Below are 55374 nucleotides of genomic sequence, written 5' to 3'. Positions count from 1 at the left end.
TTCACGTGAAACATTCTGCGCGCAGATACGCATGTGCGCCGCGCGCACGCGGTTCTTCGTTCGCGACGGCGGGGGACGCGGCGCTCATCACCCACCAAGGGGTGAAGCTCAAGGTCCGTGTCGGCGACAGGCCTGCCGCACGCCGTGTGCGGGAGCCGCGCGTCGCCGTCGAGCGCCCTGTCGCCCGGTTCGCAACTGGTCGGTTAATGGGTCGCAGAGGACCCACGGGGGTCACGTATGGTGCGGAAGCGGGGGAGGGTATGCCTGTGGGCACGCCTTTCGCGCACCGGGGCGGATGGGCTAGCCGGCGGCGCGGGCTCGCCACCTTCTACGCTCCGCGCGCCCCTGTTCTGGCACCTCGCACCCCGGCGTGCGGGGCGCGACGGCCTGCCCCAAGCGCGAGATTCGCTCCTTTCGCTATGTTTCACGTGAAACAAGCGACCAAGTGGCGTCGGTGAGTCGCTCGCGGGCCGGCGTGTACCCATGCCGCCCGTTCTGGCGTGCCGCATGGATCAGTGAAGCGGCACCGTTCCAGGGCCCGGATCGACGCAGGCTGAGCAGGGCGTTCTGGGGCGTCTCCCCCCGCACCAGATGTTTCACGTGAAACGGCGCGCTCGCACAGCTCTAACGAGGACGGGAGTGTGATGCGCGTGACGGGAAGCGGCGGTGCAATGCACGGTAGCCGCTTCACTGCGCGAAGGTCGCTACACAAGCGAAGCAGGCAACGAGCGCCGAGCGACAATCTCGAACCGCTCAAACCGGCGCGTTTCACGTGAAACACGCCTCTCCAACTCGTGAATACTGCCGCCACGGGTTGCGGGGACAGGCGGGTCGCCTTTCGGTACGGGACGCCGCAGGGACGCCACACGAGCGGTGTGACTCCGGCGACCCCGGTCAGATGTCGCGCGCTATCGAACTGCCGTTTCACGTGAAACATCGCGCCTACGGCGCAGAATACCCGAGGGGTGCGGGGGACGGGGTGAATGTGACGCACCAGGGCGCTCCGGGGCATTGCTCCGTTTCACGTGAAACAAGCAGGAAGGAGCATGGGGCCCAGCTTGTGGCGAGGTGCTCCGCGTATCCGCTCCCAGCCGCAGAGTGTGGCTATTGCGGTGTCCGGCTCGGTCACCGCGGACGACAGAGCCCGCAACAGTGTGCGCTCGGGGTTCTTCTGCGGGTCTTTTCGATTGCACCAGCGCCCCTGTGGTGCGCGAGCAGCATGTCCAAGACGCCAGCAGGTCCGCGGATTCGTCCGCCGCGGACGCTGCGCGTACGCAAAATGAACCGATAGGGGCGCAAATTTCCGCAATTTCCAGGCGCTCGGCCCCGGCCCAGCGAGGGTTCAGGCGCTGAGTCCGGCGGTCGGCCAAGGAAGATGAGCCCAGGTTTCCGCGCCGCGCGCACCTGCAAAGGGGAGGCGCGTCGCCGACCCCGAATGGGTGCGGCGGCGGGACGTCGAAGTGCCGCTAGGCCGAAGGCGCCGAAAGCGGGTGCAACGCCGCTCTTTGTTTGTGCGGCGTTGCGCTAGCGCACCCACCGGTTGTGTGGGCGCGGCGGGCCGGTAGGCGTCGTGAGATGTCGTCCTCGCACCCCAAGATGGCTTGGCTAGGCCGACCGTCCACGCTGCAACCGGGCGTTCAACAACCACCGGCAGGGGAGGCCTGGCCGCTCGTCAGTACATAGGGATGCCACCTCGTGCGTGACCGGCGCCCTTCGGCACCCGCCCAAAGCCCGCGGTGGGGCCGGAATGTGGACGTGTTCCACGTGAAACGCCGCCCCGGGAGTGGGATTGTGCCCGCGCCCGGCGGTGCGGAGGACGGGAGTGGGGGCGGGGTCGCGTAGGGTTGAGCAGGTGTCTCGTCGAGCGAAAACGGAAGGATGTTTCACGTGAAACAACCCGAGGATGGAGCCGGACCGGCATCCTTCAGCCTCGACGACGCACCGCTGGCGCGGGAATTGGCGGACCTCACCGCACGCCGCCGCGCGCTCGACGTCGTTGACGTGCGATTGACCGGAGAAACCCGCGTTTTCACCGTTTCCAACCAAAAGGGCGGGGTGGGCAAGACCACGACGGCAGTGAACGTCGCCGCCGCTCTCGCCGCTCTCGGCGCACGTGTGCTCGTCATCGACCTGGACCCGCAGGGAAACGCCTCCACGGCGCTGGGGATCCCCCACACGGCCGACATCCCGAGCGTTTACGACGTTCTGATCGACGACTTCCCGCTCGCCGATATCGTGCAGCAGAGCCCGGAATCACCCAATCTCTTCTGTGCGCCCAGCACGATCCACCTCGCCGGCGCTGAAATCGAACTGGTGTCCCAGGTGGCACGCGAGCACCGGCTCAAGACGGCCCTCGAGGACTACCTGCGCGATCTGCAGCCGCGCCTGGACTTCGTCATCATCGACTGCCCGCCCTCGCTCGGGCTGCTGACGATCAATGCGTTCACGGCGGCCGACGAGGTGATGATCCCGATCCAATGCGAGTACTACGCGCTGGAGGGGCTCAGCCAGCTGCTCGGGAGTGTGCGGATGATCCAGAAGCACCTCAACCCCCAGCTGCACGTCTCGACGATCCTGCTGACCATGTACGACGGCCGCACCCGCCTCGCCCAACAGGTCGCCGAAGAGGTGCGCTCGCACTTCGCCGAGCAGGTTCTGCGCACGGTCATCCCACGCTCGGTGCGAGTGTCCGAGGCTCCGAGCTTCGGACAGACCGTCATCGCGTACGACGGACACTCAGCCGGGGCAGTGGCTTACAAGGAAGCAGCGGTGGAGATCATCCAGCGCGGCACGACACACAAAGAAGAAGGAAAACCCTGATGGCGAAGAGAACTGGTCTCGGTCGAGGCATTGGGGCGCTCATCCCGACGTCGGAGCCGTCGGAGGCGCGTCCCGTCGACGTGTTCTTCCCCGGCGCGTCGCGGAAGGCCGCCGAGGCTGAGGCTGCAGCCGTCGCCGCGTCCACAGCGGCAACCGAAGAGACCTCCACGACGGATGCCGCCGTCGCCGCGCAGCCCGCGACGTCCGAAGACACCTCGCGCACGGACGCGACAGACGCGCCCGAGGCCGACGCCCCCGACGCGCCGGCGTCCGACCCGGACGCGCCCGAGCTCGTCGCCATCCCGGGCACCCGCCTGATCCAGGTCGACCCCAACGACATCGTCCCGAACCCGCGCCAGCCGCGCACGCACTTCGACTCCGACGATCTCGCGGAGCTCGTGCACAGCGTGCGGGAGTTCGGCGTGCTGCAGCCCGTCGTCGTGCGCACCAACGCCGACGGCAAGTACGAGCTCATCATGGGGGAGCGGCGCACGCGCGCGTCGCGTGAAGCTGGCCTCACCTCGATCCCGGCGATCGTGCGCGACACCGAGGACGAGCACCTGTTGCGTGACGCGCTGCTCGAGAACCTGCACCGCTCGGAGCTGAACCCGCTCGAAGAGGCATCCGCCTACCAGCAGCTGCTCGAGGACTTCGGCATCACGCAAGAAGAGCTCGCCACGCGCATCGGCCGGTCCCGGCCGCAGATCAGCAACACCATCCGCCTGCTGAAGCTGCCGATCCCGGTGCAGCATCGGGTCGCCGCGGGCGTCTTGAGCGCCGGGCACGCCCGCGCCGTCCTGTCACTCGAGGACCCCGAGGCGATGCAGCGGCTCGCCGACAAGATCGTCAACGAGGACCTTTCGGTGCGCGCCGCCGAGGCTGCGGCGAAGGCGACGGATGCCGGCGCGTCGCGCCGTGCCCTCCCGAAGGCGGGCGCGCGACGTGCACACCTCGATGAGGTCGCCGAGCGGCTGGGCGATCGGCTGAACACCAAGGTGAAGATCAACATCGGCGCGAGAAAAGGCCAGGTGATCATCGATTTCGCGACGATCCAGGACCTCAACCGCATTCTCGAGGAGATCGGCGAGACCGAGTTCGGCGCCCGCTGACCCGGGTATCGGCGGCCCGACGTAGGCTGGATGAATGGCAGCCGACGAGTCCCACGCCCCCCGCCGGGCGAGCCTCGAACTGCTGCGCGCCGAGGCCGGCGACGAGCTGTCGGTGCTGGTGCACGAGCGCCTGCGCGCGGGCGAGGATCCCTGGGAATTCATGGAGGACCTGCCGAGCGTCGATGAACTCGTGGTGCTGCTGCTGCGCGCCGACAACATCGCCGCCGACGGTGGTGCGCGGCCCACCGAGGCCCGCAACTACCGCGTGCTGCGACAGATCGCCCTCGACTACCCGGAGCTCACCAGCGCGGTCTGGCGTCTTCTCGGCTCCGAGCCGCACCGACGGTGGGATGCCGCGGTGCGCGCAGACGCCTCCTGAGGCGCCTCAGGCACGCGAAAGGCCCGACCAGACGTGTCTGGACCGGGCCTTGTGCGTAAGGGCGTCTCAGCCGATATAGGCGGCGAGATCCTGCTCGAGGGCGAACTTCGGCTTGGCGCCGATGATCGTCTTCTCAACCTCGCCCTTGCGGAACACCTTCATCGCCGGGATCGACGTGATCTGGTACTTCATCGCAAGATCCGGGTTCTCGTCGACGTTGAGCTTGAGAATGGTGATCTTGCCGGGGTGCTCGGACTGGATCTCGTCGAGGATCGGCGAGACCATGCGGCACGGGCCGCACCATTCCGCCCAGAAGTCGACGAGCACGGGGCCGTCGGCGTCGAGGACGTCCTGCTGCCAGTTGCTCGAGGTGGTGGCCTTGGCTGTCATGATGCTCTCCTTGGGAAGTCTGTCAGTAGGGGGAACGTCGAGGCGTGGGGGATTGTTCCTCAGGCGCCGACCGTGGCGGCATCCGGCAGGCCGTCGATCTGCGCGACGTCGCTCTCGGGCAGGGCCGCCTCGCCGCGCGCGGCGAGGTAGTGCTCGACGTCGAGGGCGGCGACCGTGCCGCTGGCGGCCGCGGTGACCGCCTGGCGGTAGGTGGGGTCGATCACGTCGCCGGCGGCGAACACGCCCGGCACCGAGGTGCGCGACGTGCGACCGTCGACCCAGATGGTTCCCTCAGGGGTGAGCTCGAGCTTGTCGTGCACGAGGTGGGTGCGCGGGTCATTGCCGATGGCGACGAACAGGCCGTCCAGCGGCAGCTCGCGGGTGGTGCCGTCGGTGGTGGAGCGCAGCACGACGCCGTTGACGGCCTCGTCGCCGAGGATGTCGGCGACTTCGCTGTTCCAGATGAACTCGATCTTCTCGTTCGCGAAGGCGCGCTCCTGCATGATCTTCGATGCGCGCAGGGTGTCCTTGCGGTGGATGATGTACACCTTGGAGGCGAACTTCGTGAGGAACGTCGCCTCTTCCATGGCCGAGTCGCCGCCGCCGACGACGGCGATCGTGCGCTCACGGAAGAAGAAGCCGTCGCATGTGGCGCACCACGACACGCCGCGGCCCGACAGGCGCTCCTCGCCGGGGACGCCCAGCTTGCGGTACGCCGACCCGGTCGCGTAGATCACGGAGTACGCCTGGTGCACCTCGCCGTTGCCGAGTGTCACGGTCTTGACGTCGCCGTCGAGGTCGAGTGACACGACGTCCTGATAGAGCACCTCGGCGCCGAAGCGCTCGGCCTGCTCCTGCATCCTCGTCATGAGGTCGGGACCCATGATGGCCTCGGGGAAGCCGGGGAAGTTCTCGACCTCGGTGGTGTTCATGAGCTCGCCGCCGACTTCGACGGAGCTCGCGATGACCAGTGGCTCGAGGTTGGCACGGGCCGCGTAGATGGCGGCGGTGTAGCCGGCGGGACCCGATCCGATGATGATGACCTGACGCACGTGTGCTGCTCCTTCGACGGCGGGGAGGATTACCCGCTCATGTCTTCAACACATGCTAACCGCGGGGCATTCCAGCCGCCCCCGGCGCACCGCGCACTGCCGACTCAGCGCCGGCCGGGCAGCACGCGACGCACGAGGCCCAGGGCGACCTGCAGCTCGGGGGCACGCAGCAGCGCCAGCATTCCGACGTAGACCAGGGCGACGACGGCGCCGATGAGCATGGTGCCGAGAGCCCCCTGCAGCTTGTCGGCCAGCATCCAGCTGTCCTGGGCGCCGAAGGTGAAGAAGATCAGCCATCCGGCCGCTCCCGCGGGGAGGGCCGCCAGCATGAACCGGCCGAGCGCGGGCACCCACCTGCCGGCTTCGAGCCGGCCGATCTTGCGCCGCAGCATGACCGCCGCGATGACGAGAGCGACCGTGAGAGCGATCGACTGACCGAGCGCGACGCCCGCCGCCGTGAGCCCCGCGGGAAGTGTGGATGCCAGCAGCGCCGTGACGGCGACGATGACGGCCTGCACGAGCGAGAACACGAAGGGCGTGCGGGTGTCGCCGAGCGCGTAGAACGAGCGCTGGATGGTGAACAGCACGGCGATGGGGATGAGCCCCACCAGATAGCCGCCGAGCACGAGCGCGCCCTCGACGGCGGTGGGTGCGTCGTTGGTGAAGATGCGGGAGACGGGCACGGCGGCGGCGGCGATCGCAGCGGTGGCCCCGACGATCAGCACGCCGATCGAGCGGATGCTGGTGTCGATGTCGCGCCGCATATCGTCGATGCGGCCGTCGGCGGCGTGTTCGCTGAGCTGCGTGAAGTAGGGGATGCCTATCGACAGCACGATGATCGAGTACGGCAGCATGAAGATGAGGTTCGCGTTGCCGGTGACCATGTTCGCCGCGGCCCCGGCATCCGAGGCATCCGACAGCACGTTGGACTGCACGATCGCGCTCAGCTGGGCGACGAGCACCATGAGGAACGTCCAGCTCGCCAGGCGTCCGATGACGCCGAGCCCCATGCCGCGCCAGTGGAAGTCGGGGCGCAGGTGCAGACCCGTGCGGCGCCAGAAGACCAGCAGCAGCACGGCCTGCAGCACGATGCCGAGCGTCGCGGTGCCGGCGATCAGCGCGACCATCCCGGCATCCCAGCCCTCGATGGAGGAGTGCGTGCCGTAGATCACGATGAAGGCGCCGAAGCCGATGATCGAGACGACGTTGTTGACCACCGGGGTCCACGTGTACGGGCCGAACACGCGGCGCGCGTTGAGCGTCTCGCCCAGCAGCGCGTAGAGGCCGTAGAAGAAGATCTGCGGCAGGCACCAGTAGGCGAAGACGGTCGCGAGGGCGTGCTGCTGCGGGGAGAACCCGCCACCGTACAGCGAGACCAGAAGCGGCGCGCACGCGACGGCGATGACCGTGATCGCCAGCAGCACCACCGCGCCCAGGGTGATGAGCTTGGAGATGAAGGCCTCGCCGCCGTCGTCGCTGCGGCCGGCGGCGACGATCTGCGGCACGATGACGCCGGTGAGGATGCCCATCGACACGATGAGGAAGATCGCGTTGGGGAGCTGATTGGCCACGACGAATGCGTCACCCGCCATCGCCGTGCCGATCGCCGTGACGAGCACGATCGACCGCAGCAGCCCTGTCAGCCGCGAGACGAGGGTGCCCGCGCCGATCATGACACTTGCCCGGCCGATGCTCATCGCTCTCCGTCCCCGGCGCCTGCGGCATCCGCGGTGGCCCGTCTGCGCCGGCGCACCGTGCGGAAAAGCCCGATGACGAGAAGACCGCCCACGACCGTCACGAGGGCTCCGACCCCGATCACCTCCCAGTCGGCACGCACCATGACGGTCGCGACCTGGGGAGAGCCCACGGGGATGCCGGTGGGGGAGAGCAGCTCGAACCGGATGTCGACCTCGCCGTTGCCGACGTGCGCCTCGACGGGGATCTCCACCCGGGTGTTGCTGTCGGGCTCGGCTCGCACCGTGGACTGCTCCTGCACCAGCAGCCGGGGTGCGCTGGGCTGGGCGATGAGCACCACATCGACCGGCCAGGGCAGGTTGTTGCGCACCCAGATGCGCAGCGGCACGTTCTGGCCCACCAGGTTGATGTCGCTGAGCTGCGGGACGCTGACCGCATTGAGAGTCGCCGCGGTCGCTTCCAGGTGCTCGGCGAGGGCCGTCTGCCAGGTCTCGGGGTCCGGAAGCCACCCGCCGCCCAGCAGCTGCAGCATGCTCGCGCGCTCGGGGCCGGTGATGAGGGTCGGGTCCTCGAGGATGGTGGCGAAGTCGGTGAGCGCAGCCTCGCCTTCCAGAAGCTCGGTGACCGCGGCCGTGCGGGCTTCGTCGGGTTCGCTCTCGGTGACGGTGACGGCGACGGGCTCCGCGGCGACGAGTGCATCAAGGCCGACCGGAGTGGCGCCCGGCGCATTGGCCACTGCCGACAGCGCCGTGGTGAGGCCGAAGCTCGAACGGCCGTCGAGCCGGTCGACCGTGACCGCGATCGGGCGGCCGCCGCTCTCGCGCACCGCGAAGGCGAGGTGAGCCGTGGCTTCGGTCAGTGGCGCGCCGCGCAGCGAGCTCTCGTCGATCGCCGAGGCGTCGCGGAGCGCCGCCGAGACGGCCGAATCGTAGACGAGCACCGAGGCCTCGCCCGCGACGGCCCTGGCGGCGACCGTGGCGTCGCCGGCGCCCGAGGTGGTCGTGCCGGAGGGGATGAGTGTGAGCGCGGCATCCTCACCGCTGCCCAAGCCGCCGAGGGTGGCGACCGTCGCCGGTCCCGCGGTGCCGGTGAACGGCCAGTACACCGCCCCGCGCGTCGCTTCGACCGAGACCAGCTCGTCCAGCGTCGGGTAGACCGGTTGCCCCGGCGGTGTGGTGGGGGTGGGCGTCGGTGTGGGTGTCGGGCTGACCTGTTGTGCGGGTTCGTCGGTGTCCGCCGTCGCAGGCGCCGGCGTCGACGTGGGGGTCGTCGTCGGAGTGGGCGTCGGGACCGGGGTCGCCGCCGGGTCGGGCACGAAGTCCGCCGCATTCAGGTACGGCTGCAGGGAGGTGGGGGGCAGCGGCGCGGGCAGGCCCGCGTCGAGCTGGGCTGCGACGTCGGCGTCGCCGAACTGCAGGGCGAAGCGGTCGTTGGGCAGAGCCTCCAGCTGCGCCAGCCACGCGGTGGCCGAAGGAGGTGCGGCGCTGCCGAGCACTCGGACGGCCGCGAGGACAGCGGGGTCCACGGCGAGGATCGCGGTGGTGCCGGCGACGGCGGCGAGCTGCGCGGTGAGCTCGCCGTCCGGGGCGGTGAGGGCGGTGAGCTCATCCGAAGAGAGCAGGCCGTCGCTCGCAGGCGGCGCGGTGATGGGAACGATGACGCCCACGCCGGCGCCGCCGGCGCCGTCGTCGGGCACGGTCATCACGCTCGTGGACATGAGGGTGCCCGACGCGTTCGTGGCCGTTGCGCGCAGCGGGTACACCCCGGGCGCGCGGCCCGCCAGCTGCGGGTCATCGGGGGGGAGCATCAGGCCGGTCACGCCACGCTCGCCGGCATCCACGGCGTCGGCGACGGCGACGGCCACCACAGCGAGGTCGTCCGCGGTGCCGTCACCTGCCAGCCACGAGCTCAGCGCGGCGCGGTCGCCCAGCGGTGCCGCGCCCAGCTCCAGCACCACTTCGGCGGCGGGGGAGTTCAGCGACGTGCCGTTGGACAGTGTCACCGACACCGCGAGAGCGTCTCCGGGCCGCACGATTCCGTTGCCCACCGGCGACAGGGTCATCTCGAGCGCTGCGTCGGTGTCGGTCTCGTCACTTTCGGGCGTGGCTGCTGCAGCGGCGCTGGTTGCGGCTGCGGCGGCTGCGGCGCTGGACCATGCCGGGGCGAGCATGAGCACGACCATCAGCGCGGTCAGCAGCGCGAGGCGCCAGGGGCGGCGCGGTGCGGCGGGGATGTCGGTCATGGCGGGTTTCGGCTCGGGTGCGATTCATGACCGCACGATCAGCCGATTCTAGGCCGGGCGGCCTTTGAGCTTCCCGAACGGCGGGGCGATCCGCCCGAAGCGGGGTTGAATGGAAGGATGCCGACACCTCCCGATCCCGCTCTCTGCCGCGCCCTCGCGGACGACCTGCGGGCCGCCGCCTTTTCTGCCGACGGTCTGCGCGACGCGTGGGGCGAGGCGGCCGACGGGGCGATCGCTCGGGGGCTGCGCCTGCCCGCCGAGCGAGCTCTGACCGGCCGGTCCGACCCCCTCGCGGTGCTGGCCCGGCTGCTCGTGCTGGGCATGCGGCAGCCCGCAGCGGTCGTGGACGCCGCCCTGCCGCTGACCGGTGCGGCGGGACTGATCGCCCTGGAGCTGGCGACGGCCTCGGGCGACACGATCGTGCCGCGCGCGGTCATCCGCCCGCAGGAGTTCTCCGATGACGCCGGTGATGTGCAGTGGTGGGTCGCGAGCGACCTCGACGAGGCGGCGCTGGGTGGGCCCCTGCCCGAAGACCATGTGCTGGGCGTCGGCGGCGCATCGCTGACGCTTGCCGGCCTGCAGCTGCCCGGCCGCGTGGGTCGCGTGCTCGACATCGGGACCGGATGTGGCATCCAGGCGCTGCGCGCGCGACGCGACGCCGACCTCGTGATCGCGACGGACGTGTCCGAGCGGGCCCTGCACTTCACCCGCCTCAACGCCCTGCTGAACGGCGTCGACGGCATCGAGGTGCGGCGGGGGAGCCTGTTCGAGCCGGTCACGGGCGAACAGTTCGAACGGGTCGTGTCGAACCCACCGTTCGTCATCACACCCCGCGCGGCGGGGGTGCCGGCGTACGAGTACCGCGACGGCGGGCTCGTGGGCGACGCGCTCGTGGCGCAGGTCGTCAGCGGCGTGGGTGTGCACCTCGCCCCCGGCGGGGTCGCGCAGCTGTTGGGCAACTGGGAGTACCGCGACGGCGAGGACGGGCTCGATCGGGTGCGCCAGTGGGTGGCGGCATCCGATATTCCTCTGGACGCATGGGTGGTGGAGCGGGAGGTTCTCGACCCGCTCGCATACGCCGAGCTGTGGATCCGCGACGGCGGCACGGAGCCCGGTTCGCCGGAGTCCACGCGACTGCTGGCGGCCTGGCTCGACGACTTCGCCGAGCGCGGGGTCACCGGCATCGGGTTCGGATACGTGCTGCTGCACCGCTCGCGGGGGTCGGCGCCCACGCTCGCCCGCTACGAGCGGGTGACGCAGCCCGTCGGCGGGGCCCTGGGCCCGCACCTGGCGGCGTCGCTGGCTGCGCACCAGCGGCTTGCCGACATGGACGACGCTGCGCTCGCGGCGAGCGTGCTGGAGGTGGCTCCCGACGTCACCGAGGCGCGGCACCACCTGCCCGGCGCCGAGGACCCCAGCGTCATCGAACTGCGTCAGGGCGGAGGCTTCGCGCGCACGCTCGAGGTCGACCCCGCACTGGCCGGCCTGGTCGGGGCGTGCGACGGCGACCTGCCGGTCGGGGTCCTGATCGACGCGATCGCACAGCTGCTCGAGGTGGATGCCGCCGCGTTGCGCGCGGACCTTCTCCCTCGCGTGCGTGAGTTGCTGTTCACACAGTTCCTGCGGTTCGCTGGGTAGTCGCCGACAGGGGAGCGCAGGAGCGCTCGGTAGGCTCGAACCCATGCTCAACATGGCCGAGGGCCTCGCCCGCATCGGCGCGCTTGCCGCGTCGCCGGTCGTCGACGCCCTCGCGCGCGCGTTCGCCGACGCCGGCTTCGAGCTCGCACTCGTCGGCGGCCCGGTGCGCGACGCGCTGCTGGGCCGGCCGACGAACGACCTGGATTTCACGACCAACGCGCGGCCCGACGACATCCTGCGGATCGTGAAGCCGATCTCCTCCGCGCAGTGGGACATCGGCCGCGACTTCGGCACCATCGGCGCCCGCGTCCGCGGCGAGCAGGTGGAGATCACCACCTACCGCGCCGACGAGTACGACGGCGCCACGCGCAAGCCGGTCGTCGCGTTCGGCGACGACCTCGAGGGCGACCTCGCGCGGCGCGACTTCACCGTCAACGCGATGGCGCTGCGCCTTCCCGGCCCCGCCCTGGTCGACCCGACCGGAGGCGTCGAGGACCTCGTCGCCGGCATCCTCCGCACCCCTGTCGACCCGGCGGTCAGCTTCGGCGATGACCCGCTGCGCATGCTGCGCGCCGCCCGCTTCAGCGCCCAGTTGGGTTTCGACGTCGATCCCGCGACCGTCGCCGCGATGGCCGAGCGCGCCGAGACGCTCTCGATCGTGAGCCCCGAGCGCATCCAGGGCGAGCTCGTGAAGCTGCTGCAGGCCGATGACCCGGCGCGCGGCATCCGCCTGCTCGTCGACACCGGTCTGATGGCGAAGTTCCTGCCCGAGGTGCCGGCGCTGCGCCTCGAGGTCGACGAGCACCACCACCACAAGGATGTCTACGAGCACTCGTTGACGGTGGTGCGGCAGGCGATCGAGCTCGAACGGGAGCGCAATCCGGATGCCGCCCCCGACGTGCGGCTGCGGCTCGCGGCCCTGTTGCACGACATCGGCAAGCCTGCCACCCGGCGGCTCGAAGACGGCGGCGGGGTGACCTTCCACCACCACGACGTCAAGGGCGCGCGGCTGGCCCGCAAGCGGCTGCAGGCCCTGCGCTTCGACTCCGACACGATCGCCAGCGTGACCAAGCTGATCGAGCTGCACCTGCGGTTCTTCGGCTACGCCGAGGGCGCGTGGAGCGACTCGGCCGTGCGTCGGTACGTGCGGGATGCCGGCGACGAGCTCGAGCGCCTGCACATCCTCACCCGCGCCGACGTGACCACCCGCAACAAGCGCAAGGCCGCGCGGCTGCGCTCGGCCTATGACGACATCGAGCGGCGCATCGCGGAGCTCGCCGAGCAGGAGCAGCTGCAGTCGATGCGCCCGGCCCTCGACGGCAACCGGATCCAGGAGATCCTCGGCATCCCGCCCGGGCCGGTCGTCGGAGAGGCGTACCGGTTCCTCCTCGACGTGCGCCTGGACGAGGGCGTCGTCGACGAGGCCGAGGCCGAGCAGCGCCTGCGCGCCTGGTGGGCCGCCCGCGGCTGACCGCGTTCCGGGGCGCGTCGCGTCGCCCGCCGCGCCCGCCGCGCCCGCGTCCGCACGGTGAGACGACACCTGACGGCCGAGACACTGGTCGTTTCCCACGGTCTCGGCCGTCAGCATTCGTCTCACGGGTGGGCAGCCCACGGGCACGGCCCTCGACCGGCCGTCACGCCGCCCCTACACTGATCGGCACCAGCTCCCTCACCGATGATCGGAGCCGCATGCCGTCGTCGTGGTCCATGCGCCGCGAGGTCTCGCCCGCGACCTCCCGCCTCCTCGTCGAACGAGCCCACGAGGAGCTGCTCGCCGGCAACCTCGCCGACCCTCGCCTCGCCGACGTCCGGCCGCTGGTGCGGGAGTCGTGGCGGCGCTCGCTGGCCTCGGCGGTCGGCGCCGAGCAACTGCCGCGCCTCGATCTCTCCGAGGCGGACCTGGACATATACCGACGCGGGCATCCGCTGGCCGCCGTCATGCAGATGGTGCGCGCGCTCCTGCTCCCCGGCTCGCCCGATGAGGCCGGTGTCGTCGTCGCCGTCGGCGACGCGGCCGGCCGCCTGCTCTGGGTCGAAGGGGACCGCCGCGTGCGCACCCTCACCGGGGACATGGGCTTCATCGCGGGCGCGAACTGGGCGGAGGATGCCGTCGGCACCTCGGCCCCGGGAACGGCGCTCGCCCTCGACGCGCACGTGCAGATCCGTGAGGCCGAGCACTTCAACCGGTTCGTGCAGCCCTGGTCGTGCACCGCGGCACCCGTGCACGACCCCGAGACGCGGCGGCTCCTCGGCATGATCGATGTCACCGGCGGGGCCGAGGCGGCGACCCCCCAGGCCCAGCTGCTCGTGGATGCCACCGCGCGCGCGATCGAGGGCGAGCTCATGGTCACCCGGCTGCGGGCACGGGCCGAGGCGCCCCGGCGGCGGGCATCGCGGCCACGGGTGACGACGCACGCCACCTTGCGGGTGCTGGGTCGCGACCGCGCGCTGCTGGAAGCGGGCGCCGAAGGCACCCAGACCGTCCGCGAGCTGAGCGCCCGGCACGCCGAGATCCTGCTCATGCTCGCCAGCCACCGCGAGGGTCTCACCGCCGAGGGGCTCAGCGAGTTGGTCTACGGGACGGCGGCGACCGAGACGCTGCGCCCCGAGATGGTGCGGCTGCGCCGCGTCCTCGAGCGTGCCGCGCCCCACCTCGTACCGGCATCCCGCCCGTACCGGCTGCCCGCCCCGCTCGAGACCGACGTGCAGCACGTGGTGTCGCTGCTCGACCGCGGGGCGCACCGCGTCGCCCTGTCGGCGTACCCCGGCCCGGTGCTCCCGGACTCGGTCGCCCCTGGGGTCGAGGTGCTGCGCGACTCGGTGCGCGCGACTCTGCGTGAGGCCCTGGTGGGCGAGGCAGGCGTCGAGGTTCTGCTCGCCTACGCCGACACCGCCGACGGCGAGCACGACGTCGAGGTGCTGCGGCTGTGCCTGGCGATGCTCCCGCCGCGCTCTCCCCGCCGCGCAGGTCTCGTCGCGCGCGTGGCCGCACTCGAGGCGTGAGCCGGCGCAACCCGATGCAACCTCGCGGGGCGTAGCGTGCCCGGCAGCGGCGGGGTCGCCGCACCCGCGCAGCACACCATCCATGGACAGTCGAAGGAGACAGACATGACGATCGTCGAAGAGGGCGTCTCGAGCGTTTACGCAGCACCCGGCGAGCACGGCTCGCTGGCCGAATACCGCTCCCGCTACGGGCACTACATCGGGGGAGAGTGGGTCGACCCGATCAAGGGCGGGTACTTCGAGGACATCACCCCGGTGACGGGCAAGCCCTTCACCGAGGTCGCCCGCGGCACCGCCGAGGACATCGACCGCGCCGTCGACGTCGCCTGGAAGGCATTCGGCGACTGGAAGCGCACCAGCCCCACCGAGCGGGCGATCATCCTCAACAAGATCGCCGACCGCATCGAAGCCAACCTCGAGAAGATCGCCGTCGCCGAGACCTGGGAGAACGGCAAGCCGATCCGCGAGACCCTCGCCGCAGACATCCCGCTCGCCGTCGATCACTTCCGCTACTTCGCGGGGGTCCTGCGCGCGCAGGAGGGCTCGATCAGCCAGCTCGACGAGAACACCGTGGCCTACCACTTCCAGGAGCCCCTCGGGGTGGTCGGGCAGATCATCCCGTGGAACTTCCCCATCCTGATGGCGACGTGGAAGCTCGCCCCCGCCCTGGCCGCGGGCAACTGTGTCGTGCTCAAGCCGGCCGAGCAGACACCGGCATCCATCCTGTTCCTTTTCGACATCATCGGCGACCTGCTGCCGGCGGGCGTGGTGAACATCGTCAACGGGTTCGGCATCGAAGCCGGGGCGCCGCTGGCGTCGCACAAGCGCATCCGCAAGGTGGCGTTCACCGGAGAGACCACGACCGGCCGGCTCATCATGCAGTACGCGTCGCAGAACCTCATCCCGGTGACGCTCGAGCTCGGCGGCAAGAGCCCCAACCTGTTCTTCGAAGACGTCGCGCGGGTGACCGACGACCCCTATTACGACAAGGCGCTCGAGGGTTTCACGATGTTCGCGCTGAACCAGGGCGAGGTGTGCACGTGCCCGTCGCGCGCTCTCATCCAGCGATCGATCTACGACTCGTTCCTCGCCGACGGCCTCGAGCGCGTTGCGAAGGTGCGGCAGGGCAACCCGCTCGACCCCGAGACGATGCTCGGCGCGCAGGCCTCGAACGACCAGCTCGAGAAGATCCTGTCGTACATCGACATCGGCAAGCAGGGTGGGGCGAAGCTGCTCACCGGCGGGGAGCGCGTCGACCTCGGCGGCGACCTCACCGGCGGCTACTACGTCGCGCCGACGGTGTTCGAGGGCACCAACGACATGCGCATCTTCCAGGAGGAGATCTTCGGGCCGGTGCTCTCGGTGACGAGCTTCGAGGACTTCGACGACGGGATCTCCATCGCCAACGACTCCCTCTACGGTCTGGGAGCCGGAGTCTGGAGCCGCACGGGCGACATCGCCTACCGGGCGGGACGTGCGATCGAGGCCGGCCGGGTGTGGACCAACACGTACCACCAGTACCCGGCGCACGCCGCGTTCGGCGGGTACAAGCAGTCGGGCATCGGCCGCGAGAACCACCTGAAGATGCTCGACCACTACCAGCAGACGAAGAACCTGCTGGTGTCGTACGCCGAAGGTCCGATGGGCTTCTTCTGACATGGAGACGACGTTCAGCAGGGTGGCCGTGACGGATGCCGCGGCCGCCCTGCTGCGCGATCTGACGGCGCAGCACGGGCCGCTGATGTTCCATCAGTCCGGCGGATGCTGCGACGGCAGCGCGCCCATGTGCTTTCCGGTCGGGATGTTCCTCACCGGCCCGAGCGATGTGCACCTCGCCTCGCTCGGCGTCGGGCTGGATGACCCGATCGAGGTGTTCATCTCCGAGGCGCAGTTCGACTACTGGAAGTACACCCACCTCACCATCGACGTCGTGCCCGGCCGCGGCGCCGGCTTCTCGGTCGAATCCCCCACCGGTCTGCGATTCATCGTGCGCTCCCGCATGCTCACCGAGGGTGAGCTGACCCACTTCGGCCTGGCACCCGCGGCGCCGTAGCCGCCCGCCCGCCCCCGCGGACCTCAGCGACGGGGTGGGGTGGGCCGGAACCCCATCCGGCTACCCGGGAAGGTCCAGCAGCAGGTACACCACCACCGCGACAACGCACAGTCCGGTCAGCAGCCAGGGGAATCGCGTGGTCAGGCGGCGCCCCTGGGGCGCGACGCCGGGGGGCGGGCGCAGCAGCCCGGCGGGCGCAGCGAACGGCAGCGACCCCGCCGGCGTGCCACCCCTCGCCCTCCCATGGGCCGCGCGGGAATCGCCGGATGCCGCCTGCAGCAGCCGCTCATCGCGCCAGCGTTCCCACTGGTCGAGTTTGTCGAGCACGGCCGCCACGGCTCCGAACAGCCACTCCCAGGTGGCCGGGTCAGTCGTGCTCGCGTTGCGCTTGGTGTACATGAGCAGCCAGTCGTCGACGATCTCGACGTCGAGTTCCGCCGCGTTGTCGATGAACCTCGCCATGACGTCGGGGGTGAACAGGTACAGGGCGTCGCGCTCGTACCCCTCAGGGCAGTAGAGCGCGAAGTGGCGGTCGAAGTCGCCCTCGAGGCTGAGGCGCTGCTCCTTCTTGTACAGCGTCGGCAGGTTGGATCCGAACAGGCTGTTGTTGCCGGTGGCATCCAGCACGATGTGCGGCAGCGGGATGTCGAGCTTGACCGCGACGTATCCCCAGCGGTGGGTACGGCGATGCTTGCCGGAACCGGTGGTGTAGACGTAGTTCGCGAATTCGACGCGGCGTGGCCCCTTGCCCTGCACCACGTCGAAGCTGCGGCGGTACGACCCGGAGCCGAAGATCATGCCCGGAAATGACGGATTGCCCTTCTCCGGCACGTAACGCATCCCGTTGGCGCGTGCGAAGCGGTCGAGCCGATACCGCCGGGTCGACACGCGCCCCTGCGAGAAGAAGGTGACGGCGACCGCCACCAGGGCGCACACCAGCAGCACGACGATCAGGGGCGTTGCTCCGGAGAGCGCGACACGGAAGGGTGACCGTGACGTCAGCACATCGAGCAGCACGAGGCCCACGAAGAACAGCAGGGCCACCCCGTACCCGATGATGCTCGCCATCACCTCGTTCTCGATGCGCCCCGACGCACGCAGTTCCTTGGTGAAGGCACGGGCGTCCGCGCGATCGACGCGCTGCGTCAGCGGTCGGGTGTCCAAGGGCACGGATGCCGCCGTCGTGGGGTGCGTCACCGCATCCCGCCGAGCATGCCGAACATCCCGGTCTGCATGAACAGCTGCATCCCGAGCCACAGCAAGCCGAACAGCCCGACGGCGATGATGGTCGCCCACGGCACGCGCCGCCGCAGGCGCTGTCCCTGCTGCGCGACGCCGAGCGGCGGGCGCAGCGACTCGGTCGGTGGGGTGAACGGAAGCGTCTGGGCGCCCCCGGCGAGAGCGTGCTCCGCCTGAGCGGCCGCGTGCCCCGCCTGAGCGGGCGCGAGCGCGTGCGCGTGCTGCTCGGGCTGGACCAGCCGCTCGTCGCGCCACCGCTCCCACTGCGCGAGCTTGTCGAGCATGGCCCCCACCACGGAGAACAGCCAGGCCCACATGCGCGGGTCCAGGGTGGAGAAGTCGCGCCGGGCATAGAGGAACAGCCAGTCGTCGACGATCTCGACGTCGAGGGCCGCGGCGTTGTCGATGAAGCGGGCCATGATGTCGGGCGTGAACAGGTATAGAGCGTCCCGCTCGTAGCCGGCGGGGCAGTAGAGCGTGAAGTAGCGGTCGAAGTCGCCCTCGAGGCTGAGTCGCTGCTCCTTGTCGAACGCCGCCGGCAGGTTCGAGCCCAGCAGGCCGTTGTTGCCCACGGCATCCAGCACGATGTGCGGCAACGGTGTGTTCAGCCTGATCGCGATGTAGCCCCACTTGTGCGTGGTTCTGTTCTTGCCGGACCCGGTCGTGTAGCGGTAGTTGGCGAACTCGACCCACCGCGGCTGCCCGCCCCGCAAGATCTCGGACGCGGTGCGGGCGGACCCCTGATGGAAGATCAGACCTGGCAGCGGCGGGTCCTTCGCTTCGGGGTAGAACGTGAGTCCGTTGGATGCCGCGAACCGGTCGAGCCGATACCGGCGTTCCCCACTTCCACGCCACGACCGCACGATGACGACGATCACAATCGTGAAGACGGTTCCCACGAGCAGCAGCGGGAGCAGAGCGAGCAGCCCGAACCCCCCTCCCGTCGAGGAGGCGATGCTGAAGAAGACCGCGCCGAGGCTCCCGAACCCGGTCATCATGATCACGCCCACCACGATGAGGATGATCACCGTGATCGGCAGTCCCACGTCGTACGGTGCGCGTCCCGAGGCCACCAGATGCTGCTTGTGGGCCTTGATCGCGGCGCGATCGACCGGCTCGGTCAGCGCGCGCGTGTCGAACGGAACGGATGCCGCAGGTGTCGTCATCGCAGTATCTCCCCCAGGTGGTGCGGCCGGGTGTCCAACGACGCACGGACGGCGCGCGTCGACATCGACTGGTCCCCCTGCACGCGCTCACGCTATCGAATGCCGGGGGAGGATGCCGCGCGGAGCACCCACGCATCGCGCGGTCGCACGCGTGGGGTGGCATCCGTTAGACTGTCGAGGTTGTCCGTTCACCGCGCCACTCGGCGCGTGCGAACGGGCAGTGCACACACCCTCCTGCTTCCGGGAAATGCCCGGGAGCCGTTCTAGTCCGAAGGAGGTGGGTAAGTGACGCACATCCACCAGTACGAACTGATGGTGATCCTCAACCCCGAGATCGACGAGCGCCTCGTCGCCACCAACCTTGAGAAGTTCCTCAAGGTCATCACCAATGATGGTGGCACGATCGACAACGTCGACATCTGGGGTCGCCGCCGTCTCGCATACGAGATCCAGAAGAAGACCGAGGGCGTCTACGCCGTCGTCAACTTCACCGCGAGCAGCGAGTCTGCGCAGGAGCTCGACCGTCAGCTGAAGCTGAACGAGCAGATCATGCGCACCAAGATCCTCCGCGCTGAAGAGGCGATGGCCATGGTCGCCGCCGAGAAGGAGCGTTCCGAGGCGAAGGCTGCCCGCAAGGCTGCCGCGCCCGCGAAGGCTGCGAAGGCGTAACGACGATGGCTGGCGAGACCGTCATCACCGTTGTGGGAAACCTCACGGCAGACCCCGAGCTGCGTTACACGCAGAGCGGACTGCCCGTCGCGAACTTCACGATCGCGTCGACGCCGCGCAGTTTCGACCGTCAGGCGAACGAGTGGAAGGACGGCGAAGCGCTGTTCCTCCGCGCGAGCGTGTGGCGCGACTTCGCCGAGCACGTGGCCGGTTCGCTCACCAAGGGCATGCGGGTCATCGCCAGTGGTCGCCTGAAGCAGCGGTCCTACCAGGACCGCGAGGGGCAGAACCGCGTCTCCATCGAGCTCGAGGTCGATGAGATCGGCCCGTCGCTGCGTTACGCAACCGCACAGGTCACGCGTACCAGCAGCAGTGGTGGTGGCGGCGGAAACGGCGCCGGCGGCGCCGGCGGTGGCGGACAGCAGTCCCGCCCGCAGGTCGCCGACGAGCCGTGGGCCACTCCCGGTTCGGCCGCTCCCGACGCGTGGAGCGCCCCCGGCGCCTACGGCGACGACACTCCGTTCTGATCCCTCGGATCAAACCAACTCTCTCTAAGGAAAAACCATGGCTGGAAAGTCGAGCGGCGACCGCCGCAAGCCGCGGAAGGGCGCGAAGAACGCCGCTCCCGCGAAGGCGATCCGTGTCGGCGTCATTGATTACAAGGACGTCGCCACTCTTCGTAAGTTCATCTCGGAGCGTGGAAAGATCCGCGCCCGTCGTATCACCGGTGTCTCGGTGCAGGAGCAGCGTCTGATCGCCAAGGCGATCAAGAACGCCCGCGAAATGGCGCTCCTGCCCTACGCCGGCGCTGGCCGTTAAGGGGTCCGGACATGGCAAAGCTGATTCTCACGAATGAGGTCGCCGGGCTCGGAAGCGCCGGCGACGTGATCGAGGTCAAGAACGGGTTCGCCCGCAACTACCTCATCCCCCAGGGCTTCGCAGTGCTGTGGTCGCGCGGTGGCGAGAAGCAGGTGGCGTCGATTCGCGCTGCCCGCGAGTCGCGCGCGATCCACGACCACGAAGAAGCCGTGGCCCTGAAGAACTCGCTCGAGTCGACCAAGGTTCGTCTGGCCGTCAAGGCCGGCAACGAGGGTCGTCTGTTCGGTTCGGTCAAGACCGGTGACGTCGCTGACGCGGTCAAGGCTGCCGGGCTCGGCGAGCTCGACAAGCGCAAGATCCACATCACCTCGGCGATCAAGTCCGTGGGCGAGCACGAGGCGACCGTTCGCCTGCGTGACGACCTCACCGCCGTGATCACGCTGCAGGTGGTCGCCGCCAAGTAAGCGGCGCGTCGTCCCTCGGGGCGACAGAACGACACGGATGCCGTGGACCCTCACCGGGTTCACGGCATCCGTCGTTTTCGGGCTCGCTGGGGGCCCGACGCGCCCCCGTGGGAGCCTTTCCACAGGCGGCATCCGATGCGGGCCGAGGGTGTGCGGCTGTGTATAACGTGGTACGCCGTCCCCAACCTTCAACGCGTACTTCAACCACAATCCCATCCACAGGTTGTGAACAAATAAATCCCAGGTCAATCGAGAAATCACGTTTGCTCGATTCCTGTATCCCGGGCGTTTTCCACAGGGGTTGTACACAGGGTTGGCGGCGTTTCACGCAGACTTTCCACATAGTTATCCACAGGCTTGGTTGCGAGTGTCGGTGGCCGTGCATAGCGTGAATGTGTCCCACCCCGACGACACCCGAAAATGACGGAGGTACGGCTGCGTGTCCATCGCTGACATCTCCGACGAACGGCTCGGCGGACGCCGTGAGCACGAGCGCACGCCGCCGCATGACGTCCTCGCGGAGCAGAGCGCGCTGGGCGGCATGCTGTTGTCGAAGGACGCCGTCGCCGACGTCATCGAGACGCTGCGCGGGGCCGACTTTTATGTGCCCAAGCACGAGCTGATCTTCGAGGCGATCCTCAGCCTGTATTCGCACGGCGAGCCGACAGACGTCGTTGCAGTGACCGACGAGCTGATCAAGACGGGCGAGCTGCAGCGCGCCGGCGGTGCCGATTACCTGCACTCGCTCACCTCGATCGTGCCGACCGCAGCCAACGCCGGCTACTACGCCACGATCGTCTCCGAGCGGGCGCTGCTGCGCCGCCTCGTGCAGGCCGGCACCCGCATCGTGCAGATGGGGTACTCCGGCCAGGGCGAGGCCGTGGAACTCGTCAACAACGCGCAGGCCGAGATCTACTCGGTCACCGGTGCCGAGGCCGCGGAGGATTACGTTCCGCTCGAGATCGCCGTCACCTCCGCGATCGATGAGATCGAGGCAGCGCGCGGTCGGGACGGCTCGATGACCGGCATCCCGACCGGGTTCGCCCAGCTCGACGAGCTGACCAACGGCCTGCACGGCGGTCAGATGATCGTCGTGGCCGCCCGACCCGCCATGGGAAAGTCCACGCTCGCGCTCGATTTCGCGCGCGCCGCGGCCATCAAGCACAACATGCCGACGATCTTCTTCTCACTGGAAATGGGACGCAGCGAGATCGCCATGCGCCTCATGAGCGCCGAGGGCGCGGTGCCGCTGCAGAACATGCGCAAGGGCACGTTGGATTCGCGCGACTGGACCACCATCGCCGCGACACGCGGCCGCATCAACGACGCCCCGCTCTACATCGACGACAGCCCCAACATGACGCTCGTCGAGATCCGCGCCAAGTGCCGTCGACTCAAGCAGCGGGTGGGGCTGCGCATGGTGATCATCGACTACTTGCAGCTGATGACCAGCGGCAAGAAGGTCGAGTCGCGTCAGCAGGAGGTCAGCGAGTTCTCGCGTGCGCTGAAGCTGCTCGCGAAAGAGCTTCAGGTGCCCGTCATCGCACTGTCGCAGCTGAACCGTGGATCTGAGCAGCGCACCGACAAGCGTCCGCAGGTCAGCGACCTGCGAGAGTCCGGCTCGATCGAGCAGGATGCCGACATGGTCATGCTGCTGCACCGCGACTCGGTGTACGACAAGGACACCCGCCCCGGCGAGGCCGACCTCATCGTCGCGAAGCACCGTAACGGCCCGACCGCGACCATCGAGATCGCTTTCCAGGGTCATTTCTCGCGGTTCACCGACATGGCGCCGGTGTAGCGGAGGCCGCTTCAGGTTCCGCGCGGAGTTGTCCGTTGCGTCGGTGCGGCCGTAGCCCTCCGTATGCGACAAGATCGTGCAAAGGTACCGGTATGGCTTCTCCGCAGTCGTTGAGCGTATCCGATCGCCGGGTCACCGCGGGGTGGGCAGCAGACTGTGCCGAGCGAGTTCTTTCCCTCTTCGAGTCAGAAGCGCCAGGCGACGACCGTCCTCGCGACGGCATCACTCGAGCGCGTGCGTTCGCGGCAGGCACGCTCGATGCCGGGGGCGAGATACGCAGACGCTTCGTGGCAGGTCGGGCGTCACAGGCCGTGACCTCACCAGCCGCGAAGGCTGCGGCTTGGGCTGCCGGCCAGGCCGCGGGGGTTGCACACATGGGCGCCCACGCTCTCGGCGCGGCCGCGTACGCCGCGAAAGCCAGGCAGCTGGCGGAACAGGGCAACGCGACTGCCGCCACCGATGAGATCGCCTGGCAACTCGCTCAGATGAGTGACCCGGTCAGAGCTGCGCTCCGATCGTTGCCGTTACTGGGTGAGGACCCCTCCGGGCCTCTCGGGTCAGGGCTCCTCGCGTCTGGAGCCCTTGGCGCGCACATCCGCGTGATCCAGACGGCATTGCACCATCCGCGTCTCTGAGCGGGACAGCCGCGGCCAAGCGCTGCGACGGAGATTGAGCCCGCATCCCGTGTGGCGGCAACCTAGACTCACGCCATGCACATCCTGTCGCAGCTTCTTCCGGTCGTCGCTGAGATCTCATCCCGCGATGAGTCCGGGGTCGTCTTCGGTGGAGTGGGGGGTTTCGTCGGCTACGTGCTGTTCGTCGCCGCGGTGTGGCCTTTCCTGAACAAGGCAGGTCAGCCCGGGTGGACGGCGCTGATCCCGGTGGTCGCGGCGTTCTTCATCGTGCGAGCCGCCGGACTGTCCGCATGGTGGACGCTGCTGTATCTCGTCCCCATCGCAAACGTCGTCCTCGCCATCATCGTGGCGCTGCGGCTCGGGCGCGCGTTCGGGCACGGCGCGGTCTTCTCGGTGTTCCTCCTCTGGCTGTTGTCCCTGATCGGATATTTCGTCATCAGCTACTCCAGCGACACCTACAGGCGCGCGCGCATCTGATTCTGTCCCCACCGCACGCCGGCGGTGATGTCCCTGCCACCATGAGCGAATGAGCTTCACGACCCGGATGCCGGTGCCGTCGGATGCCGTGGAGATCGCCGATCTCCACGTCTCGACGTGGCGGGAGCCTACGCACATCTGCTGCCAGAGGACCACTTCTCGGCGATACATCGAGGGACGGCATCGGATGTGGAAGCACGTCCTCGGGCACCGGGGGACGATGTGGTCGTCAGGGTCGCGGAAAGCGCCGGGTGATAGCCCCGGGAAGAGCGCCATGGACCGCGTCATCGTGATGGGTAGCGTGATCCTTCCGTGGTTCGTGATGAGCCGGAAAGCGGCAGGGACCGGACCACCCGAGGCGTACCCGGACGGTCCGGTCCCTGCGCGCGCGGCCCGCGACTGAGGGGTCAGGCGCGGTCGGCGCGGCCCGTGCCGTCGTCGTAGTCGATCTGTTCCTTGCGGACCTGCTCGGTGACCGTCTCCTCCTCGGTCACGGTTTCCGTTCCCAGGCGGACACGCTCGACCGGAACGGTCTCCTTGGCGATGACGGGCCGCTCCTCAGTGAGGACGACCTCGTGCTCTTCCTCGCTGATGGCCGGCCCGTCCATGGCATCCGCGACGTTGGCGTCGGTGATGGGTTCGCGTTCCAGGCGCACTTCCTCATGGCTCACGGGGACGGTGACGGTCTTCTCCTCCGTGACGACGTACTTCCGCAGCCGTGCGCGACCGGTTTGAACCTTCTCGGTACCGACGCGGAGGCGCTCCTCCGAGCGGGTCATCGCATCGTCGGTGGTCGGACCGGACGTGTCATACCCGGTGCTCGTGTCCACCGCCTCGTCACTGTCATCCCGGGCGGTGCCGGTGCCTTCAGCGGCGCTGGTGGTGCGGGAACCGTTGCCGTAGTAGACGTACAGTTCATCTTCCTGCGCGTGCTCCAGCGCCCCGTCCGCGTCGATGCGCGGTGCGTTCTTCACGAACTCTTTCGCGTAGCCCACCCGGAGGTTCTCGCCGTCCTGGTTGGCGTCGTCGATGGGCACGAAGGACTCCGAGGTGCCGAAGAAACCGGTGCGCACCGCCGCCCAGGTGGGCGCTCCGGTGTCGGTGTCGAGGTAGATCTGCTCGAGCGTGCCGATCTTCTCCCCGTCGGAGTCGATCACCGCTGCTCCCATGAGACCGCCGATGTTTTCTGTGCTGATCATGACTGCTTCCTATCGTTCGTTTGTTCGTACGTGTTGAGACCGGCGCGGGGGCCCGCGACCGGGAGCCGTGTCACCGGGTTGTGGTGACCTGCACGGCAGTGGTGTCGGGGGCACGCTTGACGACGCTCCGCACGCCGAGCATCCCGCCGAGGGCCGCGATCACCGCGCCGAGCAGCAGCCCGGCGAAGCCCCACCACGAGGCGGCTTGAGCAGTCGCGGCGGCATCCTCCGCCGTCTGCTGCGCGTCCTGCAACGCCTCATCGGTCTGCTCCTGCGCTTCTTCTTCGTCGACGTTGCTCTGCACGTCCTCGACGACCTGGGTGACGTCGGTCCCGGACAGTGCCTGGGTGGCGGAGCTGACGACGCCGCCGAGCAGGCTGGCGCTGAGCCACACAGTCAGGGCGAGAGCAACCACCAGGGACGTCGCCCAGGTCAAGAATCCGTGCAGCAGTCCGCTGCGCACGGCCAGCGCGCCGGCGACGAAACCGGCCGCGGCAAGAGCGATCACCAGGGCGATGACGCTCCAGATGGTCGCCCCGATGCCCGAGCCGCCCAGGCCGATGCCGGCGGTGACGAGCGAGAGCAGGATGGTGACAGCCAGAAAGGTCACCACCCCGGCGATGATGGACCCCCACGACACGTTCGCCGTGCGGCCGCCCCTTGCGGTGCCGATCAGCGACTCCTTCGCGGCGTCGTCGTGGTCTGCGATGACAGGGCGGGCTGCGGCGCTGTCGGGGTGGGCGGTGCGATTGTTTGCCATTGTCTCGATCCCTTGGGTTGGGGCGTCGGAGCCGCAGGAGTCGAAACGTGCGGACCGGCTACCAGCCCGCTTACACCGTAAGCCGACTAGCGTGACAGTACAGCGCCCGAAATGACTTGGCGAGGGGGCTTGCGCGTGATGGGAGGGAATGTGCTATGAGCGTCCGGGTGACGAAGAAGCCGACGGGTACGCAGTCTCGTCGTCTGAGCCGCGGCCTGATCATCGAGACCGCGCTCGCGCAGATCGACCGGCGTGGCGCGCAGGGGTTGTCGATGCGCTCCTTGGGGCAGGAGCTCGGTGTAGAGGCGATGTCGCTGTACCGGTACGTACACGGGCGAGAGGATCTGCTGGAGGGGGTGGTGGCTCTGCTGATGGAGAACCTGACCTCGGATCTTGACGATGAGCTCGCCGAACACTGGCAGGGGTTCCTGCAAACCGTCGCCCACCACGTCCGCCAGATCGCGATTGATCATCCGCTCGCGTTTCCGCTGGTCGCCACCCGGCACCCGGCAGCCCCCTGGCTGCGCCCCCCGCTACGCAGCGTCGAAGTGGTCGACACGTTCCTCGGCACCCTCATCGGGCACGGCTTCACCGACCAGCAGGCGGTGGATGCCTACCGCTCCTTCAGCAGCTTCCTGCTCGGCCACCTGCTGCTGGAATCAGCCGTGCGCGGCGCGGAAACCGGCCCGGTCGAAGAACCCCTCGACGAGGGTGACGCCACCATCCCCGAAGGCGACGGACAGGTCAGTCTGGAGGCCGCACCCGAAGTGAAACGCCTCCGCACCCTGCTCAGCGAGGACCGCAGCGACGAGGAATTCGAAGTCTCACTCGAGGCACTGCTGGACCGGCTGAACCGCGAGCTCACCCAGTAACGAGCCACCCCTGCCGGATCGACGAGGCCCGTCTGCACGACGCCGACCGAGATTGCCGCGCGAGCGAGGTTCGACGATCGACGCGCATCGAGACCTTCCGATTGCAGAGCTCCTGACCCGTCAGTCGAAAATCGCCACCGATTCCGACAGCCGAGTCACTTCCTCAGGGGTGAGTTCCAGGTCGGCGGCTTTCGCGGAGTCCGTGATGGATGCCGCACGCCGCGCACCGGGGATCGGGATGACGTGCGGGTCGAGAGCGAGCTCCCACGCCAGCACGACCTGCTGTGGGCTGACGCCGTGTGCATCGCCGACTTCGCGGAAGGCCGAGAACCGGTCGCCTACGCTGCTGGCACCGCCGCCGGTACCGCCGAGAGGACTCCACGGCAGGAAGGCGATGTCGTGAGCGGCGCAGAAGCGCAATTCGTCGATGCTTCCCGGATGCTTCGGCGAGAACTCGTTCTGGACGCTGGCGAGGTTGCCTTCGCCGAGCACGTCGAGAGCGATCTGGATCTCTTCGACACTCGCGTTCGAGATGCCGATCGCGCGGACGAGGCCGTCGTCGTGCAACGACTTCAGTCCCCGCATGATGTCGGCGTAGACACGTGTGCGGTCGGGACGGTGGTACTGGTAGAGGTCGAGCTGGTCGACGCCGAGGATCTCGAGTGACTTCTCCGCGGCCGAGCGCAGGTACGCCTCCGACCCGTCGCGGCCCTTGGCTCCCCCTTCCCCGAGCGTGATGCCGCCCTTGGTCGCGACGAAGATGTCCGACGAATCCCCGTCCCATGTCCGGAGCGCCTCGGCGACGATGCGCTCGTTGTGCCCCATCTCTTCGCCATCAGGGGCGTAGATATCCGCCGTGTCGATGAGCGTCACGCCCGCGTCGAGCGCGGCGTGCACGGTCGCCACGGCATCCTCGAACGACGGGTACTGCTTGTCGTTGTTCATCGACAGCGGCATGGCGCCCAGTCCGATCGCCGAAACCTGTCGTCCTGCCAGAGTGCGCTGCTTCATTGCTTCTCCTCGTCGCGTCTTCTCCAAGACTGCCAGCGCAGCCGCGCGCGTGCGTGGGACTGGACATTCTGCGGGACATTTCTAGGATGTCGCCGTGGACCGCGTGATCGTCCTGGGGAGCGTCTTCCTGCCGGGTTTCGTGATGGATCCCTTCGTGTCCGCGTTGCGTGAGCGAGGACTGGTGGCCACGTGGGTCGCCCCAACGTCCGTCGGGACCGCGGAAGCGGCCGGCGAAGAATACGCCACGGCCGCGGTCCGATTCGGAGCGACGACGGCGATCGCGCACTCGAACGCGGGCAACTTCGTTCCCGTCCTCACAGCGGGCTCCGCGGTCAGGCGGGTGGTGTTCCTCGACGCGATCGTGCCGCCACTGAGCGGCGGCACGTGGCCCGTCGTGCCCGCGCGTATGCGCGACACCCTGCTGGCAACGGCGAGGCGCGGCATCCTGCCGCCTTGGACGCGGTGGTGGCCACAAGAGAGCGTGCGCCCGTTGTTTCCGGACGACGCGACCTTCGCGCGGGTGGATGCCAGCACACCTTCAATTCCCGCCTCGTACCTGTCGTGTCGCATCTCTGCGGCTAGGAACTGGGCGGCTGAACTCACCTGCAGCTACGTGGCATTCGGAACCACCTACGCCGACGAGATCGGCGTCGCCGCGAGTGCAGGCTGGCCCGTGCGCACGCTCGAACTAGGACACCTCGGGATGCTGCAAGATCCAGCCATGGTCGCGGACGCGGTGATGGCCGCCGCCGCAGGCTGAGTCGCCCGGCGGCTGACGCGCTCACCCGGCCTGAAAGTTCTTCGAGCGACGAGCCTGTCCATCGCTGGTCGCCGCGGAGCGGACCTGGATACTGTGTGGCAAGGACAGGGTGCGATGACCCGCCTACCGGCGTGACAACGCCGTCACGAACTCGAGTCACGTCGATGGGGGAACGCGGGTGCACCTGCTCGGCCGGCACGCAGAATGCGAGGCTCTCGATCGCACCCTCGCCGATGCGCACGCCGGGCGGAGCAGGGCGCTGTACGCACGTGGTGAGGCGGGGATCGGGAAGACGTCTCTGCTCGACTACGCGCGGATCGCCGCCGATGCGCTGGGGTTCCGGGTGGAAAGCGCCACCGGCATGGAATCGGAGTCGCAGTTCGCGTACGCCGCCCTGCATCAGCTGTGCGCTCCGCTCCTGGAATACGACGCGGCGCTGGCCGCGCCCCAACGCGACGCACTCGCCATCGCCTTCGGGGCGAAGACGGGGCCCGCGCCGGACCGATTCCTGGTCGGCCTGGCCGTGCTGAATCTGCTCGCTGAGGGTGCCGAAGAACAGCCTCTGCTCTGCCTCGTCGACGACGCGCAGTGGTTGGACCGGGCCTCGGCGGAGGTCATCGCCTTTGCGGCTCGGCGAGTGTCTGCCGAACGTCTGGCGCTCGTCGTCGCGGGCCGCGATTCCGACGACAGCGCGTCCGCCGCCTTCACCGGGATGCCGGTTCTCACGGTTCCCGCACTCGGTGAGGCCGACGCGCGGGAGCTGCTCGATGCCGAGACCCCTACTCTGATCGACGCCTCCGTGCGCGAGCGCGTCATCGCGGAAGCACGCGGAAACCCGCTGGCTCTGCTGGAGCTGCCGCGCAGCGTGGGGCCGGCGACTCTGGCAAGCGGGTTCGGCGTGCATGACCGCCCCGACGTCCCGCAGCACCTCGAAGAGGCCTTTCGGCAACGCTCGACAGCGCTGCCGTCCGAGACTCAACGTGTTCTCCTCCTCGCAGCCGCCGAGCCGACGGGCGAGGTGCCACTGCTGTTGCGCGCACTGTCCCAGCTCGGGATCGAGCCTTCCGCGGCCGCCCCGGCCGAGTCCGTGGGGTTGTTCACCATCGACTCGAAGGTGCGGTTTCGGCATCCCCTGGTGCGTTCGGCGATCTACCGTGCCGCAGTCCCATCGGAACGTCGCCAGGCACATGAAGCGCTGGCTGCGGCGACCGACCCGCGCATCGATCCAGACCGTCGGGCGTGGCATCGGGGGCAGGCCGTCCTGGGCCCAGACGAAGACGTCGCCGTCGAGTTGGAACGCGTCGGGGAGCGAGCACTCGCGCGCGGCGGCATGGCAGCCGCAGCTGCCCTGCTGCAGCGCGCGGCGCAACTGACTCCCGACCCTGCTCTTCGCACGCAGCGCGCAATGATCGCGCTGCAGGCGAAACATGAGGCGGGTGCTGCTGATGAGGCATTGACGCTGCTCGCGCTCGCAGCGCAAGGGCCGCTGAGTCCCCTGCAGTCTGCGCGCCTCACGCTCTACAGGGCGCACATCACCTTCTATCTCGTCCACAGCGACGACGTTCCGGTGATGTTCTTGGATGCGGCGCACGCGCTGGCGCCGCTTGATCCCGCGGTGTCTCGCGAGGCTTTTCTGCTCGCTCTCAACACCGCGGTGATAGCGGGAGGCGACGTGCGAGGGGTTGCCGAGGCAGCCCGGGCCGCGCCGCGACCGCCCGAGCAGCCACGGCCGCTGGACCTCCTTCTCGACGGGCTCGTGACGGTCTACACGGAGGGATACGTCGCCGGCGTGCACACGCTGCGAAGAGCGGTCGCCTCGTTACGTGATGAAGAGCGCAGTCGAGACGTCTACCGCGGCACCGACAGCGACCGCTGGCTCTGGCTCGCCAGCCGCACGGCCGTCGCACTCTTCGAGGACGACTTGATGTACGACCTCGCGGCGCGCAAGGTCACCATCGCGCGTACGGCGGGGGCGGTGGCGACCTTGTATGTCGCGCTGATCGCTCTTTCGGCGGCACACGCGCTGCGCGGCGAGTTGAGTCGTGCCGCGGAGCTGCTGGCCGAGAGCACGGCAATCGCCCGCGCGACGAGGGCTGTGCCACTGCCGCACGGAGAGCTGTTCCTCGCAGCATGGCGAGGCGGGGAATCAGAGGCCCCTGACCTTCATCGACGCAGCGTCCAGGCTGCGGAAAACGGCGCCGGTGCCCAAGCCGCTGTGGCGCACTACGCGTCCGCGGTGCTCCACAACGCAACAGGCAGCTTCGCCACAGCCATGACCGCGGCTCAGCGCGCCGTGGCATCCGATGATTTCTCCGTGCAGAGCGTCGCCCTCCCCGAGCTGGTCGAAGCGGCCGCCCGCGCTGGTCACGCGCAGGCCGCCCGCGCAGCGTATGCGCAGCTCGCCGCACGTGCCGACGCGAGCGGAACCCCGTGGGCGCTCGGGCTGATGGCGCGTTCGCAGGCTCTGATCACCACGGGGGATGCCGCCGAGAACCACTACCGGGAGGCCATGGAGCGGCTGGCCGATTCCCGGGTGACCGGCCATCTTGCGCGAGCTCACCTGCTGTACGGCGAGTGGCTCCGGCGCGAAGGGCGTCGCCGCGAGGCGCGAGAACAGCTCCGCACGGCGCACGACATGCTGACTGACATGGGAGCGGTGGGTTTCGCGGAGCGTGCCGCCAGGGAACTGCGCGCGACGGGCGAGCACCCCCGTGCCCGCAACGCTCCGCCCAGCACCGCGCTCACCGAGCATGAACTGCAGATCGCGCGTGCCGTCGCGACCGGCGCCACTTCGCGGGAGGTCGCCGCGATGCTCTTCCTGAGCCCGCGAACGATCGAGGCTCACCTGCGCACGATCTTCCGAAAGCTCGGCATCACCTCCCGACGCCAGCTCAAGGAGCTTCACCTGTGACGACGGTGCTCGGCTGCGGGGCAGGATGTCCGTTCGCAGGAGCCGCCTGCGTGGGAAGCTGACGGCATGCCGGTCGCTCTCGCCCTCAGCGGACTCGCCAACGCCCGCGACCTGGGCGGGCTCGAGCGGACGGACGGATCCCTGACACCGACCGGCGCGTTCGTGCGCGCCGAGGCGCTGGATCGTGTGGGTTCTTCGGGGTGGCAAGCCCTCCGCGGCCATGGTGTGCGCACCGTCATCGACCTCCGCCGGCCGGATGAGGTCACGGGCCGGGTGCCCGACGACATGCTCGCCGTGCAGGTCGATCTTGACGGTGATGAACGGGATTTCTGGGCTCCGTTCGAACAAGACGGGCGGTGGGGGACCCCGCTGTACTACGCCGCTCATCTTCACGAGCTGCCGCACCGCCTTGCTGAAGTGCTCCAGGCGATCGCGACCGCGCCCGCGGGGGCAGTCCTCTTTCACTGTGGTGCCGGCTGGGACCGAACCGGACTCGTTGCTGCTTTCCTGCTGAAGGCATTGGACGTCACGGAGGATGCCGCCGCCGCCGACTACCTCGCATCGTTCGCGAACGCGCAGGCGATGCGTGCGCTCCACGGCCGCTCCTTCGACGTCGAAGAGCGCCACGCGGTGCTCGGGAGGTTCGGGCATACGGCGGATTCGGCGTTCCGCGAGATGTATCGACAGCTCGACGTCGACCAGTGGTTTCGCCATGCGGGGGTCGACGAAGAGACGGAGCGCGCGATCGTCACCTGGAGGGCAGATCCGGCCGGGCGGGCAATGTGACCTAGCCGCCCCGAGCATCGGATGATCGGCGGAAACCTCAATTGCGCAATGCCCCTGAGCGGGCGCGCTCGCGGGAGGGAGGGTACGCGACCTACGGCCCTCGCGCGAGGGGGGTTCGCACGTCTGCGCGGACGGCCAGGCTGTGCCCACCAACCCTTTGGAGGAAACATGTACTTCCATGTTCAGCAGCTGATCAACGAGATCGACCAGGATCAGCCCGATCCCGACGCCGCGAACGCGCTTCAGGAGGGCCTGGGCGGGCAGTTCGGCGAGATGCGCACGATGATGCAGTACCTCTTTCAGAGCATCAACTTCCGCGGCCCGTCGGCGAAGCCCTACAAGGACCTCATCCAGGGCATCGGCACCGAGGAGATCAGCCACGTCGAGCTCATCGGCACGACCATCTCCCGCCTGCTCGACGGATCGCCCGGGTACAAGGGCAAGCCCACCGACACCGTCGACGCTCCCGGTGCGGGTGGCGCGACCCCGTTGCAGGTCGCGACGTCCGAGAGCAACATCCACCACTACCTGGTCGGTGCGCAGGGTGCCATGCCCGTGGATGCCGCAGGCAACCCGTGGCTGGGCAGCTACGTCTACAACTCGGGCAACCTCGTGCTCGACCTGCTCTACAACCTCATGCTGGAGTCGACCGGACGTCTGCAGAAGTGCCGCCTCTACGAGATGACCTCCAACAAGACCGCCCGCAGCACCATCTCTTACCTGATCGTCCGCGACCAGGCGCACGAGAACGCGTTCGCCCGGGCGCTGGAGACCCTCGGCGTCAACTGGCGCACCGCCCTGCCCATCCCGAAGACCAACGCGGAGAAGTTCCCCGAGGTCGCGCGGCTGCTCGACATGGGACTGCAGAGCAAGCAGTACTCCTTCGACCTCACCAACCTGTCCGAGGCGGGGAAGATCTTCCAGGGCCTGTCGCCCTCGAAGGACGGCACCCAGCTGGATGCCACCGAGCAGGCGCCGGCCGGCGTGCCGATGACGATCGCCCCCGAACGCCCCGAAGAGTTCTCCCCCGGCGCCGACGCCGACCTGCGGGAGCTCATCGAGGCGACCGCCGCGATGGAGATGAAGGACATCGATCGCACCTTCGGTGAGATGAAGTAGCCGTCTCGGTTCGGGCGGGACGCAAGGGGGTGTCGGGATGTGCCGGTGGATCGCTTATCTCGGCTCCCCGCTTGCCGTCGAAGACGTGCTGGTGCGTCCCGACCACTCGCTCATCGACCAGAGTCTGGTCGCCCGCCGGCTGTACCTGCCCGGCACGACGATGGCTTCGCAGTTCCGGGAGCACGCGTTTCCCACCAACGGCGACGGGTTCGGCCTCGCGTGGTCGGGCCGCGGCGGCACGCTGGGCCAATTCCGGCAGATCACGCCGGCGTGGGACAGCGACAACCTGCGCCACCTCGCGGCACAGATCGAGTCGCCCTGTTTTCTCGCCCACGTGCGGGCGGCGCCCGGCGGCACGCTCGCCGAGCAGAACGCGCACCCCTTCGTGCACGCCGGGTGGATGTTCCAGCACAACGGCGAGATCGGCGGCTTCGCCGCGCTCAAGCGCGAGCTGACGATGGACGTCGCGCCCGAGCTGTACCCGCACATCCGTGGCACGACCGACAGCGAGGTGTGCTTCTTCCTCGCGCTCACGTTCGGACTCGCCACCGATCCAGCGGGTGCCCTGGGGCGGATGATCGCTCACGTCGAAGCCGCGCGCACCGCGCACGACGTCACCGAGCCGTTCCGCGGCACGTTCTGCGCCTCGGACGGCGAGCGACTGGTCGTGGCTCGCTGGCAGAGCCCGCACGCCGGCGAACTGCCCCCGCCGTCGCTCTTCCACAGTGTCGGACGCGAGACCCTCCACATCGCCGAGGGGCGCACCGAGCGCCTTCCCGACGGGGCGCAGCTCGTGGTCTCGGAACCGCTCGAGCTGCACTGGTCGCGCCGGCATTGGCAAGAGATCCCCACCGCCACGGTCGGCGTCTTCACCCGCGGCGCCGACCCGGTGTTCACCCCGCTCGCCTGACGCCGTCGGGTGCGACGCGCGAGGGGCCTGGCGCTCGCCGCCTCACCGCGCGCTGTCCCCGCCCCGCCGCGCGGCGCTCTCCACCTGCCCGGCATGCAGGTCGCCCACCCACTCCCAGCCGGGCTCCGGCGCATCGATTCGGGGGTCGTCGAACGGCCCGCCGTCGCGCAACGTGTGGATGTAGCGGCGGTCCAGCTCCAGCAGCCGCCGCAGCTGCGCGGCATCGCCGACCGAGCCGTGTCCGGGTACGAACGCGTCCACTCGGTCGGCGACGGCCGCCAGCGCGTCCAGTCCGGCGAGGTAGTCGCCCAGTGGATCGTCGACGCCCTCGAGGTCGGGCATGGGCACGAAGACGTCCGAGAGCATGTCCCCGGCGATGAGCACGCGGCATCCCTCCACCACAAGCGCGGCGTGCCCGGTCGCATGGGCGGGATGCGCGAGCACGCGGATCGCCGGGCCCTTCCACGGCAGGTGCGACGCGCCGTCCGGCAGCGCTTCGATGAGGCCGAACAGGTCGATCGGCACGTCCGTGACGATCTCGGGGGGTAGGGCATCGGCGAAGCGCTGCTGCCAGTCCGGCTGCGTCCGCAGGTCGCGCAGGAATGCCGTGGCCTCGGCGGTGCCGTAGCGCGGGGCGTCCCCGAGCGCCGGATGCCACAGCGCATGGTCCCAGTCGGGGTGCGTCGCGAAGCCCGCGACGACCGGCATCCCGAGCGCCCGCAGGTCGTCGGCCAGACAGCTCATCTCGGCGTCGGTGATGCCGGGATCGACCAGCAGCGCACCGGCATCCCCGCTCACGACCACGGTGTTGTTGCGCAGCAGATCGCTCTGATGCACGAACACCCCGTCGGCGATGGGGGTCAGCATGATCGCCGCCCCGGGGCGTGCGGGCGACTCGCGCCCAGCGTCGTCATGATGGCCATCGACAGCTCCTTCAGGTGATCGGGGTCCTCAGCCGAGCGAGAGCGCGACGATGGCGAGTGTGCAGATGCCGATGCCGGCACCCTGCGGCCCGCTGAGCCTCTCCCGCAGCACGCCGGCCGCCAGCAGGACGGTGACGGCGGGGTAGAGCGAGCTGAGCACGGCGGCCACGGCGAGGGTGGTCTGGCCGCTGGACAGCAGGAAGGCGAGGGTGCCCACCGCGCCGGTCAGCCCCGCTGCGGCGCCCCAGCCGATCGCAGCGCGGTGGCCGCGCCAGCGCGGTCGCGGTCGCGCGGCCACCGCGACGATGCCGGCCAGCAACGCCCCGGTGGCCTGGTTGGCGGCGAGCGGCATCAGGCCGGCGTCGGGACCGATCTGCGCCAGGCAGATGAACAGCAGGCCGAAGCCGACTCCCGCCAGCGCGCCGTCCGTGAGTGCGCCCCACGATCGCTGCGGGCGTGAGGGCCCGGCCTCGCGCGAAACCAGCCAGATGCCCGGGAGGGCGATGACGATGCCGGCCCAGACCAGCAGGCCGGGACGCTCGCCGAGCACCACCCCCACGAGCACCGGCAGCGCCGCCGCCCCGACGGCCGACAGGGGCGCGACCAGACCCATGCGACCGCGTGCCAGTCCCCGGTACAGGAACAGTCCACCGGCCGCGGACCCGACGCCCGCGGCCACGCCCCACGCGACGTCGGTCGTCGTCGGCGTGCCCCCGAGCATCAGTGCCGCCGTCAGCACGGCGAGTGTCCCCGCGATCTGCCCGATGAGCAGGATCTGCAAGGGCGAGGACCGACGCGCCCCGACGCCGCCGATGAAGTCCGATGTTCCGTATGCGACGGCCGACAGCAGCGCCAGCAGGATCCCCGGGTTCACGGCATCCAGCCTGCGACGCGGCGGATCAGCCGGCCTGACGCCGCAGCGCCTGTGCGACCCAGAAGTCCAGCGTCCCCTCGTCCTGCGCCGCATCGGGGTGGATGTGGATCCACCCCGGGCCCATGGAACGCCCGGGGCCCATCTCGGCGCGCACGGCCTCGGGCCGCGTCACGAGATCGGCGTCTTCGTCGGCGCTGACGTGCACGAGCAGCCCCAGGTCCTTGCGGGCCGCGACGAGCATCGATCCGTCGAACATGACGGCGATCGTGCCGAACATCGGCACTTCGCGCACCAACCCCGCCGGCAGTCGCCGCAGCACGCGGTCGAGCAGATCGCGCCGCGCCGCATCCACCATCACGGTCATGTCATCACCTCGCAGCGTCGTCCGGATGCCGGTCAGCGTAGAGCGCAGGGCCGCCGCCGTCGAGGGGGACCCTGGTGCGGCCGTCCGCGGCGCCGTACCGTCGGAGCCAGCCGCCCGGCCTCCGGCGCCGGGGCAGGCGGAGGGGGAGCCGATGAGCTGGGATGCCGATGACCTCGCCCGGATCGGCGGCGCCGAGGAGTTGCAGGTCTCCTCGACCCGCCGCGACGGCACCGATCGCCCCTTCGTCACCATCTGGACGGTGCGCTCAGGCGACGCTCTCTACATCCGGTCGGCGTACGGCCCCGACAACCCTTGGTACCGGCGTGCCCGGCACGCCGGGGTGGGACGCGTGCGCGCCGGCGGCGCGGACCGTGCGGTGACGTTCACCGCGATTGACGCCGCCGACACGGCGACGCAGGAGGCGGTGGATGCCGCCTACCACGCCAAGTACGACCGCTACGGGCCGCAGATCGTCGGCACCGTCACGGGAACGGCATCCCACGAGACGACGCTGCGCATCGACCCGCGCTGAGCGCGCGGCGGCGGGTCTGCCGGGCCGGATCCGGGTGAGGCGGGGCTACCGGGCTGGTCCGGGGTGCGCCGGAATGCGGAGATCCGCCCGGATGCGGACGTTTCCCGCGCTGGCATCCGCATTCCGGCAGATCTCCGCATCCGGGGAGAGGGGCGGGCGACATCCGGGGAGAGGGGCGGGCGACATCCGGGGAGAGGGGGACGGGCGCCGCGGCGACCACCGGGGCCCGAGGGGCATCGAACCCCCGCGGACCGGGTGAGATGGCGGAGGGCGGTCAGTCCTCGTCGACCGGGGTGGCCCGCACCGCGTTGCGGTCGGCGATGAGCGTGTCGCGCACGCGCCGGCGAAGCACCTTGCCGATGAGCGAGGTGGGAAGCTCCTCCCACACGCGGTAGGCGCTCGGGCGCTTGTACTCGGCGAGCTGTTCGCGGGCCGCCGCGCGCGCGGCATCCTCGTCGAACGTCGCACCCGGCTCGGGCACCACGACCGCCGTCACGACCTCGGCGCCGCCGCCGCGGGGGATGCCGACCACAGCCGAGCCCGCCACACCCGGCAGGGCGTTGAGGACCTTCTCGACCTCACTCGGGGCGACGTTGAAGCCGCCGGTGATGATGATCTCCTTCTTGCGGTCCACGACCGTGACGAAGCCGTCCTCGTCCTGGACGACGAGGTCGCCGGTGCGCAGCCAGCCGCCCTCGAGCAGCGCCTGCGCGGTCTCCTCCGGGCGGTTCCAGTAGCCGTGGAAGACCTGCGGGCCCTTGATCAGCAACTCGCCGACCTCGCCCTGCTCGACCTCGCGCGTGGGCTCGTTGGGGTCGACGACGCGGATGTCGGTGGAGGGGAACGGGATGCCGATGGCGCCGATCTTGCGCGAGGAGTTGAACGGGTTCGCAAGGGCCACGGGGCTCGTCTCGGTGAGGCCGTAGCCTTCGTTGAGCATGGAGCCCGCCTGCTCCTCCCAGCGCTTCACGATCGCGGGGGTGAGGGTCATCGCACCGGAGATGGCGTAGACGACGCCCGAGAGGTCGAGCTTGCCCTCGCGGGCGACGCGGGCGAGCCGGTCGAACATCGGCGGCACGGCAGGGATGAACGTCGGCGGGTACTTCTTCGCCGCCTGCGACACCAGCTCGGGGTCGAAGGTGGGGAACAGCACCGCGTTCGAGCCCGTCTCGACGGCATAGATCACCGACAGCAGCACGCCGAACGAGTGGAACATCGGCAGCAGGCCGTAGATGCTGCCCTCACCGTGCGTGAAGCGCGGCATCCAGGCCGCACCCTGGCGGGCGTTGGCCCACAGGTTGCCGTGCGTGATGATCGCGCCCTTGGGGGTGCCGGTCGTGCCCGAGGTGTACTGCAGGCACGCGACGTCGGTGACCGACGGGCGGGGGGTGGATGCCGGCAGCGGAGCGGACTTCTCGAGCTGCGAGAACGGGATGGTGCCCGGCGCGGGGGCGGTGAGCTTGTTGCGCGAGGCCTTCGCCTTCGCGATCGGCAGGCGCAGCGCAAGGCGGGTCGTCAGCGGCATCGCGCGGGTGATGTCGACCGAGACGATCGTGCGGATGCCGAGATCGGCGGGCAGCGACTGGATCACCGGGGCCATCTTGTCCCAGGTGATGACGACGGTCGCCCCGTGATCGCGGAACTGCACCTCGATCTCGTCGCGGGTGTAGAGCGGGTTGTGCTCCACGACGATCGCGCCCAGGCGCAGCACGGCGTAGAACGCGGCGAGGTGCTGTGGCGCGTTGGGCAGCACGAGCGCGACCCGGTCGCCGGGCTTGACGCCGAGCGCGGCCAGGCCGCCCGCCACGCGGGAGACGCGGTCGGCGAGTTCGCGGTAGGTCTGCGAGGCGCCGAAGAAGGTCACGGCAGGGCGGTCGGCGTACTGCGCGGTCCGCTCGTCGAGCAGGTCGACGAGCGAGCCCGTCGGCAGCTCGATGTCGACGGGCGTCCCTTCCGCGTAGAAGCGGTTCCAGGCCCGGGTTTCGTTCATAAGCACTGGACCAGATTACGGCGCCGTGCTGCGGAATTCAGACCTGAAGCGGTGTCGCGACCGCGAGGTCGCCGTCGCTGATGAGTCGACGAACCGACTCGAGAACCGCCTCCTCCGGTTCGTAGCGCGGCTCATAACCGAGGACTCGCCGCGCTTTGTCGATGCTGAAGCAATGGTTGCGGTGCAGATGCTCCCAGCTCGCGTCGGCGTGGTCGGCCGGGGTCAGTGCGCGGAACTCCTCCCAGCTGACCGGGCGAAGCGACGCCTCCTTTCCGAACCAGCCTGCCGCGATCTGCGCGAGCCCGCGGGCGCTCAGGGCCGACGGGGCGACCGCGGAGAAGGCCTCGCCGGCTGCGGCATCCCGTCGCTCCAGCGCGCGCTCGAACACCTGGGCGACGTCGTCGGCGTGTACGTGGTGCATCAGCTGGGTGCCGCCGTCGGGGACGGCGAGAGGCGCGCCGGCGGAGAGGCGATGCCACACGTCGGGGTCGAGGTTGCCCAGCGCGCCGATCGGCTTCCACCCGGGCCCGACGATGTGTCCAGGGTCGACCGAGGTGGTCACGAGGCCGCCCGCCGCGGTCTCCTGCTGCAGGAGCCGCGCGATGGCCGCCTTGCCGATGCCGTACTCGCCCTCGGCGGGGCTCCCCTCCTCCTCGCGGATGGGCACCTTGCGCGACGGCCCGTAGCGCCAGATGGACCCGCAGTGCACCAGGTGCGCGACGCGGCCGCGCAGGGCATCCACGAGCGCCGTCGCCGACGCGGGAGTGAAGCACACCATGTCGACGACCGCGTCTGGCCGGTGTGCCAGCACCGCGTCACCGAGGGAGCCGTCCGCGTCGGCCCGCTCGCGATCGAGGGTGACGCGCTGCACGTCGTCCCACTCGGGAACGTCGACGTACGGCGTCTGCGTTCCGCGGCTGATGCTCACCACGTCGTGACCTGCCCTGACCAGACGCGGCACGAGATGGCTTCCGATGTGGCCGCTGCCTCCGATGATGACTACCCGCATGCGTCTCCGCTCGTGTGCGCACCGACCTGGAGGCGCCGGTGCTTTCAGCGCCGAGGCTATCGCTCGAGGTCGACAGCGCGGGGAGGGGTGGTTGCCGGACGGTCGGCGCGCCATGATGGGCCCATGATGCCAGGCGCCCGTGGTCGCGACAGCGGATCGGCCCGATGAGCGACGAGAGCGCCTCGCGCCCCGCGTCGGCCGTCGCGGCCCCCGTGGCTGCGTTTCTGGCAGGTCTGGAATCGCAGTTCTCGCGGATGGAGAGGTTCAAAGACGCCGTGGACCCCGCTGCCGCCCGTCGGGGCGGGCGCATCGTGACGGAGTTCTTCACCCCGCGCGTGCCGGAGCTGCGCGCCGCCGCAGGGCTTCCCGCAGGGCGAGGGCGCGTGGCCCACGGCAAGCGCCTGGCCGCCCGCGACGGCGGACGCGTCGGCACCGACGACATGCCCGTCTACTGCTACTGGGACGCGGGCGTCGATCAGGCGCCCGCGCTCGTGCGTGCCTGCATCGACAGGGTGCGCGAGGTGCATCCCGATGCCCGTGTGCTCGACGCCACCGGCATCCGCGAACTCATCGCCATCCCTGATCGCGTCACCTCGGTGCTGGCCGAGGACCATCCGGCGCAGTTCGCCGACTACGTGCGGGTGGCGCTGCTGGAGAAGTACGGCGGGATCTGGGTGGATGCCACCTGCTGGCTCCCCGGCCCGCTGGACGATGCGATCCTCGCCTACCTCGACGCTGGGGTCGTCTACCCCCGCTGGACGCATCGCGAGATCGGCAACTGGTTCATCGCCGCCGTGCCGGGCTCTCTCGTGATCACGCTGCAGCGCGTCGCGCTCGAGATGTGGTGGGAGGCCCGTGACGACGTGCCGGATTACTTCCTCTATCACCGCATCTTCGAGACGCTCCACTCCCTGATCCCGGAATTTCGCGGGCAGTGGTCGCGGGTGCCCTCCCTCTCGAGCACCGCCAGTCACCTGCTGCAGCTGAGCATGATGGAGCCCTGGTTCCCCGGCGTCGCCGACATCATGGCGCGCCTGTCGATCGTGCAGAAGCTCAGCTACAAGTACGACCCCGCCGCGGTCCCCGACGGCTCGATCCTGGCGCGGCTGCTCGAGCACGGGGCGTTGTAGCGGGCGCCGGCCCGTTGCGGGTGCTCACTGCGCTCGGCGCCGTGTGCCTCCTCCGCTCACACCCGCGCGACAGGCTGACGCAGAATCGTCCGCAGTGCCGCCGCCTCGGTGCGCCGCGGGTCGTTGAGGTAGATCTCGTGGTGCTTCCCGGTGCGCACCAGGCCGTTCGCCGGCAGGTACTCCTCGTGCAGGCGCGCGAGCACCGGGGCCTCGTCGTCGTACGAGCCGACGTGCAGGGTCTGCACCGCCAGGCCCTCGTCGAGGGTCTCGAGCCGCAGGCGGTCCAGTGCCGGAGCATCGCCCTTCTGCTCGAGCATCGCGATGACGTCCGCAACGTGATCGTCGGTGATCCAGTGCGGCACGAGGTTCATCACGGTCCAGTCCCACTGGGATTTGTCCCGGGCGCTCGTGAACGTCGCCATGTCCTGCGCCCACCACAGCGCCTCCAGCGGCATGACGACGTAGTCCATGTCGAGGGTGGACTTGCTGAAGAACTTGAGCTTGTAGGCGGCGGGATACAGCGTCGCCAGCGCGTCGGCGTAGGCCTGAGACGTGTTCGGATCGCCGTGCCCGTCGAGCATGAGGTACTGCAGCGGCGGCACGGTGACCACCTCGAACCTGCCTGCAGGCGCGGTGTAGGTCTCGATCTGCTTCTTCAGGTCGGCTTTCACGGCTGCTCCTGGAGGGGTGCTGCTACGAGTCGGTGCGGCCGGTGAAGTGGTCCATCGAGGAGTACACCTTGAAGACCTTGTCGGCCACGACGTCCCAGACGGGGGTCGGAAGCACGCCGCGCAGCGCCATGGCGAGCTTGACCGTCCACGGGCGCAGCACCATCGGGGTGCCGCGCACCATGCCGCGCCACGCGGCGCGGGTGGCCTGCTGCGGTGTCATGATCGGCGTCAGCAGGGGGCCGCGTGCGCCGGCGAACATGCCGGTGGAGATGTAGCTGGGGCAAAAGGTCGTCACGCCGATGTGGCGGTGGCCTCGCGCGCGCAGCTCGAGGCGCACCGAGTCGCTCCAGCCGATCATCGCCCACTTGGATGCCGCGTATACGGCCATGTTGGGGTTCGAGAGGGTGCCCGCGGCCGAGGCGATGTTGAGGATGCGCTTGGGGCGGCCGGTGTCGCCGATCATCGCCGGCAGCACCTCGCGGGTCAGCCACATCGCCGCGTGGGTGTTCACCCGCATGGTGAGCTCGATGTCGCGGTGGGGGTCGTTGTCCCAGAACACCCCGGCGCGCACGATGCCGGCATTGTTCACGAGGATGTCGGGCTCGCCGAGCTCTTCGCGCGTGCGGGCGAGGCCCGCGACGATCTCTTCCTGCTGGGAGACATCCACGCGGTAGGCGCGCACGTCGACGCCCGAGGTGCGCAGGCGCACGGCCAGAGCGCTCGCCGCCTCTTCATCGACGTCCCAGAGGGCGACGGCGCGCGCTCCTCCGGCGACGGCGCGCCGCGCGAAGAGCTCGCCCATGCCGCGGGCCCCGCCCGTGATCAGCACGGTCGCGCCGCGGACAGGGTCGGTGGGGTCGGAAGGAGCGGTCATGCGGGACCCTTCTGTCGTCTTCCGACAGCGTATCCGGGCCCCGCATGGGCGCTCAGGTCACCAGGTGGAGTCGCCTCGGATCACGGCATCCGACCCGCCGTCGATGTAGATCACCTGACCGCACAGGTGCGCGTTCTCCTCGCTGACGAGCCAGGCCATGAGGGCGGCGACGTCGCCCGGATCGAAGATGCCGTTGAGGGGCATCGGCACGCGCTGCAGCAGCGCCGCCTTGGCCTCTTCGGTACCGGTCAGGTCGAACGTCATCGGTGTCGCGACGACGCCGGGGGCCACCGCGTTGAGGGCGATGCCTGCGCCCGCCCATTCGGGAGTGGGCGCGACGCGCCGCAGCCAGCGGGCGAGCGCCTGCTTCGAGGTGCCGTAGATGAGGTTGGCCTGGGCGGGGTCATCGGCGAGCTCGGCGGCACGCGCGAGGGCGGCCGGCTCGTCCTCGGCGAGGAACGCCTGCAGCAGCGTCTCGTCCGGCGGGAACAGCGCCGCCATCGAGGTGGTCGCGACCGCGCGCGGGGCGGGCGAGGCTGCCAGCAGCGGCCGGAGCCCGGCGAGGGTCGCCACGGCGCCGAAGAAGTTCACCGCTGCGGTGGCAACGGTCGGCGACGACAGTCCGGCGTTGGCGATGACGACGTCGACGGTGCCGCCGGAGCGCTCGGTGACCTCGGTCACGAGAGTCTCCCGACCCTCGGGGGTCGTGAGGTCGACGTTGATGTCCGCCCCGGCGATGTCCACGCCGATCACGCGGTAGCCGCGCTCAGCGAGGAGTTCGGCGGCGGCCCGTCCGATTCCGCTGGCGGAACCGGTGATGACGGCTGTGCGTTCCATGGTCTGTGCCCTTCCTTGGGATTTCCTATGACAATCATTCCATGTGGTCTGACCATAAACAAGGGGTCTCCGGGTTTCTTGGATGCCAGGGGTTGCGCCGTCAGTACCAAGCGTTACTATGTACCGGTAGTCAGCAATATTGAGTAGTGATGAGGAGTCCGATGGGCAAGCAGGCGACCGAGATGCTCAAAGGCATCCTGGAGGGCATCGTGCTGGCGATCCTGGCTGAGCGCCCCGCCTATGGATACGAGATCACCGCGTCGCTGCGTGATCGCGGGTTCAGCGACATCGCCGAGGGCACGGTGTACGCCCTGCTGGTGCGCATCGAGCAGCGCGGGCTGGTCGACGTGGCGAAGGTGCCCTCCGAGAAGGGTCCGCCGCGCAAGGTCTACACGCTCAACGCGCGAGGCCGCGAGTACCTCGCGGAGTTCTGGCGGACCTGGAGCTTTCTGTCGAGTCGACTGGACCAGCTTCGCCCCACCCCTGAGCAGGACCGAGGAGAGGATTGACGTGGCACACAAGTGGATCGAGTACCTCACGGGGCCGCTCGAGCAGAAGAAGCAGTATCGCCAGGACGTGGCGCGCACCAAAGCTCTTCCCGAGCCCTATGCCACCGCTGCGCAGGCCGTGCACCGGTACCTCTTGGCGTGCGGGGGGATCACCGACGGCGACACGATGGTGAGGATGTTCGCCGACCTCGCCGACCTCTGGGAGCAGGCGGTCGCCGATGGCACCTCCGTGCGCGGGATCGTCGGGGATGACCCGGTCGACTTCGCCGACACCTTCGTGCAGGCCTATGGCGGGGAGCGATGGGTCGACAAGGAACGCGCTCGCCTCACGCAGGCGATCGACGATGCCGCGCGTCGACAGGACGGGAACGAGGCGGGCTGATGATCACATCTGCGCCGGCCATCGAGGTGGTCGGTCTGGAGAAGTCCTACCGGGACCTCCCCGTGCTGCGCGGGGTCGACTTCGCCGTCGACCGCGGCAGCATCTTCGCCCTTCTCGGAGCCAATGGCGCCGGAAAGACCACGGCGGTGCGCATCCTGTCGACGCTCCTGCGGGCGGATGCCGGCAGCGTCACGGTGAACGGCTTCGACGTCGCCGCCGCGCCCGCCCGTGTCCGCGAGTCGATCAGCCTCACCGGCCAGTTCGCCGCCGTCGACGAGGTGCTCACCGGGCGGGAGAATCTCGTGCTGGTGGCGCGTCTGCGTCACCAGCACCTCCCCGGTGAGATCGCCGATGATCTGCTGCACCGATTCGGTCTCGCCGAAGCCGCCGATCGGCGAGTGGCCACGTATTCGGGAGGCATGCGCCGTCGCCTCGACATCGCGATGAGCCTCATCGGCCAGCCGTCGGTGATCTTCCTCGATGAGCCCACCACGGGCCTGGACCCGCAGGCGCGTCTGGCCGTCTGGGATGCCGTGCGGGAACTCGCCGCCGCCGGCACCACGGTGCTGCTGACCACGCAGTACCTCGAAGAGGCCGAGCACCTCGCCGATCGCATCGCGATCCTGCACGAGGGGCGCATCATCGCCGCAGGGACGTTGGCTGAGCTCAAGCGTCTGCTGCCGCCGGCGAAGGCCGAGTACATCGAGAAGCAGCCGAGCCTCGAGGAGATCTTCCTCGCCGTCATCGGCGACCCGTCGGACCGGGGCGGAACCGCCCCGTCCACTGAGGAGAAGCCGTCGTGACCATCACCGCACGCGTCCCCGCCGGCACAGCCGGCGCGGGCGCCCACTTCTTCCGCGACACCGGCGTGCTGCTGGGCCGCTCCCTGCGCCACATCCTGCGCAGCCCCGACACCATCGTCACGACAGCGGTCACGCCCATCGCGCTGATGCTGCTCTTCGTGTTCGTGCTGGGCGGCGCGATCGACACCGGGTCGGCGGCATACGTGGACTACATGCTGCCCGGGATCCTGCTGATCACGGTCGCCTCGGGCGTCGCGTACACGGCCTACCGGCTGTTCCTCGACATGCAGAGCGGCGTCTTCGAGAGATTCCAGTCGATGCTCATCGCCCGCTCGGGCGTGCTGTGGGCGCACGTGCTGACGTCGCTCGTCGCCAACCTGGCCGCGGTGGCGATCGTCATCGCGGTCGCGCTGGTCATCGGGTTCCGCAGCAGCGCAAGTGCGCTCGCCTGGCTGGCCGTCGCCGGCATCCTCGTGTTGTTCACACTGGCGCTGACGTGGCTCGCGGTCATCGCCGGGCTGACGGCGAAGACCGTGGACGGAGCCAGCGCGTTCTCGTATCCGCTGATCTTCCTGCCGTTCATCAGCTCGGCCTTCGTGCCCACCGACACCATGCCCGCACCGGTCCGATGGTTCGCGGACAACCAGCCGGTCACCTCGATCGTGAACACCGTGCGTGCGCTCTTGCAGGGGCAGCCGGTGGGCACCGAGATCTGGATCGCGCTGGCGTGGTGTCTCGGCATTCTGCTGGCGGCGGTCGTGCTGGCGCTGCGCATCTACCGCCGGAAGATCAGCTGACGGTCACACCGTGAGCATCACCTTGATGGCCCGGCGCTCGTCCATGGCGCGGTAGCCCGCTGCGGCATCCTCGAGGGGGAGCGCCAGGTCGAAGACCTTGCCCGGATCGATCTCGCGGTCCCAGATGCGCTGGATCAGCTCGGGCAGGAAGCGCCGCACCGGCGCCGGTCCGCCGTGCAGGTGCACAAGGGAGAAGAAGAGCTCCCGGCCGGGAAGCTCCACGTCGTGCGATACCCCGACGAACCCGATGTGGCCGCCGGGTCGCGTGGAGCGCAGCGCCTGCAGCATGGACTCGTGGGTGCCGACCGCCTCGATCACCGAGTGCGCTCCCAGCCCGTCGGTGAGCTCCTTGATGCGGGCGACGCCCGCGTCGCCGCGTTCCTCGACGATGTCGGTCGCGCCGAACTCCCGTGCGAGCGCCTGGCGGTCGGCGTGGCGGCTCATCGCGATGATGCGCTCGGCGCCGAGCTCGCGCGCGGCCAGGATCCCCATGAGCCCTACGGCGCCGTCGCCCACGACCGCCACCGTCTTTCCAGGACTGGCTTCTGCCGCGACGGCGGCGAACCAGCCGGTGCCGAGCACATCGGATGCCGCCAGCAGCGAGGGGATCAGGTCGGCATCGGGCTGGCCGGGAGTCGCGACGAGAGTGCCGTCGGCCAGCGGGATGCGCGCGTATTGGGCCTGCGTGCCGATGCGGCCCATCGGCACGGCGTGCACGCAGCGCGACTGATAGCCGGCACGGCAGATCTCGCAGGTGTTGTCCGAGGCGAAGAACGATCCGACGACGAAGTCGCCGACTTTCACGGTGCGCACGTCGTCGCCGATCTCGGTCACGACGCCGACGTACTCGTGGCCCATGGGGGTGTGGTTCACCTTGTCGGCCCCGCGGTACGGCCAGAGGTCCGAGCCGCAGATGCAGCTGGCCGCGAGCTTGATGATGGCGTCCGTGGGCTCGACGATCACGGGGTCATCCCGGTCCTCGACGCGCACGTCTCCTGCGGCCTGCATGATCACTGCGCGCATGCGCGTCTCCTTCGTTGCGTTCGTTCTTTGGTGTCGCCCGGGCTGTGTGCTCGGCGCCGCTCACGATAGACCCCGGGGCTGGGGTGTGGCACGGATGGCGGCGAGGGGATGCCGCGCCGACCGCGATTCGAATCGATTCGAATCCGGCGATATGATGGCCCGTTGCTTTCCCCCGCTCCGGCGTCACCGCCCCCCGATTCCCCGGAAGTCCTGCATGTCCACGTCCCTGACCACCGGCAGCCCTTGGCGCGTCATCCTCCTCTTCTCCGTGCCGTTGCTGCTCGGCAACATCGTGCAGCAGATGTACCAGTTCGCCGACGCCGTGGTCGTCGGCCGGTGGCTGGGGGTCGAGGCGCTCGCCGCCGTAGGGGCGACCGGAAGCCTCTTCTTCTTCCTCCTCGGGTTCGTGTGGGGTCTCACCACCGGTTTCGCCATTCCCACCGCTCAGGCGTTCGGGGCGCGCGACGCGGCGGGCGTGCGCCGTTCCGTCGCGGCCGGCACCATGCTCACCGGCATCGCGACCGTGCTGCTGACGATCGCCGGTCCGCTGCTGTCGGAGCCGATGCTGCTGCTGCTGCGCACGCCGGCCGAGCTCATGCCGCAGGCGACCGTCTTCGCCCAGGTGAGCTTCCTCGGATCCGGCGCCATGCTCTTCTTCAACTACCTCTCGGCGATCATCCGCGCCATCGGCGACTCGCGCACGCCGCTGATCTTCCTCACCATCGCCTGCGTGCTCAACGTCGGCCTCGTCGTGCTGATGGTCGGACCCCTCGCCTGGGGAGTCGGCGGTGCGGCGCTCGCGACGGTTGTCGCCCAGGGCCTGTCGGTGGTGCTGTGCGTGGAGTTCGTGCGCGGCCGCGTCCCCGCCCTGCAGATGCGGCGCAGCGACTGGCGCGTGTCGTGGGAGGACATCGCCGATCACCTGCGGCTGGGCCTTCCCATGGGATTCCAGGCATCGATCATCGCCATCGGCGCCCTTGCGGTGCAGGTGCGCCTGAACGAGCTCGGCGCCGACGCGGTCGCGGCGTACACCACCGCGTCGCGCGTGGACTCCCTCGCCGTGGCGCTGCTGCAGTCGCTGGGGCTCGCGGTCTCGATGTACGTCGCGCAGAACTTCGGCGCGCGGCGCCCCGACCGCATCCGCCGCGGCGTCGTGCAGGCGGTGTGGATGTCGATCGCGGCCTCGGTCGTCGTCGGTGCGCTGCTCGTCGTGTTCGGCAGCGGCGTGGTGCGCCTGTTCGTCGGGGAAGGCGCGGATGCCGTCGTGGGCCTTGCCGCCCTCATGCTCGTCATCAATGGCGTCAGCTACAGCCTGCTGGGCGTGCTCTTCGTCGTCCGCGGCGCCCTGCAGGGCCTCGGGCACGCCCTCATCCCCACCGTCACCGGCGTGATCGAGCTGGTGATGCGCGTCGTCGCCGCCGTCGTGCTGGGCGGGCTCATCGGCTTCGCCGGCGTCGCCTGGAGCAACCCGCTGGCCTGGTTCGGGGCGGTCGTGCTGCTCGTGCCGGCCTACATCCGCGAGCACCGGCGCCTGGCCGGCATGCCGGTGCTGCCCGACACGGTGACCCCCACGACGCCGATCGCCGTGATCGGCCCCGTCGACGGATCGATGGCCGTTGACGCCGTCGTGACCCAGCCGGTGCCGGTGGTGGCGCCGGCCACCCGCGCGCAGCGGCTGCGTCGGCGCGTGACCCAGCGCCCGAGACGCCGGCGCGACCGCGCGAGCTGAGCCGACCACGGCTCGCGACCCTGGCGACGACGCAGCCGGCTGTGCGACCATCTCACCGTGGCCGAACGCACGCCCCAGGATCTGCAGACGCTTGTGCTGCTGCGCCGCGTGCGTGACCGCATGGACCGCGAGTACGCGCAGCCGCTGGATGTGGCATCCCTCGCCCGCGACGTGCATATGTCGGCCGGCCATCTGAGCCGGCAGTTCAAGCTCGCCTACGGGGAGTCGCCGTACGCCTACCTCATGACCCGGCGCATCGAGCGGGCCATGACCCTGCTGCGCCGAGGCGACCTCAGCGTCACCGAGGTGTGCTTCGCCGTCGGCTCATCTTCGCTGGGCACGTTCAGCACCCGGTTCACCGAGCTGGTCGGAGTGCCGCCCAGCGTCTACCGAGAGCAGGGGGCACCGTTTCGCGCCGGCATGCTGCCGTGCATCGCCAAGCGCCTCACCAGACCGGTCAGGAATCAAGAAGCGCAGGACGCCTCCGCACTCGTACCGTGACGGTCATGGACATCACGATTCAATCGAGCTTCCTGCCGCACACCGACGCCGAGGCATCCGTCGCGTTCTACCGCGACGTGCTCGGGTTCGAGGTGCGGCTCGACGTGGGGTATGAGGACATGCGGTGGATCACGGTCGGCCCGGTGGGCCAGCCCGACACCGCGATCGTGCTGCATCCGCCCGGCGTGGGGAGCGACCTGACCGATGACGAACGCGAGGTGCTGCTCGAGATCATCGCCAAGGGCAGCTACTTCGGCGTGAACCTCGCCACCGACGACCTCGACACCGCCTTCGCCGCGGTCGCCGCGGCCGGCGCCGACGTCGTGCAGGAACCCGTCGACCAGGACTACGGCGTGCGCGACGCCGCCTTCCGCGATCCGGCCGGCAATCTCATCCGCATTCAGCAGAACCAGAAAGGCTGATCATGACCGACACCCGCACCGGTGAATCCGGCTTCAGCGCGGCCGAGCGCGCCGCGATGAAGCAGCGCGCCGCCGAACTCAAGACCCAGGCCAAGAACGGCAAGGGCAGCGCGAAGAAGCAGAGAGAGGCGCAGGCCTGCCTCGACGCCATCGCCGCGCTCCCCGAGCCCGACCGCACCATCGCCGAGCGATTCCACACCGCCGTCACCGAGACCGCGCCGCACCTGGATCCGAAGACCTGGTACGGCTTCCCCTCGTACGCCAAGGACGGCAAGGTGGTGACGTTCCTGCAACCGGCTTCGAAGTTCGACACCCGGTACGCCACGATCGGGTTCAACGAGGACGCCGCGCTCGACGACGGGGAGTTCTGGGCCACGTCGTTCGCCGTGCTCGACTACACCGACGCGGTGGACGAGAAGATGCGCGCGCTGCTGAAGAACGCGGCCGGCTGAAGGGCTTCTTGCGCGCGCACGGCCTCGCGTGGATGCTGGGCGGTGACGCACCCGACGAGGAGGTCTTCCGTGCAGAGAATCGTCCCGAATCTTTGGTTCGACCACAACGCCGCGGAGGCCGCGGAGTTCTACACGTCGGCGTTCCCCGGCGCGACGTCGACCGTCACCGCGCGCTACCCGAACGAGGGGCTGCCGGGCTTTCAGAGCGACTTCGCCGGAGCGGAGCTGACCGTCGACGTCGAGATCGACGGGTACCGGCTGAGCTTCATCAACGCGGGGCCGGAGTTTCGGCCGAACCCCTCGGTGTCGTTCATGCTCAACTTCGACCGCATGCTCTTCGGCGGCGACGCGAATGTCGCGCGTGAGCGGCTCGACGCGCTGTGGGAGCGCCTCGTCGACGGGGGCGAGGTGATGATGGAGCTGGCCGCGTACCCGTACAGCCCTCGCTACGGGTGGGTCCAGGACCGCTACGGCGTCAGCTGGCAGCTCATCCTCGACGAAGACGGAGACGAGCCCCGGCCCTTCCTCATGCCCAGCCTGATGTTCGGCGGAGACGCCCAGAATCGCGCCCGCGAAGCGGTGGAGTACTACACGTCGCTGTTCGAGGGATCGCGCATCGGCACGATCGCGGAGTACCCCGAGCAGGCCGGCCCCGCCCCCGCCGGGGCGATCATGTTCTGCGACTTCCAGCTGGAGGGGCAGTGGTTCACGGCGATGGACTCCGCCGTGCCGCAGGACTCCTCCTTCACGTGCGGCGTCTCGCTCGAGGTGAGCTGCCCCGACCAGGCCGAGATCGACAGGCTCTGGAGCGCGCTGTCGGCGGTGCCCGAGGCCGAGCAGTGCGGGTGGCTCGCCGACCGTTTCGGTCTGAGCTGGCAGATCGTGCCCGAGAACATGGGAGAGCTGATGCGGCGGCCGGGCGCCTACGCCCGCATGCTCGACATGCACAAGCTGGTGATCGCCGACTTCTGAGCCATCAGGGGACGACGTCGCCGGCATCCACCGACACGATGCGATCGTCGCCGGCACGTTCGACGCCGCGCCCGTCGGTGTTGTTGGTGACGATCCAGATGCGTCCGTCGGGAGCGAGCAGCACGTCGCGCAGGCGCCCGTACGCACCGGCGAAGTGATCGACCGATGCCGCGGGGTCATCGGTCGGCACGGCGCGCAGGGTCTCTCCGCGCAGGTTGGCGATGAGCACCGTGCCGTCGACGATCGCGATGCCGCTGGGGCTCGCCTGCGCCGTCGGCCACTGCGCCACCGGGTCGACGAAACCCGGCTCGGATGCCGCGCCTTCCACGACCGGCCAGCCGTAGTTGGCGCCGGGCTCGATGACGTTGAGCTCATCCCACGTGTTCTGCCCGAACTCGCTGGCGAACAGGCGCCCGTCCTCTGCCCAGGCCAGGCCCTGCACGTTGCGGTGGCCGAGGCTGTACACCGGCGACTCCGGCGTGGGGTTGTCGGGCGGGATGCCGCCGTCGGGGGTGAGCCGCAGGATCTTGCCGTTCAGCGCGGTCGCGTCCTGCGCGGCCTGCGAGTCACCGGCATCGCCGACGGGGACGTACAGCATGCCGTCGGGACCGAACGCGATGCGCCCGGCGTTGTGCGTGCCCGACGCCGGGAGGCCCTCGATGACCGTGCGGGGGGAGCCGAGCGTGAGCGCGCCGGGCTCTCCCGACAGGGTGAACGCCTGCACGCGGTTTCCCGCCGCCGTCGTGGCGTAGACGTAGAGCGCGCCGTCCGCGGCCGCCAGCCCCAGCAGCCCGCCTTCGCCACCGTGGGCCACGTCGTCGATCACCGCCAGCTCCCGCAGCTCGCCGGCGGCGGTCCACTCGAACACGCGGGCGGTGTCGCGCTCGCTGACCAGCACCGACGAGCCCACGGGAGCCAGCGACCACGGCGCGTCGAGGCCGGTCGCCACGTCGAACGGCGGGCTCGGCGCCGCCGTCGCCGACGCCGAGGGGGTGGGCGTCTGAACGGGTGCTGCCGACGGCACCGTCGTGCGTTCGGCACCGCATGCGGTCACGAGCCCCGCGGCGGCGAGCACGGCCAGCGCGGCGAGCACGGCCAGCGCGGCGCGTCGGGACCTCCGGGCGGTGATGTTCACGGGACCTCTGCAAGGACGGGAGGCCAGGTTACCCGCGCCACGACGCGGCGCGACAGGCTTGCGTCCGAGGGTCTCCCAGCCGACGACGACCTAGACTGGAGGCATCCCATCTCTTGAGCTGACGAGTTCCGCCGTGTCTGACACCACCCCCCGCACGTTCGACGTGCGCCACCTTCAGTTGGCGCGCGCGCTGTTCGCGCTGACCGCGGGCATCATGATCACCTTCTCGCCCGACCACTCCGCGGTCGTCGGGATGGCGGTCTTCAGCGGGTTCGCGGTCGCGACCGCCCTCGTGCTGCTGCTGTCGGTATGGCTGGTCTTTCCGTCCGGCCAGCGCTGGCCCTCGGTGCTGCTCGGCATCCTCACCCTCGTCGCCGGCATGATCGGCGGCGCGCCGGGGCTGCGCACCACCACGGTGTTCTTCGTGCTCGTCATCGTCTGGGCGCTGGCCACCGGGGCCGCCGAGCTCGCCGCGGGCATCGCCGCCCGCCGCCGCGCCGCCGCGCTGTCGCCGGCGGCTTCGGACGCCCGCGACGCCATCGTCGTCGGCGCCGTCACGCTGCTTCTGGGGCTGGGCATGCTGGTCGTGCCCGCCGGCTACCAGCTGGACTACTTCGTCGACGAAGCCGGTCAATGGTTCACCCTCACCGGCATCGTCATCGGCGTCGGCATCTTCGGCGCGTACGCGGCGGTGATCGGGGTGTACCTCGGCATCGCCGGCTTCTCGCCGCGGCGCACCGAGACCGATACCGCACCCCCGGTCGTCACCCACTCCGGAGGCATGTCGTGACCGAACCCACCCGTCCCACCCGTCGCGAGCTGCTCAAGCCCGTACAGCTGCTGGGCCTCGCCTTCGCTGCCGCCGCTTTCGCCGGCATCGTGACGCTGCTGTCGATGGGCGCGCTGCAGGCCGGACCGCCGGAGGACACCCAGCGCGCCGTCGTCGTGGCGCTGATCGTCGCGGGCATCTCGTTCATCGTCACCCTGGTGGGGCTGGCGCTGCTGATCCTCGTGGTCGACCCGGCGCAGGTGGCCAAGCCGATCGACGGACCGGTCATGCGCACCGACCGCAGCGATCGCGATGACGCCGGGACGGCGCCCGAGGCCGACGACAAGCGCTGACACCGCGCCCGCTCGGCGCCGCGAGTACTCACTCGGCGCCGCGAATACTCACTCGGCGATGAGGGTATCGACCAGCTGCTCGGCGAGCCCGGTGTAGTCGGCCGGGGTCAGCGCCCGCAGGCGCTCCTTGGCGGCGTCGCCGATGTCGAGGCCGTCGACGAACTCGGCGAGCTCCGCCGCGCCCACCCGGCGACCGCGCGTGAGGTCCTTCAGCAGCGCGTACGGGTCGGTGATCTGCGAGCGGCCCGCAGCGATCTCGGCGCGCACGACGGTCTGGATCGCCTCGGCGAGCACCTCCCAGTTGGCGTCGAGGTCGCCCAGCAGCACATCGCGCGACAGCGAGATCTCGCCCAGGCCCCGCTCGAGGTTGTCCAGCGCCAACAGCGAGTGGCCGAAGGCGACCCCGATGTTGCGCTGCGTCGTCGAGTCGGTGAGGTCGCGCTGCTGGCGCGAGGTCACGAGGGTCTGGGCGAGCGTGCCGAAGAGGCCGCCGGCGATCTCGAGGTTGGCCTCGGCGTTCTCGAACCGGATCGGGTTGATCTTGTGCGGCATCGTCGACGATCCGGTGGCGCCGGCCACGGGGATCTGGGCGAAGAAGCCCATCGAGATGTAGGTCCACACGTCGGTGGCGAGGTTGTGCAGGATGCCGCCGGCGTGCCGGGTGCGGTCGTAGAGCTCGACCTGCCAGTCATGCGACTCGATCTGCGTGGTCATGGGGTTGAACCCGATGCCGAGCCCTTCGATGAAGGTGCGCGACAGCTCGGGCCAGTCGACGTCGGGGTCGGCGGCGAGGTGGGCCGACCAGGTGCCGGTGGCTCCCGAGAACTTGGCGAGGTACTCGCCGCCGGCGATCTGCGCGGCGACCCGCTCCAGCCGCCAGACGAAGACGGCGAGTTCTTTGCCCATCGTGGAGGGAGTCGCCGGCTGCCCGTGGGTGCGCGAGAGCATGGCGGCATCCTTGTGCTCCACCGCCAGCGCCCGGAGCTTGTCGATGACCGAGCGGAGCTTGGGCAGCCACACGCGCTCCACGGCGCGCTGCACGGTGAGCGCGTACGAGGCGGAGTTGATGTCCTCGCTGGTGCAGGCGAAGTGCGCCAGCTCGGCGATGGCATCGAGGCCCAGTGTCGACAGGCGGTCGCGCACGAGGTACTCGACGGCTTTCACATCGTGCCGGGTCACGGCCTCTTTGTCTGCCAGCCAGTCGATCTCGGCCTGGCCGAAGTCGCGGTACAGGGCACGGAGGGCGTCTTTGTCGCCCGGCTGCAGGGGAGTGGTGCCGAAGAGCGAGCGGTCGGTCAGCGCGATGATCCACTCGACCTCGACCTCGACCCGGGCGCGGTTGAGGCCTGCCTCGGAGAGGTAGTCGGCAAGGCCGGCCACCGCGGCGCGGTAGCGCCCGTCGAGGGGGCTCAGCGGCTGGGGGGGCAGGGACGTGGGCACGGGGACTCCGATCGCCGGCGCGGTGGAACAGATCGCTCAGCGGGGCTGACGGACCGCGGGTTCGAGTTGCCGGAAGAGGGCCCGGCACGCGCTCTCGATCATACCGAGCACCTCATCGAACATCTCCGGCCCGCCGTAGTAGGGGTCGGGCACGTCGAGGTGGTCGCCCGCGCTGGAGTCGAACGTTCGCAGCAGCGACACCTTGTCGGCGTCCGCGGTGCTCGGGGCCCACTCCAGCAGGATGCGCTCGTGGCTGCGGTCCAGCGCCACGACGAGGTCGGAGCGGTCGAAGTCCTCCTGGGTGAACTGGCGGGCCCGGTGGAGCTCGCCGTCATAGCCCTGGCGGGCGAGCGCGCCGAGGGTGCGCGCATCGGCGCGCTCGCCCACGTGCCAGTCACCGGTGCCTGCGCTCCACGACGAGACGCGGTGGTCGAGTCCTGCCCGTCGGGTCAACGAGCGGAACACGATGTCGGCCATGGGGGAGCGGCAGATGTTTCCGGTACAGACGAAGACGACGCGGAATGGGTCCACGGCGACACTCATCCCCCCATCATGGCGATATCGACGCGCTCTGCACAGAGCCGGTTTTCCGCCGGCTGTCCCCGGCGCGGCCGTGAAGGCGCCGCCGGGGCACGGGCAGGGGCGAGAGTCGAACCCATGACCCTGGATCTGCGCGACGACATCGCCGGCGTCGATGCCGCCCTGCACAGGCTCACGGCGATCCAGGCGGGTCTGGACGACGTGCGGGCGCGTGCGATGGGGATGGCGCGCGAGACGGACTGGCAGTCCAGCGCGGCGCGGGCGTTCCGCGACGCGGTGGACGCCTGGGTCGAGGGTGTGGCGCGCATCGACCGGCCGATGGTGCAGCTGCGGGAGCGCCTCGTGCAGACCCGCGACCGCCTCG

At 69.7% G+C, this 55374-nt stretch carries 56 protein-coding genes (1 of these 56 only partly in view); 35 read left to right on the top strand and 21 right to left on the bottom strand.

What is annotated here, in order from left to right:
* The first annotated feature begins 1878 nt into the window (after window positions 1–1878).
* The 3 genes from QNO21_RS15335 to QNO21_RS15325 are packed head-to-tail and all read left to right on the top strand — an operon-like array spanning window position 1879 to window position 4308.
* Complete coding sequence (locus QNO21_RS15335; protein WP_257514152.1) at window positions 1879–2820, top strand: ParA family protein; 942 nt, start codon at window positions 1879–1881, stop codon at window positions 2818–2820.
* On the top strand, window positions 2820–3929 hold the full coding sequence (locus QNO21_RS15330) for a ParB/RepB/Spo0J family partition protein (RefSeq protein WP_257518638.1): 1110 nt from the start codon (window positions 2820–2822) through the stop codon (window positions 3927–3929). Before QNO21_RS15335 ends, QNO21_RS15330 begins: the two co-directional genes overlap by 1 nt.
* A 34-nt stretch (window positions 3930–3963) precedes the next feature.
* Window positions 3964–4308 carry a tryptophan synthase subunit alpha gene (locus QNO21_RS15325; RefSeq protein WP_257518637.1) on the top strand — a complete coding sequence of 115 codons (345 nt, stop codon included), beginning with the start codon at window positions 3964–3966 and terminating at the stop codon, window positions 4306–4308.
* 66 nt (window positions 4309–4374) lie between these two features.
* On the opposite strand, the gene trxA is transcribed toward QNO21_RS15325, so the two are convergent.
* The 4 genes from trxA to QNO21_RS15305 form a co-directional block, all read right to left on the bottom strand.
* On the bottom strand, window positions 4375–4698 hold the full coding sequence (gene trxA / locus QNO21_RS15320; RefSeq protein WP_191719678.1) for a thioredoxin: 324 nt from the start codon (window positions 4696–4698) through the stop codon (window positions 4375–4377).
* A 59-nt stretch (window positions 4699–4757) separates the two neighbouring features.
* A complete protein-coding gene (gene trxB / locus QNO21_RS15315; RefSeq protein WP_257518636.1) occupies window positions 4758–5750 on the bottom strand; it encodes a thioredoxin-disulfide reductase in 993 nt (330 codons plus the stop codon).
* Window positions 5751–5854: 104 nt separating this feature from the next.
* Complete coding sequence (murJ, locus tag QNO21_RS15310) at window positions 5855–7423, bottom strand: murein biosynthesis integral membrane protein MurJ (protein ID WP_374113628.1); 1569 nt, start codon at window positions 7421–7423, stop codon at window positions 5855–5857.
* A gap of 20 nt (window positions 7424–7443) precedes the next feature.
* Entirely contained in the window at window positions 7444–9687 is a 2244-nt protein-coding gene (locus tag QNO21_RS15305) for a DUF6049 family protein (protein ID WP_257518635.1), read from the bottom strand.
* Window positions 9688–9804: 117 nt separating this feature from the next.
* On the opposite strand from QNO21_RS15305, the gene QNO21_RS15300 reads away from it, so the two are divergent.
* The 5 genes from QNO21_RS15300 to QNO21_RS15280 all read left to right on the top strand — a co-directional run bounded on the left by QNO21_RS15300 (window position 9805) and on the right by QNO21_RS15280 (window position 16381).
* Complete coding sequence (locus QNO21_RS15300; RefSeq protein WP_257518634.1) at window positions 9805–11325, top strand: DUF7059 domain-containing protein; 1521 nt, start codon at window positions 9805–9807, stop codon at window positions 11323–11325.
* Between the two features lie 43 nt (window positions 11326–11368).
* On the top strand, window positions 11369–12796 hold the full coding sequence (locus QNO21_RS15295; RefSeq protein ID WP_257518633.1) for a CCA tRNA nucleotidyltransferase: 1428 nt from the start codon (window positions 11369–11371) through the stop codon (window positions 12794–12796).
* A gap of 218 nt (window positions 12797–13014) precedes the next feature.
* Complete coding sequence (locus tag QNO21_RS15290) at window positions 13015–14328, top strand: sigma-54-dependent transcriptional regulator family protein (RefSeq protein ID WP_257518632.1); 1314 nt, start codon at window positions 13015–13017, stop codon at window positions 14326–14328.
* Between the two features lie 105 nt (window positions 14329–14433).
* Window positions 14434–15984: an acetaldehyde dehydrogenase ExaC gene (gene exaC / locus QNO21_RS15285; RefSeq protein ID WP_257518631.1), complete on the top strand. Its 1551-nt coding sequence runs from the start codon at window positions 14434–14436 to the stop codon at window positions 15982–15984.
* 1 nt (window position 15985) lies between these two features.
* The gene (locus tag QNO21_RS15280) at window positions 15986–16381 is read left to right on the top strand and encodes a DUF779 domain-containing protein (RefSeq protein WP_257516049.1); all 396 of its coding nucleotides are present in this window, start codon (window positions 15986–15988) and stop codon (window positions 16379–16381) included.
* 60 nt (window positions 16382–16441) lie between these two features.
* Here the strand turns inward: QNO21_RS15280 and QNO21_RS15275 are convergent, their stop codons facing one another.
* Window positions 16442–17578: a hypothetical protein gene (locus tag QNO21_RS15275; protein WP_257518630.1), complete on the bottom strand. Its 1137-nt coding sequence runs from the start codon at window positions 17576–17578 to the stop codon at window positions 16442–16444.
* A complete protein-coding gene (locus QNO21_RS15270) occupies window positions 17575–18786 on the bottom strand; it encodes a DUF3137 domain-containing protein (RefSeq protein ID WP_257518629.1) in 1212 nt (403 codons plus the stop codon). Before QNO21_RS15270 ends, QNO21_RS15275 begins: the two co-directional genes overlap by 4 nt.
* 285 nt (window positions 18787–19071) lie before the next feature.
* Here QNO21_RS15270 and rpsF point away from each other — a divergent pair, with 285 nt between their 5' ends.
* The 7 genes from rpsF to QNO21_RS15235 all read left to right on the top strand — a co-directional run bounded on the left by rpsF (window position 19072) and on the right by QNO21_RS15235 (window position 23651).
* Entirely contained in the window at window positions 19072–19455 is a 384-nt protein-coding gene (gene rpsF / locus QNO21_RS15265; RefSeq protein ID WP_257517527.1) for a 30S ribosomal protein S6, read from the top strand.
* Between the two features lie 5 nt (window positions 19456–19460).
* The gene (locus tag QNO21_RS15260; RefSeq protein WP_257518628.1) at window positions 19461–19982 is read left to right on the top strand and encodes a single-stranded DNA-binding protein; all 522 of its coding nucleotides are present in this window, start codon (window positions 19461–19463) and stop codon (window positions 19980–19982) included.
* Window positions 19983–20019: 37 nt separating this feature from the next.
* Complete coding sequence (gene rpsR, locus QNO21_RS15255; RefSeq protein WP_133541417.1) at window positions 20020–20274, top strand: 30S ribosomal protein S18; 255 nt, start codon at window positions 20020–20022, stop codon at window positions 20272–20274.
* 11 nt (window positions 20275–20285) lie between these two features.
* Entirely contained in the window at window positions 20286–20738 is a 453-nt protein-coding gene (rplI, locus tag QNO21_RS15250) for a 50S ribosomal protein L9 (RefSeq protein WP_257514581.1), read from the top strand.
* A gap of 439 nt (window positions 20739–21177) precedes the next feature.
* Window positions 21178–22539 (top strand): replicative DNA helicase, encoded by a 1362-nt coding sequence (gene dnaB / locus QNO21_RS15245; protein WP_257513899.1) that lies wholly within the window; start codon window positions 21178–21180, stop codon window positions 22537–22539.
* Between the two features lie 92 nt (window positions 22540–22631).
* Entirely contained in the window at window positions 22632–23174 is a 543-nt protein-coding gene (locus QNO21_RS15240; protein WP_257518627.1) for a putative immunity protein, read from the top strand.
* Between the two features lie 75 nt (window positions 23175–23249).
* Window positions 23250–23651 carry a DUF5684 domain-containing protein gene (locus QNO21_RS15235; RefSeq protein WP_257514583.1) on the top strand — a complete coding sequence of 134 codons (402 nt, stop codon included), beginning with the start codon at window positions 23250–23252 and terminating at the stop codon, window positions 23649–23651.
* 407 nt (window positions 23652–24058) lie between these two features.
* Here QNO21_RS15235 and QNO21_RS15230 read toward each other — a convergent pair whose 3' ends face one another.
* Both QNO21_RS15230 and QNO21_RS15225 read right to left on the bottom strand, forming a co-directional pair.
* A complete protein-coding gene (locus QNO21_RS15230) occupies window positions 24059–24850 on the bottom strand; it encodes a DUF2382 domain-containing protein (protein WP_257518626.1) in 792 nt (263 codons plus the stop codon).
* 70 nt (window positions 24851–24920) lie between these two features.
* On the bottom strand, window positions 24921–25610 hold the full coding sequence (locus QNO21_RS15225) for a hypothetical protein (RefSeq protein ID WP_257518624.1): 690 nt from the start codon (window positions 25608–25610) through the stop codon (window positions 24921–24923).
* Between the two features lie 167 nt (window positions 25611–25777).
* On the opposite strand from QNO21_RS15225, the gene QNO21_RS15220 reads away from it, so the two are divergent.
* Window positions 25778–26482 carry a TetR/AcrR family transcriptional regulator gene (locus QNO21_RS15220; protein WP_257506363.1) on the top strand — a complete coding sequence of 235 codons (705 nt, stop codon included), beginning with the start codon at window positions 25778–25780 and terminating at the stop codon, window positions 26480–26482.
* Between the two features lie 120 nt (window positions 26483–26602).
* Here QNO21_RS15220 and QNO21_RS15215 read toward each other — a convergent pair whose 3' ends face one another.
* Window positions 26603–27493, bottom strand: coding sequence for an aldo/keto reductase (locus QNO21_RS15215; protein WP_257518623.1), 891 nt, complete (start codon window positions 27491–27493; stop codon window positions 26603–26605).
* A gap of 94 nt (window positions 27494–27587) precedes the next feature.
* Between QNO21_RS15215 and QNO21_RS15210 the strand changes: the two genes are divergently transcribed.
* The 5 genes from QNO21_RS15210 (at window position 27588) to QNO21_RS15190 (ending at window position 33979) form a co-directional block, all read left to right on the top strand.
* On the top strand, window positions 27588–28253 hold the full coding sequence (locus QNO21_RS15210; protein ID WP_257518622.1) for a hypothetical protein: 666 nt from the start codon (window positions 27588–27590) through the stop codon (window positions 28251–28253).
* 178 nt (window positions 28254–28431) lie between these two features.
* Window positions 28432–31164, top strand: coding sequence for an ATP-binding protein (locus QNO21_RS15205; protein WP_257518621.1), 2733 nt, complete (start codon window positions 28432–28434; stop codon window positions 31162–31164).
* A gap of 66 nt (window positions 31165–31230) precedes the next feature.
* Window positions 31231–31950, top strand: a complete 720-nt coding sequence (locus QNO21_RS15200; RefSeq protein ID WP_257518620.1) for a tyrosine-protein phosphatase — start codon at window positions 31231–31233, stop codon at window positions 31948–31950.
* A gap of 168 nt (window positions 31951–32118) precedes the next feature.
* Complete coding sequence (locus QNO21_RS15195; RefSeq protein ID WP_257513911.1) at window positions 32119–33069, top strand: manganese catalase family protein; 951 nt, start codon at window positions 32119–32121, stop codon at window positions 33067–33069.
* Window positions 33070–33106: 37 nt separating this feature from the next.
* Window positions 33107–33979: a class II glutamine amidotransferase gene (locus QNO21_RS15190; protein ID WP_257514591.1), complete on the top strand. Its 873-nt coding sequence runs from the start codon at window positions 33107–33109 to the stop codon at window positions 33977–33979.
* A gap of 42 nt (window positions 33980–34021) precedes the next feature.
* Here the strand turns inward: QNO21_RS15190 and QNO21_RS15185 are convergent, their stop codons facing one another.
* From QNO21_RS15185 to QNO21_RS15175, 3 genes are all read right to left on the bottom strand, one after another.
* Window positions 34022–34846: an MBL fold metallo-hydrolase gene (locus tag QNO21_RS15185; protein WP_257518619.1), complete on the bottom strand. Its 825-nt coding sequence runs from the start codon at window positions 34844–34846 to the stop codon at window positions 34022–34024.
* Between the two features lie 84 nt (window positions 34847–34930).
* The gene (locus QNO21_RS15180) at window positions 34931–35776 is read right to left on the bottom strand and encodes a DMT family transporter (protein WP_257518618.1); all 846 of its coding nucleotides are present in this window, start codon (window positions 35774–35776) and stop codon (window positions 34931–34933) included.
* 25 nt (window positions 35777–35801) lie between these two features.
* Entirely contained in the window at window positions 35802–36140 is a 339-nt protein-coding gene (locus QNO21_RS15175; RefSeq protein WP_257515027.1) for a TfoX/Sxy family protein, read from the bottom strand.
* Between the two features lie 151 nt (window positions 36141–36291).
* Here QNO21_RS15175 and QNO21_RS15170 point away from each other — a divergent pair, with 151 nt between their 5' ends.
* Window positions 36292–36672 (top strand): DUF2255 family protein, encoded by a 381-nt coding sequence (locus QNO21_RS15170; RefSeq protein WP_257515026.1) that lies wholly within the window; start codon window positions 36292–36294, stop codon window positions 36670–36672.
* Between the two features lie 274 nt (window positions 36673–36946).
* Here QNO21_RS15170 and QNO21_RS15165 read toward each other — a convergent pair whose 3' ends face one another.
* A complete protein-coding gene (locus QNO21_RS15165; RefSeq protein ID WP_257518653.1) occupies window positions 36947–38662 on the bottom strand; it encodes a long-chain-fatty-acid--CoA ligase in 1716 nt (571 codons plus the stop codon).
* A 37-nt stretch (window positions 38663–38699) separates the two neighbouring features.
* Window positions 38700–39671, bottom strand: a complete 972-nt coding sequence (locus QNO21_RS15160) for an NAD-dependent epimerase/dehydratase family protein (RefSeq protein WP_257518617.1) — start codon at window positions 39669–39671, stop codon at window positions 38700–38702.
* Between the two features lie 164 nt (window positions 39672–39835).
* On the opposite strand from QNO21_RS15160, the gene QNO21_RS15155 reads away from it, so the two are divergent.
* Window positions 39836–40801 (top strand): capsular polysaccharide synthesis protein, encoded by a 966-nt coding sequence (locus tag QNO21_RS15155; RefSeq protein ID WP_257518616.1) that lies wholly within the window; start codon window positions 39836–39838, stop codon window positions 40799–40801.
* Window positions 40802–40857: 56 nt separating this feature from the next.
* On the opposite strand, the gene QNO21_RS15150 is transcribed toward QNO21_RS15155, so the two are convergent.
* Genes QNO21_RS15150 through QNO21_RS15140 form a run of 3 tightly spaced genes read right to left on the bottom strand, consistent with a single transcriptional unit; the run spans window position 40858 to window position 43183 of the window.
* The gene (locus QNO21_RS15150) at window positions 40858–41472 is read right to left on the bottom strand and encodes a GyrI-like domain-containing protein (protein ID WP_257515022.1); all 615 of its coding nucleotides are present in this window, start codon (window positions 41470–41472) and stop codon (window positions 40858–40860) included.
* Between the two features lie 22 nt (window positions 41473–41494).
* The gene (locus QNO21_RS15145; protein ID WP_257518615.1) at window positions 41495–42346 is read right to left on the bottom strand and encodes an SDR family NAD(P)-dependent oxidoreductase; all 852 of its coding nucleotides are present in this window, start codon (window positions 42344–42346) and stop codon (window positions 41495–41497) included.
* A 57-nt stretch (window positions 42347–42403) separates the two neighbouring features.
* Window positions 42404–43183 (bottom strand): SDR family oxidoreductase, encoded by a 780-nt coding sequence (locus tag QNO21_RS15140; protein ID WP_257515020.1) that lies wholly within the window; start codon window positions 43181–43183, stop codon window positions 42404–42406.
* 161 nt (window positions 43184–43344) lie between these two features.
* Between QNO21_RS15140 and QNO21_RS15135 the strand changes: the two genes are divergently transcribed.
* From QNO21_RS15135 to QNO21_RS15120, 4 genes are read left to right on the top strand one after another with little or no spacing between them, the layout of a single operon-like run.
* Complete coding sequence (locus QNO21_RS15135; RefSeq protein ID WP_257518614.1) at window positions 43345–43692, top strand: PadR family transcriptional regulator; 348 nt, start codon at window positions 43345–43347, stop codon at window positions 43690–43692.
* 1 nt (window position 43693) lies between these two features.
* Window positions 43694–44074 (top strand): DUF1048 domain-containing protein, encoded by a 381-nt coding sequence (locus QNO21_RS15130; RefSeq protein WP_257518613.1) that lies wholly within the window; start codon window positions 43694–43696, stop codon window positions 44072–44074.
* Window positions 44074–44877, top strand: a complete 804-nt coding sequence (locus QNO21_RS15125) for an ABC transporter ATP-binding protein (protein WP_257518612.1) — start codon at window positions 44074–44076, stop codon at window positions 44875–44877. Before QNO21_RS15130 ends, QNO21_RS15125 begins: the two co-directional genes overlap by 1 nt.
* Complete coding sequence (locus tag QNO21_RS15120; RefSeq protein ID WP_285178400.1) at window positions 44874–45674, top strand: ABC transporter permease; 801 nt, start codon at window positions 44874–44876, stop codon at window positions 45672–45674. The genes QNO21_RS15125 and QNO21_RS15120 overlap by 4 nt, the downstream gene beginning before the upstream one ends.
* Window positions 45675–45677: 3 nt before the next feature.
* On the opposite strand, the gene QNO21_RS15115 is transcribed toward QNO21_RS15120, so the two are convergent.
* On the bottom strand, window positions 45678–46697 hold the full coding sequence (locus tag QNO21_RS15115; protein WP_257518611.1) for a zinc-dependent alcohol dehydrogenase family protein: 1020 nt from the start codon (window positions 46695–46697) through the stop codon (window positions 45678–45680).
* Window positions 46698–46911: 214 nt separating this feature from the next.
* Here QNO21_RS15115 and QNO21_RS15110 point away from each other — a divergent pair, with 214 nt between their 5' ends.
* The 5 genes from QNO21_RS15110 (at window position 46912) to QNO21_RS15090 (ending at window position 50773) form a co-directional block, all read left to right on the top strand.
* Window positions 46912–48426, top strand: coding sequence for an MATE family efflux transporter (locus tag QNO21_RS15110; RefSeq protein WP_257518610.1), 1515 nt, complete (start codon window positions 46912–46914; stop codon window positions 48424–48426).
* 120 nt (window positions 48427–48546) lie between these two features.
* Window positions 48547–48927 carry a helix-turn-helix transcriptional regulator gene (locus tag QNO21_RS15105; protein WP_257515557.1) on the top strand — a complete coding sequence of 127 codons (381 nt, stop codon included), beginning with the start codon at window positions 48547–48549 and terminating at the stop codon, window positions 48925–48927.
* 5 nt (window positions 48928–48932) lie between these two features.
* On the top strand, window positions 48933–49349 hold the full coding sequence (locus tag QNO21_RS15100) for a VOC family protein (RefSeq protein ID WP_257515555.1): 417 nt from the start codon (window positions 48933–48935) through the stop codon (window positions 49347–49349).
* Between the two features lie 2 nt (window positions 49350–49351).
* A complete protein-coding gene (locus QNO21_RS15095; RefSeq protein WP_257518609.1) occupies window positions 49352–49801 on the top strand; it encodes an iron chaperone in 450 nt (149 codons plus the stop codon).
* A 69-nt stretch (window positions 49802–49870) separates the two neighbouring features.
* Window positions 49871–50773, top strand: coding sequence for a VOC family protein (locus QNO21_RS15090; protein WP_257515553.1), 903 nt, complete (start codon window positions 49871–49873; stop codon window positions 50771–50773).
* Window positions 50774–50777: 4 nt separating this feature from the next.
* Here QNO21_RS15090 and QNO21_RS15085 read toward each other — a convergent pair whose 3' ends face one another.
* Window positions 50778–51908, bottom strand: coding sequence for a PQQ-dependent sugar dehydrogenase (locus QNO21_RS15085; protein WP_257518608.1), 1131 nt, complete (start codon window positions 51906–51908; stop codon window positions 50778–50780).
* Window positions 51909–52041: 133 nt separating this feature from the next.
* Between QNO21_RS15085 and QNO21_RS15080 the strand changes: the two genes are divergently transcribed.
* Together QNO21_RS15080 and QNO21_RS15075 are read left to right on the top strand one after the other, a co-directional pair.
* Window positions 52042–52698, top strand: coding sequence for an acyl-CoA synthetase (locus tag QNO21_RS15080; RefSeq protein ID WP_257515551.1), 657 nt, complete (start codon window positions 52042–52044; stop codon window positions 52696–52698).
* On the top strand, window positions 52695–53030 hold the full coding sequence (locus tag QNO21_RS15075; RefSeq protein WP_257515550.1) for an amino acid transporter: 336 nt from the start codon (window positions 52695–52697) through the stop codon (window positions 53028–53030). The genes QNO21_RS15080 and QNO21_RS15075 overlap by 4 nt, the downstream gene beginning before the upstream one ends.
* Window positions 53031–53078: 48 nt before the next feature.
* Here the strand turns inward: QNO21_RS15075 and purB are convergent, their stop codons facing one another.
* Window positions 53079–54470, bottom strand: a complete 1392-nt coding sequence (gene purB / locus QNO21_RS15070) for an adenylosuccinate lyase (RefSeq protein ID WP_257518607.1) — start codon at window positions 54468–54470, stop codon at window positions 53079–53081.
* Window positions 54471–54506: 36 nt separating this feature from the next.
* Window positions 54507–55013, bottom strand: coding sequence for a low molecular weight protein-tyrosine-phosphatase (locus QNO21_RS15065; protein ID WP_257515548.1), 507 nt, complete (start codon window positions 55011–55013; stop codon window positions 54507–54509).
* Window positions 55014–55127: 114 nt separating this feature from the next.
* Between QNO21_RS15065 and QNO21_RS15060 the strand changes: the two genes are divergently transcribed.
* A protein-coding gene (locus QNO21_RS15060) for a hypothetical protein (protein WP_257515547.1) crosses the window boundary here: on the top strand, window positions 55128–55374 show its 5' portion. Its footprint extends 26 nt past the window's final position; only the first 247 of its 273 coding nucleotides appear in the window; it begins with the start codon at window positions 55128–55130; the stop codon falls past the right edge of the window.

It is taken from the genome of Microbacterium sp. zg-Y818, from assembly GCF_030246905.1.
Taxonomy (GTDB): Bacteria; Actinomycetota; Actinomycetes; order Actinomycetales; family Microbacteriaceae; genus Microbacterium.
Note: the sequence above shows the minus strand (reverse complement) of the source record. Positions and strands in the feature narration are given on the sequence as shown.

What these genes read in the sequence shown, in the direction of transcription:
- QNO21_RS15100 (WP_257515555.1), top strand. Translation starts at nt 48,933, where the DNA reads ATGGACATCACGATTCAATCGAGCTTCCTGCCGCACACCGACGCCGAG.
- trxA (WP_191719678.1), bottom strand. Translation starts at nt 4,698, where the DNA reads ATGACAGCCAAGGCCACCACCTCGAGCAACTGGCAGCAGGACGTCCTC.
- QNO21_RS15235 (WP_257514583.1), top strand. Translation starts at nt 23,250, where the DNA reads ATGCACATCCTGTCGCAGCTTCTTCCGGTCGTCGCTGAGATCTCATCC.
- QNO21_RS15155 (WP_257518616.1), top strand. Translation starts at nt 39,836, where the DNA reads ATGAGCGACGAGAGCGCCTCGCGCCCCGCGTCGGCCGTCGCGGCCCCC.
- rplI (WP_257514581.1), top strand. Translation starts at nt 20,286, where the DNA reads ATGGCAAAGCTGATTCTCACGAATGAGGTCGCCGGGCTCGGAAGCGCC.
- QNO21_RS15215 (WP_257518623.1), bottom strand. Translation starts at nt 27,493, where the DNA reads ATGAAGCAGCGCACTCTGGCAGGACGACAGGTTTCGGCGATCGGACTG.
- QNO21_RS15225 (WP_257518624.1), bottom strand. Translation starts at nt 25,610, where the DNA reads ATGGCAAACAATCGCACCGCCCACCCCGACAGCGCCGCAGCCCGCCCT.
- QNO21_RS15240 (WP_257518627.1), top strand. Translation starts at nt 22,632, where the DNA reads ATGGCTTCTCCGCAGTCGTTGAGCGTATCCGATCGCCGGGTCACCGCG.
- QNO21_RS15185 (WP_257518619.1), bottom strand. Translation starts at nt 34,846, where the DNA reads ATGCTGACCCCCATCGCCGACGGGGTGTTCGTGCATCAGAGCGATCTG.
- QNO21_RS15165 (WP_257518653.1), bottom strand. Translation starts at nt 38,662, where the DNA reads ATGAACGAAACCCGGGCCTGGAACCGCTTCTACGCGGAAGGGACGCCC.
- QNO21_RS15270 (WP_257518629.1), bottom strand. Translation starts at nt 18,786, where the DNA reads ATGACGACACCTGCGGCATCCGTTCCGTTCGACACGCGCGCGCTGACC.
- murJ (WP_374113628.1), bottom strand. Translation starts at nt 7,423, where the DNA reads ATGATCGGCGCGGGCACCCTCGTCTCGCGGCTGACAGGGCTGCTGCGG.
- QNO21_RS15065 (WP_257515548.1), bottom strand. Translation starts at nt 55,013, where the DNA reads ATGAGTGTCGCCGTGGACCCATTCCGCGTCGTCTTCGTCTGTACCGGA.
- QNO21_RS15110 (WP_257518610.1), top strand. Translation starts at nt 46,912, where the DNA reads ATGTCCACGTCCCTGACCACCGGCAGCCCTTGGCGCGTCATCCTCCTC.
- QNO21_RS15260 (WP_257518628.1), top strand. Translation starts at nt 19,461, where the DNA reads ATGGCTGGCGAGACCGTCATCACCGTTGTGGGAAACCTCACGGCAGAC.
- QNO21_RS15295 (WP_257518633.1), top strand. Translation starts at nt 11,369, where the DNA reads ATGCTCAACATGGCCGAGGGCCTCGCCCGCATCGGCGCGCTTGCCGCG.
- QNO21_RS15335 (WP_257514152.1), top strand. Translation starts at nt 1,879, where the DNA reads ATGTTTCACGTGAAACAACCCGAGGATGGAGCCGGACCGGCATCCTTC.
- QNO21_RS15305 (WP_257518635.1), bottom strand. Translation starts at nt 9,687, where the DNA reads ATGACCGACATCCCCGCCGCACCGCGCCGCCCCTGGCGCCTCGCGCTG.
- QNO21_RS15115 (WP_257518611.1), bottom strand. Translation starts at nt 46,697, where the DNA reads ATGCGCGCAGTGATCATGCAGGCCGCAGGAGACGTGCGCGTCGAGGAC.
- QNO21_RS15330 (WP_257518638.1), top strand. Translation starts at nt 2,820, where the DNA reads ATGGCGAAGAGAACTGGTCTCGGTCGAGGCATTGGGGCGCTCATCCCG.
- QNO21_RS15145 (WP_257518615.1), bottom strand. Translation starts at nt 42,346, where the DNA reads ATGACCGCTCCTTCCGACCCCACCGACCCTGTCCGCGGCGCGACCGTG.
- QNO21_RS15195 (WP_257513911.1), top strand. Translation starts at nt 32,119, where the DNA reads ATGTACTTCCATGTTCAGCAGCTGATCAACGAGATCGACCAGGATCAG.
- QNO21_RS15280 (WP_257516049.1), top strand. Translation starts at nt 15,986, where the DNA reads ATGGAGACGACGTTCAGCAGGGTGGCCGTGACGGATGCCGCGGCCGCC.
- QNO21_RS15105 (WP_257515557.1), top strand. Translation starts at nt 48,547, where the DNA reads ATGGACCGCGAGTACGCGCAGCCGCTGGATGTGGCATCCCTCGCCCGC.
- QNO21_RS15200 (WP_257518620.1), top strand. Translation starts at nt 31,231, where the DNA reads ATGCCGGTCGCTCTCGCCCTCAGCGGACTCGCCAACGCCCGCGACCTG.
- QNO21_RS15230 (WP_257518626.1), bottom strand. Translation starts at nt 24,850, where the DNA reads ATGATCAGCACAGAAAACATCGGCGGTCTCATGGGAGCAGCGGTGATC.
- QNO21_RS15160 (WP_257518617.1), bottom strand. Translation starts at nt 39,671, where the DNA reads ATGCGGGTAGTCATCATCGGAGGCAGCGGCCACATCGGAAGCCATCTC.
- QNO21_RS15135 (WP_257518614.1), top strand. Translation starts at nt 43,345, where the DNA reads ATGGGCAAGCAGGCGACCGAGATGCTCAAAGGCATCCTGGAGGGCATC.
- QNO21_RS15190 (WP_257514591.1), top strand. Translation starts at nt 33,107, where the DNA reads ATGTGCCGGTGGATCGCTTATCTCGGCTCCCCGCTTGCCGTCGAAGAC.
- QNO21_RS15300 (WP_257518634.1), top strand. Translation starts at nt 9,805, where the DNA reads ATGCCGACACCTCCCGATCCCGCTCTCTGCCGCGCCCTCGCGGACGAC.
- exaC (WP_257518631.1), top strand. Translation starts at nt 14,434, where the DNA reads ATGACGATCGTCGAAGAGGGCGTCTCGAGCGTTTACGCAGCACCCGGC.
- QNO21_RS15325 (WP_257518637.1), top strand. Translation starts at nt 3,964, where the DNA reads ATGGCAGCCGACGAGTCCCACGCCCCCCGCCGGGCGAGCCTCGAACTG.
- QNO21_RS15175 (WP_257515027.1), bottom strand. Translation starts at nt 36,140, where the DNA reads ATGACCGTGATGGTGGATGCGGCGCGGCGCGATCTGCTCGACCGCGTG.
- QNO21_RS15140 (WP_257515020.1), bottom strand. Translation starts at nt 43,183, where the DNA reads ATGGAACGCACAGCCGTCATCACCGGTTCCGCCAGCGGAATCGGACGG.
- QNO21_RS15125 (WP_257518612.1), top strand. Translation starts at nt 44,074, where the DNA reads ATGATCACATCTGCGCCGGCCATCGAGGTGGTCGGTCTGGAGAAGTCC.
- QNO21_RS15290 (WP_257518632.1), top strand. Translation starts at nt 13,015, where the DNA reads ATGCCGTCGTCGTGGTCCATGCGCCGCGAGGTCTCGCCCGCGACCTCC.
- QNO21_RS15170 (WP_257515026.1), top strand. Translation starts at nt 36,292, where the DNA reads ATGAGCTGGGATGCCGATGACCTCGCCCGGATCGGCGGCGCCGAGGAG.
- QNO21_RS15095 (WP_257518609.1), top strand. Translation starts at nt 49,352, where the DNA reads ATGACCGACACCCGCACCGGTGAATCCGGCTTCAGCGCGGCCGAGCGC.
- rpsR (WP_133541417.1), top strand. Translation starts at nt 20,020, where the DNA reads ATGGCTGGAAAGTCGAGCGGCGACCGCCGCAAGCCGCGGAAGGGCGCG.